Origin of the sequence: Neobacillus sp. GCM10027624 (assembly GCF_042675345.1) — a bacterium.
Taxonomy (GTDB): Bacteria; Bacillota; Bacilli; order Bacillales; family Cytobacillaceae; genus Neobacillus; species Neobacillus cucumis_D.
In genome coordinates, this window is the sequence record NZ_JBHTHD010000003.1 from 807,399 (window position 1) to 862,314 (window position 54,916).

The following is a 54,916-nucleotide window of genomic DNA, read 5'->3' on the forward strand; positions in this document are numbered from 1 at the left end:
TGAGTAAACGGGCACTTGAGGAATTATTTAAATTCAAAGAGACAAATCTCTTTTTGCGCGGCTTGGTTCCACTTGTCGGATTCTCATCTGCAAAGGTATATTATGATCGTAAGGAGAGGTTTGCGGGAGAATCGAAATATCCGTTAAAAAAAATGCTTGCCTTTGCATTCGATGGAATCTCTTCCTTTAGCGTAGCCCCAATCCGCTTTGTAACCTTTATTGGTTTCTTGGCCATGGTTATTAGTATTCTTGCCGGAGTGTATGCACTGATTCAAGACCTTTTAGGACATACTGTTTCTGGCTGGACATCACTAGTCATCTCCATTTGGTTTGTTGGAGGACTGCAGCTAATGGGATTAGGTATTATTGGTGAATATATTGGCAAAATATATTTTGAAGTGAAAAAACGTCCAAGATTTGCGATTGAAATAGACAGCTTTTCCACTTGTCAAACCAATCAGCAAATAAAAGAGGCAATTGGTCATTAGGAGCAGGTATGAAATATTCTTTTATTCGTTTTGTCATGGTAGGGATTTTGAATACGATTGTTGGGTTATCGGTTATGTATCTTCTTTTACATGCACTCCATTTATCATACTGGAACTCAACCTTCATCGGTAATTCCATTGGAGCGATTGTAAGCTTCTTTTTAAATAGAAGCTTTACTTTTAAAAGTCAGAATGCTGTTTCAAAAACTGCCATCCGTTTTATTGTGGTCATTTTGTGCTGTTATTTTATTTCTTATGATTTAGGAAAAAATTTAGTTTCAGCCATTCTAATTTCAAATCATTTCTTTAGTGAAAAAATAAGAACCGATTTGGCGGTCCTTGTCGGTACTGGACTTTATACCGTGCTTAATTATTTAGGGCAAAAGTTATTTGTTTTTTCAAAAAAGGATGTTTTAGTTGAAACAAAATCATGAGATAAACGTAGAAAAACCAGGAGGTTCTGACCGGACCTCTTTTTTCTATCATAAAAGGAGTAAGCTCATGAATATAAAGAAATATTTATTTATTGCCTTTATTATTAGCTTGGTGAGTGTAATTGGTTTTGGGACGGTTTCCATACTTATTAGTGATGAAAAGATCGGGCATTTTGACAGCACGGTTATTTCGGCGGTTCAAGGACTCGAAACGCCTGGCCTTACTAAGGTAATGAAATTGTTTACCTTTATTGGTTCGACACGGGTTGTTATCATTCTTTCTCTTGTCCTTTTGTTTTTTCTCTACAAGATATTGCATCATCGCTTGGAATTGATCTTATTTGTAAGTGTCATAGCCGGTGCAGGAATTTTAAATGGTGTTTTAAAGCATTTTTTTCAGCGGACACGTCCTAATTTGCACCGCCTGATTGAGATCAGTGGTTATAGTTTTCCAAGCGGACATGCCATGAGTGCTTTTGCCTTTTACGGTGTGCTTGCCTTCTTACTTTGGCGCCATATTTCAACCAGGATAGGGAGAACCATTTTAATTATTGTTAGTTGTTTTATGATTCTTGCCATTGGTATAAGCCGGATTTATCTAGGGGTACATTATCCAAGTGATATTATTGGGGGATATTTTGCAAGTGGTTTTTGGCTCACTGCTGCTATTTGGGTTTTTCAATTTTATAAAGAAAAACGGTATAATAGGAAGCAGGGATATAATGAGTGAGAGGTTTTTGAAAAATTGGAGTGATACATATTATAAGAAACAGTATTCCTAACCTTTTTACGCTTTTAAATTTATTTTTTGGATTTTTATCTGTCATGTATTCGGCACTTGGGGATTATAAAAATGCAGCAATTCTGATTCTGATTGGAATGATGCTCGATAGTATGGATGGGCGGATTGCCCGGATGCTAAATGTCGAAAGTGAACTTGGAAAGGAATTAGACTCACTTGCCGATATTGTAACCTTTGGTGTTGCACCGGCGATGATGGCCTATTATTCCTATTTTTCTGATTTTGGAAAATTTGGGATGGCGATTTCAGCGCTATTCCCGTTATTTGGTGCTTACCGCTTGGCGCGATTCAATATTAATGCGGTCAAATCATCACTGCACTATTTTACAGGCGTTCCCATTACAGCAGGTGGGGGACTTCTAACGTTATTAACCTTATTTCACGGCAAAATGCCAGCGATTATTCTGCCGATTGCCTTTTTTGTAATTTGTTATTTAATGGTTAGCACCATTAAAATCCCAAGCCTAAAGGATATTCCTTTGCCGAAATACGGAATTATTATCACCTTATTCCTTGGTTATGCTATTTATATTGTCTTTAAGAAAGAGCAGCATCGTTTTCCATACTTCATATACGTAGCCATTCCGCTTTATGTAGCTTTTATAAGTTATCAATTAGTTAGGTTTAAGCGAAACGGTCCAAAAAAATAAAATTCAAAAAAAGAGAAGTACATTTCACTTGAACTGTACTTCTTTTGTATATTTCAATCAAACTGATTCATTAATCACTGAAATATTTCTTGATAAATTTTAATATTAAAATAGGCAGTGCCTTTTTTGCAGAAAGTAGATATTGATACAAGGCTTTCTTTTCCGAAGAAGATACATCCCAATCATCGGGAATCGTATTAATTACGGATAAGATTTGCTCAGAAGGAAGTGCAAGCACTTTTTCTGTAAATTTCATAAGTGATTTGGGGTCGTCTATTTGAGTAACCGCCCATGTGTGAGCGGCCTGGTTTAGTAAATTCATGGGAACTTGTTTCAACTTTTCTTTTGAACTTGCATACCCTGGAAAACATAGTCCGTGATCAATTAAATGAAGATAACATTTGTTATCAGAAAGTCTTTCTAACAGAACGTTTCCCGTATCCCGATCATTGTTATTTACCCAATAGTCGAACACAATAATTCCCGGTAATACATTGAGATTAACAATTTCTTCTTTAATTCGGGGTTCCCAAAGCCCCGTACAATCTTTAAGCAAAAGACTAGCAAATTGATGTCCCGGTGTAAGCCCATAGCGGTAAAGAACTGGAAACTTTTTGAAATCTGATTTGGAGAAATAAGCCATCTCAAAAGGTGCTACGGGCAGTCCTAATAATTGTGCAAGTTTCCCCACCACCCAATCATTCACGAGGACCCTTGTTCCTTGGGGATTGTCCTTAAATTTTACAAGATAAGTGTTTCCATCACTCATTTCAAAAAGTTGAGGCTTTGAATAACCCTCCTTGAAGTTTCCTAAGTAGCGAACCGGATAAATACGATTCAAAATAAAATTTCCTCCCTTTTTCTTCATATTACCAATATATGTACAAACATAACTCACGGAATGGTTGATTATAAAAAGACTGGAAATAATTTTTCTGTTCTATATGAGAATAATGGAGAAAACGAATGATAAGGCTACAGAAGAGGAGTATTGCTTAATGAAGGGGGAGGGAAGTTGGTTAATCATCTTGTCAAAGCCGTGCCTAATTTGTTTACAATCGGAAATCTATTATGCGGTGTTTTTTCAATCACCTTTAATATGAGTGGATTTATAGGAGGCGCCTCAATTTTTATTTTCCTATCAGCTGTTTTTGATCTCTTCGATGGACGGGTTGCCAGAAAGTTAAAGGTGAACAGTGAACTTGGTGTAGTCTTGGATTCACTGGCGGATATTGTTAGCTTTGGGGTTGCTCCGGCGCTTATATTTCATTCGATCGCAGCACCATCCATTTTAACTTCTTTGGCTTTTATTCTTTTTCCAACCATGGGTGCATTAAGGTTGGCAAGGTTTAGTGTAAATCCGACCATTGGGTATTTTAAGGGCCTGCCGATTCCAGCTGCAGGCCTGCCACTAGCCGGAATGGGATTGTTTACCTATAGTAATGCATGGATCACCATTCTTTTGGCTGTTTTAATGGTAAGTCCGATTAAAGTAAAGAAATTATAAAAAAACCTAGTCTGTAGACTAGGTTTTTTATAATTTTACATTCCACCAAATGACATAACCCAAATGGATCCGGCAACGGTTACGACAGCAATAAAAACACCATAAATCACGTTAATCGTTTGCGCTGCACTGTCTTCACCATCTCTTAAGTGCATGAACATAAACAGCTGCAGACCGGCTTGAATGATAGCGAGCGTGCCGATAATCCACATAATGGCATTGAAAGATAAACCTGTTTTTAAAGCTACAAAGAGAGCAGCAAAAGTTAAAACTAATGAAAAAACAAATCCTAATACTTGTGTTAGTGGTGTACCATGTGAATGTTTCTCCATCTTAAGCCACCATCCCTTTTAAATACACAAATGTGAAGATGAAAATCCAAACAACATCAAGGAAGTGCCAGTATAGACCGATAATAAAAGCCTTACGGGCTGTTACTGGAGTCAAGCCTTTTTTCGCAATTTGAATCATTACCATGACAGCCCAGCCAATTCCCATGCTTACGTGCAATCCATGTGTACCTAATAGGACAAAGAATCCTGATAGGAATGCACTAGTTTGCATTGTAGCACCTTCATGAACGTAGGCGATAAATTCTTCAATTTCCATCCCAACAAAGCCGGCACCCAGTAATAAAGTAATAATCATCCAGGTTAATAGACCTTTTTTATTACCACGGTGCATTTCATAAATGGCTAAGCCGCACGTAAAACTACTGGTTAGGAGCAGGATGGTTTCGATCATAACCCCTTTAATTTCAAAAAGTTCGTGTGGGGTAGGACCACCGGCATAACGGTGGTCAAGTACTGCATAGGTTGCAAAGAGTGTTGCAAATAGAATGATTTCCGCACCTAAGAAAATCCAGAAGCCAAAAATATTCATTCGGCTTTGTTCTGTTTGATATTCAAGCGGTAGAGCAGTGTTTACATTAGCTGACATGATTTTTCTTCACTCCTTTTTGGAGGTCTCTCCATGCTTTTTCCGTCTTTTTAATTTCATCTACCGGTACATGGAAGCCATCCTTGTAATCGAATGAACGGAAAATCAAGCAGGCGAAAATGCCTAATAATGCAACAAGTGCGGCAATTTTCCATTCAAAGATAAGGAAGAATCCTGCGATTCCCATGACTACTGCCATCACAATTGGAAGACCTGAATTGTTTGGCATATGAATTTCTTCCAAGTCATCTTCTTTTAACTCTAGACCTTCATTGTGTTTCTTCATGTACCAGAAGGCATCAATTGATTTCACTTCAGGTAGTTTTGCAAAATTATAGAATTGAACAGGGGAAGATGTAGCCCATTCGAGTGTACGTGCATCCCATGGATCGCTTGAAATATTGCGGTCTGCATAGCGAGCGCTCCAATAAATGTTATAACATAAGAAACCAAAGCCGATTGCAAGAATTCCTGCACCAATCGCAGAAACGAGCATCAATGGTCCAAAGCCTGTTTCCGCAGAGTACGTGTAAGCACGTCTGACGGCACCGTCTAATCCAAGGAAGAACATTGGCATAAAGGTCATATTAAAACCAATTACAAAGAACCAGAAATGAAGTTTTCCAAGCTTTTCGTTCAGCATATGACCGAACATTTTTGGCCACCAGTAGTAAAGTCCGGCGAATACTGCAAATACTACACCTGGAATTAATACATAGTGGAAATGCGCTACTAGGAACAGTGTATTATGGTATTGATAATCTGCTGCACCCATTGCAAGCATAACCCCGGTTACGCCTCCGATCAGAAAGCAAGGGACGAAAGCTAATGCCCAAAGCATCGCTGTTGTAAATTGAATGCGTCCTTTACGCATTGTAAACAGCCAGTTAAACATTTTAACTCCGGTAGGGATAGCAATCATCATCGTTGTAATCGAGAAAATCGAGTTAACTGCAGGCCCTGCTCCCATTGTAAAGAAATGATGGACCCAAACGAGCATACTTAAAAGGGCGATACCAACAATCGAGAAAACCATCGATTTATAACCATACAGCATTTTACGAGAGAAGGTTGAAATAACCTCTGAAAACATTCCAAACGCTGGAAGAACAACAATATATACTTCTGGGTGACCCCATAACCAGAACAGGTTCGCCCACATCATTGGGTTTCCGTCACCAGAAACGGTAAAGAAGTGCGTTCCGAAAATCCGGTCAAATGTCATTAATGCAAGAGCAACAGTGAAAATAGGGAAGGAAGCCCAAATAATTACGGATGCGATGAAAGATGTCCAAGTAAACATTGGCATTTTCATTAACGTCATACCAGGAGCTCTCATTTTTAAAACTGTGACGATAAAGTTGATCCCCGTCATTAATGTACCAATCCCGGCAATCTGGATGGCAACGGCATAAAAGTTATTCCCAATACCAGGAGTAAATTCTTTTCCTGCAAGAGGGAAGTAAGCAGTCCAACCTGCATCCGGAGAACCACCAATAACAAACGAAATATTAAACAGCATTGCTCCGGCAAAAGTTAACCAAAAACTTAATGCATTCAATTGCGGAAAGGCAACGTCTCGTGCACCAATTTGCAAAGGAACAACCACGTTCATTAATCCGATTAAGAACGGCATAGCCATGAAGAGAATCATTATGACGCCGTGTGTTGTGAAAATTTCATTATAGTGCTGTGCATCAAGAATTTTTCCATCTGGGGTAGCGGTTTGGGCTTTCATTAATAACCCGTCAATTCCACCGCGGAAAAACATGAGTACTCCGACAAGAATATACATAATCCCAATCCGTTTATGATCAACAGTTGTGAACCATTCCTGCCACAGCCATTTCCATTTTTTAAAATAGGTTACACCTACAACAATACCAATCATGGTTAAAGCAATGGCAACTTGCGAGCCTAAGATTAGAGGGTCTCCGGTAATAAAAAACTTATCCCACTTAATGTCCACTATGGTCACCTCCATTGGAATTTCCACTCATGTCCATGTCCTTCATATCCATATCATTCATATCCATTGACTTTCCTTCTGCCTGACCCTCCATGTGCATTTCATGGTTATCAGGTTCTTTAAAAATTTTCCCTGGGTAGTCGTGATTTCTGTACAATTCAGGGAATGTGTAGGTTTTCGAATGCATATCACCGTGATCAACATAGGCTAGGTGCGTGTTTGAAAAGGTTTGACGGCCTAAGTTTGATGGTTTTAATAGTTCAACATATTTCTTTTCCGATAATTTTGGTGCAGTGTTCTTTACATCCTTCACCCATTTGTTAAACTTCTGCGGTGATTGGGCTTCCACAGTAAATTCCATTCCCGCATAGCCTTTTCCATTAAAGTTTGTGTTTTTACCGATATATTCACCAGGTTGATCAGCTACAAGGTAAAGTTGAGTTTCCATTTTTGCCATAGTATATTTTTGACCGCCTAAAGCAGGAATCCAAAAAGAGTTCATCGTACCCGCAGAGGTAAGCTTAAATTTAATTGGGGTACCAACTGGAACGTTCAAATAGTTCACCGTTTCAATTCCTTGATCCGGATAACTAAAGATCCATTTCCAATCTGCGGAAGTAACATTGATGGTGATTGGCTTTTTATTTTCATAGCCTTTCGGAACTTTTTCAAGATTATAAATTGATTTAACCGTCGGAATGGTTAGCGCAATAACAATCAGAATCGGGATGACAGTCCAGGTGATTTCAAGTTTTGTACTGCCATGTTCCTCTGGTGGCTCGTAATCTTTATTTTTATCTGTTGCGCGGTACTTCCACACAATAAACACAAACAAGCCAATTACAACAATTACAACAAGTGCCATGAAAATCAGTGACCAGTTAATCAGGCCTAAAATTTCTCTTGCTGCAGGCCCCTTAGGTTGAAAAACAACCATATTTGGCTCACAGCCGCTTAAAAATAATACCGGTAAAAAAGCTAATAGGGGAATCAAATAACCCTTTTTAAACATTTTTTACGCTCCTTTCAATAAAGTTGTTCATATTTTCACAAATAAATGTGTGAATTCATTCACAATATTGCACAAGATCCAACCCTACTAATCTTCAAATATTGTGATTTGACTTACCATTTCATGGTCCCTTTACTCGGGTTGTTAATTTTTGTTAATTTAGAGTAATTCTTCTTAAAGTCATCTTAGCAAGTTGTCTGTGATGTTTGTATAGGTTTTTGAAAATATTTGTGACAAATTTGTTAAAGTTTTTGACACTTGGGTAGAAAGTGGCGGATTTTGAGGGGAAATATGGATAAAAGGTGTCTATTTTTATTTAAAAATGGGATAATAAAATTAAATTATTTTGGAATAGGAGAATAAAAGTGAAAGTCAAAATTAATCGAAATGCAGCAAAAGCGTTGAAAAAAATGTTGGAACAAGAAGAGGCACAAGGGAAGTTGTTTCGTGTATTTGTTACCCATATGCATGGGGATCATGCTCATTATGATTTAATGCTGGATACACCAACTGAAAAGGATGAGGTAGTAAAAACAGATAAGGATATTGATTTTATTCTTGAAAAAGGCGATGAATATTTGGACGGTATCTGGATTCAATTTTTCCAGGTGCCAAAAGAAGAATGGTTAATTACCAATCCATCAAAAGGCGATCATCACCATCACCATTAATAATAGTTAAATAAACAACAATGATAAAAACACCCCGCGATTTGATCACGGGGTGTTTATTATTTTTAGTTATCATCACCTTCATGATTGCCATCATGGTCACCATTATCATTATCGTTATCATCATGGTCGCCATTTTGACCATGATGACTATCGTTATCTTTTAATTCATCGTTCTTGCCAGTTCCTTGATTTCCACTGACTTCAGTGAAATCCTTCACTAGTTCAAAAGAAGTTCCATTTAATAGTTTTACGCTGCCTTCAAGATGATCGCCAACTTTTAATCCTAATCTTGATTGAATAGTTTTAAGCGTTTCCTCTTGCGTTAGATTTTTAGAATGTTCCAATTGTTTTATAAGCGAAACAACCTGGCCTTTAGGTAGAGATTTTTTATCAATATTGACAGTAAATTTTTTACCCTTTAATTCATAGTCAAATTGAATAGATTTCTTTGAAGTTACAATTTTCAATTCCAAATCCTCAATTTTATTGGCAAATTTCACTCCGCTTTTATCTTTTTCTGCACCATCTTTTACTTTATCATTATCCGAATCAGCGTCAGCAGGGTTTGTACCTAAATTAATTTCTGCTTGGTTGCTTAATTGATCTTTATCCGAATCTTCTAAGCTATCAGGAATCTTATCTTTATCTGTATCCTTTGAAGTTGGATTTAATTTTAACTTGTATTCTATTAAATTAGATAAACCATCTTTATCTTTATCCTGTTTGGCAAGATTTTTACCCGAGAGTTTATATTTTTTTTCCCATTTGTCATCCATGCCATTTTTATTCTTGTCCACTTTTTGCGAGCTCTTTTTGTGGGTAGTTCCTTTCGCAGCCACTGCTGAAACACCTTGTGATAACACAAGTGACAGCGCAAGACCGCTAACTAATAATTTGTTCGTGTTCTTCATACATTTTCTCCTTCACCTAATAATTTTTCGGCAACTGGCTGGCGTAGTTCTCCCACCTTAGCCCCTCTAGTTTTGCGTACCTATGTTTCCATAGGCTTGCCTTTATCGTTGCAAATTTGAAGAAAATATGTACAACGAATAAGATAAATATAATGACTTTTTTTTAAAAAGTAAATCTGCTCTTCAGTAAATTTGCAAATATTTATTGAGAAAGGCAGCATCGGATTTTGTAAGCTAAAAATAATTATATATGTAAAACTGAGGAGCTCATTTTTTGATAATGACATGAAGAAGATGTTACTCTAAACGGTAAAGAGAGAAGGGAGTATATAAATGGATAATCTCATAAATAAACCTAATATCAAACTTATTGCCCTTGATATGGATGGAACCCTTTTAAATGACAAGGGAGAAGTTTCAGTGGGAAACCGTGAGGCTATAAAAGATGCGCAGGAAAAGGGAATCTATGTTGTCCTAAGTACGGGACGTTCCTTAAGAACATGCAGGGAGCATGCAGATTCACTTGAACTCACATCCTTTCTTGTAACTGTAAATGGGAGTGAGATCTGGGACGATAAGCGCGAATTAGTCGAAAGAAATCTAATGAAGGCTGACCTAATCCAATGGATGTGGGAATTGTCAAAGCATCATAATACGAAGTTTTGGGCAATCAGCACGGAACGAAACTGGTTTAATGATATGCCGGAGGACCTACATAGCTTTGAGTGGTTAAAATTTGGATTTGATATTGATGATGATGAAATTCGAGAAATCATTAAAAAAGAGCTTCAATCCAAAGGTGAATTTGAGCTGAGCAACTCAACGCTTAAGAATATTGAAGTCAATCCGCTTGGTATAAATAAGGCCAAGGGATTAAAAATTGTTTGTGAACGTCTTGGAATTGATATGGAGAATGTCATGGCTTGCGGGGACAGTTTAAATGATATAGCGATGATTAAAGAAGCGGGTTTTGGCGTGGCGATGGGGAATGCGCAGGAAATCGTGAAAAAAACTGCTGAATGGGTTACCTCAGTCAACAATGAAGATGGAGTGGCAAAAGCCATTCGAAAATGGGCACTGGGAAAATAAAATTTATTCAAAATTGATAATTAGGGTTTAAAAATAATTTTTTTGGGAAAAGCTATTTTAGCAAGTATATTTTTGCAAAACATGTATTGGCTAAATGCTAGGAGGCTACAAAAGAAATGGAACATGGTAAAGTAAAATGGTTTAACAGTGAAAAAGGGTTTGGATTTATTGAGCGTGATGGTGGGGATGATGTATTTGTTCACTTTTCTGCTATTCAAGGCGAAGGGTACAAAACATTAGACGAGGGTCAAGAAGTTACCTTTGATATCGAAAATGGACAACGCGGTCCACAAGCTGTAAATGTGCATAAGGCATAAAAATGATAAAACAAACTCCATTTAGTGGAGTTTGTTTTTTGTACTTTAAGAAATTATAAAATTGCTGCGAAGAAGAAACTCGACGTAGAAGCAATTTTTAGGGAAAAAGTATAAGTGCAACTACGCCTCTGTCTTCGCCCTTAGGGGCTCGCTAATCGGCGAGTTTTCTTTATGTTTTAGTGATTTTTTAAAAATTCCTTCACGAAACTGATCGAATGTTCCCGGTGGTAGGTTTGATATACATTACTGGCCATTTTAACAGGATCCCCGAAAAAATAGCGTTCGTATAGGGATTGTCTTGTTCCAAAAGAGCTCATGCTAATATCCCAAGCTAGGCGAAAAAGTGTAACACGATCAAATGCATTGGCATTTGCAGCCTGCAAATACTGGTCAAGATCCCCCTTTATTTCTGACGAAAAATCCGCTTCACCTGGAATCGAAACGAGTCCGCTAGCTCCGATTTGCTGTAAAATTTCACAAAGCCTAGGATAAAGACGCGAATAGCTAATAATTGCTGTACCTAATGGGGAGAAATCAGGAGCCATCGTTCCCCATTGATCAAGTTTCGCATTCATTTCGGAGGCCAACAGCAAGGCTTTTATCGTCTCTAGTCCAACAATGATCTCACTAATTTTTTCCTGGATATGCTGGTATTCCCCGACATTAATCGTATCCACGAGCATCTGTGCGACACCCAAAATAAATTCGGTTTTTACCACCCTCCGTGCAGTTACTTGATGACCTACTAATGAATAAAAACTGCTTTCGGAAAAAATTCTATAGGAAGACTCCGGATTCTGGTAGCAAAAGACACGTTCCCAAGGAACGAAAACATCATCAAAAACAACGATCGTATCGATCTCATCAAACCGAGAGCCGAGAGGATGGTCAAATTGACTATCCTTGTACCGGAAGGACTCACGGCAAAGGAACCTAAGTCCAGAAGTGTTGCTTGGAATTGAAAATGCATAGGCAAAATCCTTGTTAATTGAAGCCATATGCGTCGGAAACACGAGAATTTCGTCAGTAATTCCGCCTTGTGTTGCTAAAAGTCGTGCACCTTTTATAAAAATACCATCTTCATTTTGCCTTACGGTTTTGGCCGAGATGATATTTTGTGAGTCCTCTGTATAGGCTTGAGAACGATTGACTTGTGGATTTATAAACGTATGAGTAAAGGTCAAATCTCTTTCTCGTGCATCTTCATATAACTTCCGCAGGTTTTGATCAAATAGTTTTGAGGAATCCGAAAAAATAGCTGCAGCAGCAGCAAAAGCCATCACTGCTGTATTCATATAATCCGGTGATCGTCCCAACATCCCGGCGCTCGTTCTCGCCCAATTTTGCACCATTTCTCTTCTAATGGCCAAATCTTCCTTTGTTTTTGGTTCAAGGAAGGAAACACCAACCTGATTACCGCTGGTAGGAGATGTGTAGGTCATGTTGTTCATAGTAAGCTGCCGGTCAAATAATTTTGCCTGGCTTTTCATGACACCAGCAAATGCAGGGTGTTCAGAAATATTGCCACTTACTTGTTTACCCTCAATCCAAATCTCCGCAGGATTATGATTGATTCTATCAATATATTCTTTTCCCGATATTGCAGGCATTATCTACACCTTCTTGTCAGTCTTATTTACAGTAAATGTTGAAAGCTTGATTTGGTTTGTACATCCGTCTAAATTTGCACATTTAAATGGGGGACAGGGGAATTCCAGCTACACTCCGCCATTTGAATGGTTATGGGAGCCATACCTTTAAATGGGTGAATGCTGCAGGTGAAGGGGGATTCTCCGGGTAATATGGTACTAGGTGTAGAAGCTTCACCGGATAAAATGCTGCAAGGCAGGATATTTGCATATTCTGATGCCCGCCGTTATCGAGTAGGTCCAAACCATAATTTATTACCTATCAATCGCCCAAGGGTAGAAGCAAATAATTATCAACGTGACGGCGCTATGCGTTTCGATGGGAACGGCGGCGGATCTGTTTACTATGAACCAAATAGTTTTGGAGGTCCGAAAGAAGTCCCGGAAGCTAAGCAAACTCCTTTCCCTGTATCTGGAAACGCGGCAAGCGTTGCCTATGACCATGATGATCATTATACACAGGCAGGAGATTTGTATCGTTTAATGGAGAAAGATGAACGGACCCGCCTTGTTGAAAATATTGTTGGAGCCATGAAACCGGTTGAACGTGATGATATTAAGCTAAAAGTAATCCAGAATTTCTATAAAGCAGGCCCTGAATATGGCCAGCGCATTGCCAAAGGGTTAAATTTAGCCATTCCACAGGGAGTCAAGTCATCTAGTATAACTAGAAAGAAGGTTGTTCACAGTGAACAACCTTCTTTCTATGACCCAAATTTAACATGTACTTTTGTAGAGTTCCCGTTCATATCTGACCTTAACCAAGAAAATAGGAAACATCCAGCAATAACAATGACACTGCCGCCAAATTCTGACCAAGACATTCTTTCGCCTAAAAAGAAAAAGGCAAGGATGGATGTAAAAATAGGGTTAAAGTTTAAAAAGATCCCTGAACTGGTTGCACCGATTTTTTGAACCCCAATATTCCACAGTACCATACAAACAACAGTAGAAATTACCCCAGTATATAGAATGGCCCAAAGGAAGCTTGAATTAAGATTGGAAATTTGGAAGCTCGATATATTGAATGGGATCAAGATTACCACACCAAATACCCCAGAATAGAAAGTTGCCAGCATGGGTGACATTGTTTTCATCACCCATTTACTACAAATGGAATAAAGCCCCCAAATGATCACGGCTGCAACCATCCACAAATCCCCAATATTAAAATGAAGGGATAATAAATGTGAGAATTCTCCCTTCGCCAATACCATTAATACTCCTAAAAAGGAAACTCCCATTGAAAATATCTGTAATAATTTTAGTTTCTCATTTAGCAAAAAGGAAGAAAAGATTGCAATCGAAATCGGGTTTAAGGTGGAAATCAATCCAACATTTGTTGCAGAGGTTTTTTCAAGTGCCAAAAATTGAAATAGGTTGAAAAAAACAACCCCTGTTAATCCCATAAATAGTAATGGGATAATGGATGATTTTGGCGGAATTAGCTTTTTTTCCTGCTTTAAAACAATCGGCAATAGGACAAGGATGGCAATCAGCCACCTTAATGTTGTGATGGTCATTGGTGAGGCATGGCCAACAAGAAATTTACCAAAAACAAAATTTCCTCCCCATAGAAGACTGGTAAGAAGCAATAGAAAAACATAAAAGATTGGCATTAGGATTTGCCCCTTTTCAATTATATTATATTAATAATAGTAACAGAAATATCAATTTTATTATGATTTATTTTGTAAATACGAATAAATTATGAATAATTAAAGGTAAATATAGTATAAAACGAATTATTATTAATTTGTTGTGTGATAAAATGATGATAATCAATCAAATATTCGGTACAAGAAATGAGGGATAAGATGTTTGATGCAACAGAAGGGAATAAATCATTGGATGTACTTGACCGAAAGATCTTAGATTTACTGCAAAAGGGGGCACAACTTAGTAATGCAGAATTGGCAAGAAGGGTGAATCTTTCGCCCCCTGCGACTCATGCTCGAGTTAAGCGCTTGGAGAATGAAGGCTATATTGACCGTCAGGTAGTAGTTTTGAATTCTAGGAAGCTTGGATTCGATTTACTTTGTTTTATCTTTGTAAGTACAAATATACACCAAAAGGAACAACTCGAATATTTAGAGAAGGCGCTGAATTTGATGCCGGAAATTCTGGAATGTCACTGCTTGACAGGGGAATATGATTATCTTCTAAAAGTTGCCAATCGAAATCGCGAGGAACTGGAGAAATTCATTCGTAAGTTGAACTTACTCCCTGGTGTAAATCGGATTCAAACAAGTTTATCCCTACGTGAGATAAAATTTAGTACAGCATTGCCGATTAACCCAGATTAAAGATACCTAATATTTTAAAATAATTTTTAAAAAAGCATCCATTTTAATTTGGATGCTTTTTTTGTTTGATTTTAGGCAGGAATTTCGGTACTAAATTAAGAATTATAAAAATAGGATGTTTGTAAAAGGGGGAGTTATTTTGCAAGTAAAAGTGGTAGAAAAAGAGGAATTAAAGGTTGTTGGGATTGCATGGAATGGAACATATTCACAAACTAAGAAGATTCCAAGTCTATTTAATGTGATGGAAGAGCGACTCCGTGAAGTACAAAATAAAACAAATGAACCTGTTTTGATTGCTCCATTCCATAGCAGAGAAACTGAGTTTACCTATTTTGTTACCGCACCAGTGGAAGAAATTACTGAAGTTCCTGAAGGCATGGTTGGATTCACGATTCCACGTAAAAATTACGTATTTACTACCCATAAGGGGAAAGCGGAAGAGGTTGAAAATACATACCGGAAGATTTTTTCATGGATGAAAGACTATGGCTATGAGCAGGATCATCAGGCATTAAGCATAGAAATTTATAAAGAGGAGTATAAGTCAGATTATGCTGTAGGGAATTTGATTTTTGATATATATCTGCCGGTAAGAAAATATTAACAAAATTATCGTAAAAAAAGGAAAGTCGAAAATTTCCTATAAATTATGAACAAATCATTTCCCTTTCTTGATAGAATTCGATATACTTAAAATAATTTAAAATTAAATAGTTCCTTCGGGGTCCCGAAACGGACATAACTCAACCGATATGTATTATTTAAAAAAGCCTGTTATAAAGGCTCATTTTAAAATTGTATCTTTAATTTCAATTACAGGTCTTTCACCATGACCTCCGGAATGAGATTTAATGCATTCAATTTTTATGCATTCAAAAATACTAGACACTATACGTTTTCGATTCTCAAGGGAAATATCTTGCCATTTTGTTTTTATATTTTCAATAATGTTATTGATAACCTCAGAAGTCGGGGTCTCCTGACTTATTTCAAGAGAGCGTCTTAGTACGTTCTCTTTTTCAGTTTCATCATCGATTTTTTCCTTGTATTCTTTTTTGGTTAAATCGCCATCCACGTATAATTCCTTCCAGCGTGCTTTTCGTTCCTCGATGCGTTTTAATTCTTTCTTGATTTCTTTCGTATCGACTTCCTCTTGATCGGGAACCTCAGCTTCAACTTGGACGTATTCAAGTGACTTAATAAATTCCTGTTCAATCGTGTCTTCAGCGATAACCGGCATATCACAAATTTTATATTCAAACCTGCCGGCGCATTTATAAAATCGGTGCTCAGTACCGTCAGCTCGTTTCCTTCTGCCTCCATGCATGCTATGGCCACAACGGGCGCAACGTAAGACAGGAGAGAAGGGGTACATGGTCCGGGATTTCCAGCCACCATTTTTTCGGTCTTTTCGTTTGGATTTAATCTCATCGAATAATTCCTTCGAAATGATAGGCGGGTGATTTCCTTCTGAAATTATTTCTTCATACGTTCGGTTTCCTTTTTTGGTACGATAATTCCACCGTAGAGCCCCGTAGTAAACTGGATTGCTGACAACATAGTCCACAGCACTATTATTCCAAAAAGCACCTGTACGGGTTCGGACTCCATTTTTATTTAATTCTTCTGTGATCATTTTTTTGCCTTTAGTGTGGAAAGACTCAAACATCCAGCGAACCCATTTGGCTTCTTCCTCATCAATCGCTAACTTCCCCTCTTTGTCCAGATAATAACCAAAAGGGGCGCGTCCGCCGTTACGGGATCCTTCTGTATGTTTTCTTTCCATTCCGAAATACGTTCGTTCAGCCAGCTGCTCTCGCTCAAACTGAGCTAATGAAGCGAAGATATTGATTAGCAGCTTACCTTGTGATGTGGTTGTGTCGTACTGCTCTGTTACACTTTTAAACGCAACATGATTTTTCTCAAACGTATCAAGTAGATAGTTAATGTCTCCGACGTTTCTGGAAAGCCTATCTAACTTATAAACAAGCACAACATCGAAATGGTTTAATTCAGAAAGAAGCGCCTGCAGCTGGGGCCTATCCATATCCTTGGCCGAACGACCTTCCTCTGTATACTCTTTATAGATAGTCCAACCCTGAGAAAAGCAGAATGCTCTCATTTTTTCTAATTGCGCTGCTAAGGAATACCCTTCCTTGCTTTGTTCTTCGGTTGAAACTCGTGGGTATAATGCAGCTTTCATAATAATCACCTCCGAAATTAATTATAGGACTAATATTGAATACCGTTATTAGTTAATTGCTGGAAATAGCTGCAATTTACTGCTTACGATGTCCAATTGAAGCAGATGCTCCAGTTCTTTCACGTCGATTACAAATCTCCGAACATTGTACGGATCCACGTCATATAGCTTTAATTTTTCCTTCAACGATTTCATATTGATTACAAAATCATTCGGGTAAGAGGGAAGCAGCTTTAATTCTGGGACCGGTGCATCGCTTTTTTTATGTTCAAATTCTATAATCGATACAAATTCCAAATTAGCATCAATAGGGAAGCGTTTGAATTGTTTGCTCCAATTAATCTGTCCGCGGCTAAATTCGATGCAATACCAAAGTGGAGTGCGGCTGCCGTTAGAATCATCAAAATAAACCACCGTCTTTACCTTTTTGATAGGTTTAAAAAATTGCTTGATTTCAGTTGGAGAAAATAAATCTTCTAATTGCGGATAGGTTTCCATTGTTTCATAAACTTCCTTTCTTTCAGCAACGTTAAAAATGCACTTATCCATTTTTGATTGGATGATTCTACGCTTTATTTGCTCTAATCGCTTTTTGGCTAAGTCACCTGTTACCTTAAACACATTTTGTATAAGTTGAACCATTTGATATTCATATGGCGGGAGCTCCAGGTCTTTTAACATGAAAAAAGGGATGGCTGCATACAGCTGGAATTGATTCGCCTGGTTCTCTTGCAGTTCACGAAATGACTTAAAACTCATTTTGGTTTGATCCCCACAATGCAGAAGAGGGTGTGCGAGTTCGTGAAAAAAGACTTCACGTTGCTTTTCTTCTGCCTGATCACGATTTAAAAAAATAACGGTAAACTCTTCGTCCCAGATTGCTCTTTGTGGACCTTCTGAAAAACTTAATTCCATATTGAAAAGACTTGCGACATTTCGAATATCTAAATCGGAAGGAGTTAGAATACTTCTTTCCCTGTACATTTTCTCTATTTTTCTCTCTGTATCTGTGAGAATATATCCACTTAACAATCAAAACCCCTCCGAACATTCGTTTCTATATACCTATTATACGAATATATGTTCTGTTTTACAATAAAAAGAAAATGCCCAGTTTGTGGGCATTTTTGCTTTAAATTATAATTGTGCTCTTTGAAGTGTTAATTGAATGACTAAACCAGTTAATTTAACAGTATAAAGTGTTGAGTATATAAATAAAAAAGTATTCAAAATAAAGATGTATTCTATAAAATTATATAGATTGAGATCGATAGTTGTAAAAATGATAATAACTAAGTTAAATGTTAGGTTAAGTCCCCACATTGCAACTACTTTCCAAAAAGGAAATAAATATTTATGCAATAGCTTAGCTTTAAGCAGTGCTGGGAGTAATGTTGGATGAAATAAGCTTATCGTAACCGCAAGAGCAGCCAAAACTATGCTAAATATGGTCGCCGATGCCCCTAATTCTATTGGGGAAATGGCTTTTGCTAAATCATATATTGTTCCTTTTCCTTTGAAATGGACAATAAGAAATAATGCGGCAGTTAATAAAATTGAATAGAGCATTGACCAAGTTATAAACTCTTTAAATCCACCAATTTTTAATAAACCAAAAAAAGTAGTTTCTTCATAGGTGACCTTATCTTTTCTAGAGCCATTTATGCTCATAATTCACTCACCCTCATTTTTTTATAAGAAAGTATTCATAAAATCAGCAATCTTGTGAATAAGATCATTTTTATTTGTTTCATTTGTTTTTAATACTTCAACTGAATTTTTTGATAAAAATCTTCTTTTTTTCTTTATTTTACGGTCCTTACGCTTACCAATAACTGTTTGTTCATTATATCCACTTAAATCTACTTCTCCATATCCCTTTTCAACAAGCTTAATTCCGTCTTCAATAACTCCATTGAAATCCTCAGTTGTTTCATCATTCTCATAAATATTTATTCCGTCTTGATTTTGTAATGTGATATCGAGTTCCTTTAGTTTGGTATCATGTATTATTTGATTGAAAATATTGAATTCCTTTTTTCCAGGGTTAGGATGGATTAGGTGAAAAGAAATACGAGTAACCTTATCGTAAGATTTTAATTCTTGTTTTATTTTATATGGTACAGGTATTGGTTTTATGATTACCTTTCCTATGTAAGGATCCCTACTTAGCAATATAGTAAAAAAATTTCTAAACTCAACAGCAGAAATGGATGCGTTCGATTCATGAACAAGTAATTCACTGGACGGGTCGTAAACAAAGAAGGCTGTTTCAGCAATTTCATTTTCAGGAATTTCTTCAATCGTTTTTGAACCAACTCTGTATTTTTGCTTTTTTAACTTAGATTTGGTTACATTACCAGTGATAACTTTCTTATTATCGATAAATTTTTCCTCAACGTCTGTAAAAGACCAGTTCCAAGTATTAAATTTTGAATCTTTTGGGTTAAGAAGGACTCTAGGAATATGATTAGATATTAACTCCTCAAGATTTTGGCTAAAAATATTACCGTGAATATTAATTTTTGCAATGTAAAATTTTCGATTTCTCATAAATTGTCACCTTTATTATATAAAATTCAAACAAAAAATGGAACGTTTGTTTGTGTTTGATTGATTTTATTTGTAATGGATTTTAATAATCTCAAAACAGCACCTAAAACAACTATGTTCTAGGTGCTGTTTTTACTCCATCATAATTAGATTTATTTTTTGAATTAAATCCCGAGTAGCTGTTTCTTTTTAGCGTTAAATTCTTCTTCTGTGAGGATTCCAATAGCCATTAGATCTGCAAGTTTCTTTATTTGGTCCGCAATATCAGTTTGAGGAGCCTGCTGGATAGGCTGACTCAGCAGATCAATCTTTTCTTCAACTGCTACTTTGAATTTTTCAAAATCACCAGCCTGCTTCTTATTAAACATTACTGTGTTTTCGTCCTGGGTAGCATCCACAAGGCCACCTTTTGTTTCTTTCCCACCTGAAAAAGCGAATTGAATATATCCGTTTGTAAATGTACCGGCATTTTTAAACTGAATCGATGATATCTGCTTAATTAAGATTTCCTTATCACCTTTAAGCCCCTGAGACATTTTCGCCAGCATGCCTTTTCTTTTGATAACGATCTTGTTCTCCTTCAGTTCTAATTGCCCGTTAACTCCGGTAACCTCCATGATAACTCCTCCTATAAAATTATGTAATTATGGGTAAATAACCCAGTAATATATAAAATAAATATATGCAGAAATGTGCATATATTTATTTTATTATTCATCTTATTTATTAGTTATTGGAGAAAACTAAAAAACTCATCAATATTGTCCACTTTTGAAACAAGATTTGGAATATCTCTAAATGAGAGATTACTTAAGCAGCTCTTCAAGTAATAAGTTTTTTCATTGGTATTCTTGTTAGTTCTATATCCCAAACGCGCATTAATAAAACCCTGTTCTCCGACAATTGGGTTTTTTAATAAGAAATTGGAAATTTCGTTAGATTTAACTGTATATAACGTAGTGTCTTGTTGTTGATTGTAGTATTGTCCTATTAAATATCCGACGATGGTATTCGCTTGGACCAGAACAGATGATACGAAGAAATCACTTAATGGATTACCTTTTTCAACAGAGTATTCTTCTGCTGAAAGCTTTAATAACCTTTTATAGGACTCTGTGTTAGGTAGAACCACTTTAACATTATTAAATTCTTCAAAGGTACCTAATGATTCCAGTTCTTTATGGGAATAATAGATCTTTTTATCTTCATGTGGCTTTTCATCAATTTCAACAGAAAGTGCAATTTCTTGCATTGATTGATTATGTACTTGAGTATCAAATTTTTCACTGACGATTTCAGCTATAGATTCTTGAATACATTTATGAACTAATGGACGCGCAGTATTAATAAACTGTTGAGTTACTTTAAATTTAAATCTTTCTTTAATAACGAATTTAATAAAATTATCATTTGGATTTTCAAAAATTTCTTTAATAACGGTTTTAAAAGATTGAGAGTAAATAAGAGACTCTGCTAAGAATTTAATACTTTCATAGTCATAAAGATTTTTTGAAAATTTAACCAAATGATTAAAATCTTCTTCAGAATATTCCGTAATATTAAAAGTGAAAAATGGAGTTGAATCCATAATATTTGCATTATTTAAATCAGTAAAAAAGTGATACTCAATACCATTTGTCAAAATCCCTAATCGAACACTGGGAAATGTACTGAAATATCTACTTAGTTGAGGAGCGCTTTTATTAATTTTAGTGTTAATGGACTTAGCCTCAAGGAAAATTTTGGGTTCGCGATTTATTGAGATGGCATAATCCACTTTTTCATTTTTTTTATGGAAATCAGCTGTGAATTCCGGTGTTACTTCTTGTGGACTATATGTATCATATCCAAGACCTCTAAGTAAGGGTAAAATTAAAAATTGCTTAGTTGATTCTTCATTCTTTATTAGATCCTTATTGTCATGTACCACTTTATTTAACATTTCTAATGTTTCTTTTAGATTCATTTTGAAATACCTCCATAATAATTCCGATTACTCATTAATTTATTACCTATAGGTCAAAAATACTAAATGAGAATTAAAATAAATACACGCAATGATGCGTGTTAATTTATTATTATGAATTTAATTTCGATTTTACAATCTGTTTTTGTTTTTTAAGTCGCGGAAAATCTCTAGCTGGCGCTCCAGGTATTCTTTTTCTTCTTCAGTTATATCATCGAAATCACTGAATGCAGTATTGATAGTTTTATCAGTATGTCCACTTGGATTATCTGTTCTACCATGAAGAAAGTCAGTAGTCACTTCGTAGTAATCTGCAAATTTTGCAATTAACTCTGGATCAGGGTTTCTATCTCCAGATTCATACCTAGACAGCTGTACGTTCGAAATCCCGATTGCATCAGCAACGCGTTTCTGAGAATAGGTATATTTTTCACGTAGAAATTTAAGGCGTTTCCCCAAAATACTCATATAGTACACCTTTTTCTATATATTAATTTAATTTTATTTTAACACTTACCAATATGGTAAGAAATAATTTTGCCAAAACGGTAAAATTATTATTGACTTTGCCGAAATGGTAAATTATTATTGGGATATAAGTTACCAATATGGCAAATTTGAAAGGCGGTGATTATTTGAAAACCATTAGAGTAGACATCGAAAAAATAAAATTATTGCGGAAAACTGCAAATATTTCTCTTGAAAAGATGTCGGAATTACTAGGGTATGACAGCCTTAACGGCTATTACTATCTTGAAACAGGTCGTATTAAATTTCCTGCAGAAAAGTTGGCAGTTGTTGCAAGAGTCCTAAATGTTCCAATTGAAGAACTTTTTTTTGATGAACAAATTGCCAAAATGGCAAATAAATAAATTCGATTTATTTTATCCAGCACCAGGTTCTTTCATGAGGGGAGGGTAGTAATGCAAATTCAATTAAATGAACAGCAATCAAAAATTCTAATTGATATTGCTTTAAAAGATTTGTTGCCAAAGGAATTGGAAAAACGGAAGAAAGAGTTTCAATCAAAATAATAAATATCCTATTCGTACTAGGGAGAGAAGAAAATGAACGAACTAAAGGTCATTGAACAGAACGGAGCAAGGGTTTTAACTACTCAGCAATTAGCGGAAGCATATGGAACCGACACAAAAATAATTAACCGGAATTTTCAACGTAATTCTGATCGCTATGTTCAAGGAAAACATTTTTATGCTTTGTCCGGGGAAGAGTTAAAAGCTTTTAAAGGGTCGCGACAATTTGACGGCAACCTTAAATTTACTTCTGTACTTTATCTCTGGACTGAAAAAGGAGCATGGCTCCACGCAAAATCATTAAACACCGATGAATCTTGGGAAGCGTATGAAACGTTGGTTGATGATTATTACACAGTTAAGAAACAAATCAGAGCTTTGACCGAAAGAGAACAACTAGTCGCTGCAATGAAACTATCCATCGAATCATCTGAGGAAATTGCAGCTGTAAAAGAGGAAGTAAAAGAGGTTCGCGGCATGATTGAGAACCAAATCACTTTGGATCACGGGGAACAAAGGAGGGTACAAATCGGAATTGCTTCCAGGGTTTATGAATTAGAAAGCGATAAGGAACTACGGCCACCATTATTCGCTGAACTTTATCGAGAAATTCGCAATCGGTTTGGTGTTACTAGCTACAAGGATATTAAGCGAAAGGATTTACAAGCAGCATTGAAATACATTGAAGCGTTTGTGCCAAAGAAGGTGTTGTCCTAATGCTAACCGATTTCCTAGTAGCAATAATTGTTGCGTTTTTCGCTGGAATGACTTTTCAAAGATTTCAATCTAATGGGGGTGAAGAAAATGAGTAAGGTTCGAATATCCAAGGCGCAAGCGGAAGCTTTAGAACATGCGCTGGAATACGGAAAAAAGGAATCAATCGTGGAATGGCGCATCAAGGATATCTTTTCAGGCAACACAGAACAGTTAAACAAATTACCGTTAGATGTCCTTTGTAAAGCGCTTTATGTCGGTTATGAAGTCGATAAAGGACCAGAAGAAAAAGCAACGGAAATCTTCTTCTGCTCCAGTGTCCCGGAAAGAAAACAGATTCTGTTAATACTGAAGGCACTTGAAATAAATCTGAAAGGGGTGAATTGCTAATGGAACATTCTGATATTCGATTAAGGCTTGAGGATTTACGAAATGCAGCTACGCAGCCGGAGCATTGGGGTTGTAGTTTCAATGGTACAGAAGTACTTGAAGGGGATGAAATTTCTATCGATCATGACAACTTCGACGAAATCATCTTAAAAGAACACTTGAAGCAGTATTGTATTGAAAAATTGAATTTCATCTTTAAAGGCGGCTGGGTCGTCGATAAAAATGGTTTTGATGTTATCGAAGAAAATCGTTTAGAAGAGTATCTGCATGAACAATACAACTTTGAATTTAAAATCGCTAATTAAAAAACCCCTGGTGCGAACAGGGATTTTAAAAGGGGACATATAAAATCAACGATTTCTATGTCAGAAATCAACGTCCAAAACAATAACCTACTTAGATTTTATATGAACCTCATTCAGGTAGCAAGTCCAAATATGAGGAGGAAATGAAATGAGTGTTGAACAAAAATTAGCGTTTGTCCTTAAAGCTTTGGAATTAGGCGGCGTGATCGATATTAGTTTCCATCGTTTCGATGATAAAGGATCTGCGGAAAAGGTTGCTGTTGAACTTAGTGAAATGGTCAATATTCCGTATAAAGAAATTTCTCGTGAAAGTTCCCACTGGTTCAAAATCAAAAATTACGATGATGGTCTTAACGTAGCAATTTTCTTTGAAGAAAAAGAAGAGGAGGCAAAAGTATGAACCAATTAACATTAACTCGTCTATCATTAAAAAACTTCAAAGGTGTAGCTTCATTCACCATTGAAATAAACGGCCAAAACGCGGCTGTTTACGGAGATAACGCAACAGGTAAAACTACTTTGTTCGATGCGTTTATCTGGTTGTTTTTCGATAAAGATAGCCAAAACAAAAAGGATTTTGCACTTAAAACATTATCCGACGGAAAGGAGCTTCACGGCCTTGAACATGAGGTCGAAGCTACATTCGATTATTGCGATAAAACTCTAACGCTTCGCAAAGTATTTTCAGAGAAATGGACCAAAAAACGCGGTTCGGCCAAGCAAGAATTTACGGGCCATACCACTGATTACTATATTGATGGAGTTCCAGTGAAGAAGAAAGAGTATACCGATAAAGTAGATTCCATCATCAAAGAAGATATTTTTAAACTGCTTACAAGCCCATCTTATTTCAATGAACAGGTTAAATGGCAGGATCGCCGGAAAACCCTTTTAGAAATTTGTGGAGACATAACAACAGAGGAGGTCATTTCCTCTAATCAACAATTGTCCAAGCTTCAAGCAATACTTAATGGCCGAGGCATCGAGGATCACAGAAAAGTCATTGCAGCTCGTCGCTCTGAAATTAATAAAGAGCTCGACAAAATTCCAGTCCGTATCGATGAAATTAAACGCTCATTACCTCAGTTGGATGGTGTTGAAAAGCAATCATTAGAAAAAGGAATTGACCGTTTAAATTGTGATATTGATGAAAAAATGACTCTGATCAACAACATTCGCAACGGAAGTGCCATTTCAGAAAAACAAAAGGCTATTCAAGAAATCGAAATTGCTTTGCTTCAGATAAAACAAGAGCACCAGGCTAATTCGAATGAAAAAGTTTATTCGTTAAAGACTCGCATCCAAGAAGAAAATTCAAATGTTACCATCCTTCAATCTAAGGTTGATACTTTTAAACAACGTAAGCAAATGAACCAGGTCGCTGCAAAAGATTTGAATAACAACATGGAGCAATTACGAAAAGATTGGCATGAAATTAACAGTCAAGTTTTCACCCATGAGTCAGATTGCAGTTGCCCTACATGTGGTCAGTCGCTTCCAGAAGAGCAAATCCAAGTGGTTAGAGATAAGGCGCTAGCTTCCTTTAATCAAAATAAATCCGAACGTTTAGAAGTGATCAATAAAAAGGGGAAGCAGTCGAAAGAAAAGTTCGAGGAATTAAGGAAAGCGAATGAAGAATTCGATAAAGAAATTTTAAAAATTGAAGGTCAACTCCAAGAGAAAAAAGAGCTTGTTGGAAAAATGATAGATCAATTAACGGATATTGAAATTACTATCGTGGACATTCTGGAGGTTCCTGAGTATGCAGCTAAACTGACAGAGAAAAACGCCATTGTCGCTGAAATTCGCGAGTTAAGGGAAGCTGGAGAGCAATCCATTCAATCCATATACGGTGAGGTCGCAGAATTAAAGGTTATGCGTGATCAACTTCAAGGTGAATTAGGAAAGTTTTCTTTAGCGGATCAATCGCAAATCAGGATTAACGAATTGATGTCACAGGAGAGAACACTTGCTGCCGAGTTTGAAAAGCTAGAAGAGGAACTTTACCTTACAGAAGAATTTATCCGGACCAAGGTAAATCTTCTTGAAGAAAAGATTAACAGCAAGTTTAAATACGCAAAATTCAAGCTGTTTTCCGAACAAATAAATGGCGGTCTTACAGAAGTATGTGAAACTACATATCTTGGAGTGCCATACAGTTCAGGCTTGAATAACGCAGCCAAAATCAATGTTGGTTTGGATATTATTAATACCCTTTCCGAGCATTACGGATTCTCTGCTCCAATTTTTATCGATAATGCGGAAGCAGTAACCAAATTTATTGATACAAATGCTCAAACTATTAGCTTGGTCGTTTCCGAACAGGATAAATCTTTAAGAGTTGAACCTGTTGATGATTCATTAATCACTGTCGATTGTGAGGTTGTCGCATGAGTGCGGTAGTCATTGTCAAAGTAAGAAGCTGGGAAGATAGAGATTTTGCTACTCACGACACCTTAGAGGTAAATGGCAAAAAGATTTTTGGTGTCCATCCACTATGGGAATGTCCGGAGGATGCAATCATCGGGAGAGATTTAATCTCTTCCGGTGATATAGCAAGTTTTCTTGAAAGTTTCTTAATCGAAAACAATGGAAAGAAAGTCAAATTTGTTTATGAAGAGGGAGAGGAAGAAGAATGAGTAATCAATTAGCTTTAATTAAAAAAGATACAGTGGATGTTGTTGCGGCAAAGGTAAAGGAATTCCAAGAAAAGAATGAGCTTCACTTCCCGGCTAACTACAGTCCGGAAAATGCAATGAAATCAGCATGGTTGATTCTACAAACTACAAAGGACAGAAATCAAAAAGCGGCATTAGAGGTTTGTACAAAAGATAGTGTGGCGAATGCACTTTTGGACATGGTGGTTCAAGGTTTAAATCCAACCAAAAAACAAGGCTACTTCATTGTTTACGGTAATCAATTGACTTTCCAGCGTTCTTATTTTGGAACTATGGCCGTTACCAAACGCGTTACCGGAGCTAAAAGCATTGATGCTGCTGTCATTTATGAAGGTGATGACGTGGATTACGAAATGATAAACGGCCGTATTACGAATCTTACCCATAAACAGAAATTCGGAAACATCAACAAAGATAAAATCCTTGGTGCTTATGCAACTATCGTAATGGCGGACGGTACAGTATATCACGAGTTAATGACAATTGATGAACTTCGAAAGGCTTGGAGCAAAGCGCAATTTTGGGCCAAGGGGCAAGCGGTTGAAAAAGAAGGATCTACGCACGATGAATTTAAGCAAGAAATGGCGAAAAAGACGGTCATTAATCGTGCTTGTAAAAAATTCATGAATGCGTCTGATGATAGCAGCTTGGTAATGCAGCATATTAACCGGGCGGACGATTCTGCAGAAGAGGCACAATTAGCAGAGGAAATTCAAAACAATGCAAATGGTGAAATCATCGATGTGGAATTTGAAGAACGAACCGAACAAAAGGAATTGCCCGAAGAAACAATCGTCCAGGAGCCTGAATTAGTTGAAACAGGCGGACCAGCGTTTTGATTGAGATAAAAGCCTTAGCATCCAGCAGTAAGGGGAATTGTTATCGAGTGACAGACGGTACTACCCCCCTCCTCTTGGATTGTGGAATCGGTTTTAAAGATATTCGAAAAGGACTTGATTTTCAAACGTCATCGATTGCCGGATGCCTGGTCACACACGAACATAATGACCATGTTAAATCGATTAAGGATGTTTTAAAGGCTGGAATCGACGTATACGCTTCAAAAGGCACTATCCAGACTCTTAATATTACCCATCATCGAATTAAGCCGGTAAAAGCCCGGGAACAATTCAAAATCGGCACGTGGACCATACTTCCTTTTGAAGTGGAGCACGATGTTTCTGAACCGATTGGATTTTTACTAGCTAATCAGGATGAAGAGAAATTGTTATTTGCGACTGATACCTATTTTATCCGGTACAAATTCAGCGGCCTTACACACATCATGGTAGAAACAAATTACTCCATGGATATTTTAAATCAAAATGTCATTCATGGATTTATCGATAATGGCAGAAAAAAACGGCTTATGAGATCACATTTCAGCTTAGAAAATGCGAAAGAGTTTTTTAAAGCGAATGACTTATCAAAGGTCCAAGAAATATGGTTGCTGCATCTTTCAGATACAAATTCGGATGCGGATTTGTTTAAAAGTGAAATTCAAAAACTTACTGGAAAGATGGTGTTTGTCCCATGAACCTTTCCTATTGGAAATCAAGTATCCCTAACATTTCGACCGATGGATTAAGGATATTAGCAGAAGATACCTTTCAGAGAATTGGTTCACACGTTTCCGGAGGTAATCCAGTTACTGAGTATATAGAACGGCAACAAGCATTATTGGAACTAATTCAGGAAGAATTGATATCAAGATCAAACACAGGAGGATAAAGCCTCCATCTTTTTTCACCCAAATGGCGAAATTTGATGATGAAAAGAACGAATAAATCTTAATTAAGCACATAGGCGGTGAAAGCTTTGCAAGGGTGGGTAAGCATCCACAGGAAAATCATGAACAATCCAGTATGGCAGGATCCTAAACTTTTAAAATTGTGGATGCTCTGCCTTCTGGAAGCTTCGCATAAAGAGCATGAACAATTGGTCGGTAAACAAATTATTAAACTTAAGCCAGGGCAATTTGTAACCGGTAGACATTCACTTTTTGCTGAATTTAATCGCGGAGCAAAAAAATCGGATATAGTGCCTGAAAGCACTCTTTGGCGATGGATGAAGTTCTTAGAATCTAATTCCTTCGTGAACATCAAATCATATACAAAATTCAGCGTCGTATCAATACTTAACTGGCATAGCTACCAACAAAATGAACAACAAATGAACAGCACATTTGAAGGGTTTCATCAGATAGAACAAAAAAACGAACAGAAAAATGAACAACAAAATATGCAAGGGTACCCTTATGTATCAAGGGGTTCAGAGTTTACTAACCAAGAAAATGAACAACAAATGAACAACAAATGGACAGCAAATGAACAACAAGTGAACACAAACAATAATGGTAATAATGAAAATAAAAAAGATACTACTACAACAGAAAATCCAATCGTTTACTTTGAAAAAGTGCTTTGCCGGTTATCGACCGTCCAAATGAATAAGCTTTATGCCTGGTTAGATGATTTTAATGGACAAGCAGAAATCATTAATGAAGCGATTGATATTGCTGACAGCAGAAATAAGCGGACTTACGGATTTGTTGAATTTCTTTTAAAAGAATGGGCTAATAGCAAACTAGATTCATTAGATAGAGTCAGAGCTTACGAGCAGGAGAAATTTAATAAGCAAAAACCAGTTCGAGCGGGAAAATATACAAAACCAATTCGCCAAGAACAGGTTCCAGAATATATGGACCGAGAATATGTCCCGGGACCAGTTGATCAAAGCGAATTAGATGCAAAAAAACGCGCGGTAGAGGAAAAACTTAAAAGTTTTAGAGGTGGCTAAACAAATGAACTTGCAGGAAATCAAAGCTAATTATAATCGAGGTCGCATGGATCTTTCCGAAATTGAATGGCTTATTCAAACATTAGAAAAGCGTAATTTAGAGCTTGCTGGGGCACTCGAACGGGAAGCAAGCTACATCGATGATATCGAACAAATAGACGTGATGGTCGATCAGCTCCAGCAAGAAGTAAAGCTATATAAAACGCAAGAAACTTTACTATTTGCGAAAAACAAAATACAAGCCGAAGAAATCGTTCAGCTAAAAGGATTAAACAAATATAAGCTGTTCAAGGAAAATTTGAAGCTCGAGCAGGAATTAGCTGAATTAAAGGCGGTTAAATCATGAGCGCACAATGTCCGAATTGCAATGCTGCCGGTTATGTCGTAAATAAGCGGAAAAGTGAAGTGAAAATGGAATGCCTGGATTGTCATCACCGCTGGATAACGGAGTCCAAAATTTGCCCGTGGTGTCAGAGGCAAAACGGATATGCAGTTGAGGGGATCTGCGCTCAATGCTATTCAGAAAAATTAGCTTTAAACCATAGATGATCAAAAAGACGAATTAGGGAAGGTGAGAATCAATGAGTTTAAAAGACACAAAAATATTTATTCCTGAAATACCAAAGGAATGGGAACAACGAACACGATCTGGTCACACAAATTTTTGGAATGACAGTTTTTACAGAGGTGAATTACCTGAAATCAAATTAGATCCACCTATGCAAGGTTTATACGCTGAGAAATTTGAAGATGGTTGGTATTGGGTTTGTGGGTGTAGCAAGTGCCTTAAGAATAACGAAAAATATTCTTATATTGTTTGCGAGAATCATGATCGTTGTATTACTTGTGGAACTCATAGAAAAAAGCTTACTGAAATACCTTGGGGACATCCTGATGGATTTCAGTGTAAACCTTGTCGCGCAAGAGAACATGAAGAGCAAAAACAAGAAGCACTACGGCAAGCGGAGGAAAATGGACATTCCGAATGGGATTGTTTCCGTGAAGATAAAATTATATGTCCTGTTTGTGCTTCAGAATGTTCAAGTGACGATATGTATGAGCCTGGAGAACATGAAATGGCCTGTTACGTTTGCGATACAGAATTTTTTGTTGAAATCGAGTACGAGCTTAAATACACATCAAGCTTGAAAAAAAGTTAGTAATCAATCCTAGGAAAAAACAAAGGAGGGGAACAATGCTTCAGCGTGTTTATATCGGTCAAGTGTACAAACACAAATTTAACCGGCAACTCTATTTGGTGGAGGGGATCGGTTTGAATAGTGACAACCCTTTATTTTTAAAAGCGATGGTCTATTTCAAGGCATTGTATAATGCAGAAAATAAACATTGGATGAAATCGCTGGATAAATTTAAGAAAAGTTTCGAGGAATACCAAGAATAGAAAAATGAGGTGAAGAAATGAACATAGCTCAAAAGATACTTCACCAAGAAATGAAACACAAATTTGTTTTAGAAAGGCTTTTAAAAATGGGTGTCAGGGAATCACAAACAGGCAAGCTGATCCATGACTGCACCTATGAGGAATTAAAGTATGAGTTGGTTCTTGCTTCATTTAGGGAAATCGATGCAGAGCATTCAAGTAATGGGTGGTTTTGATGAAAGGCATAAACAACTTAAAAGAACGGATCATCATCCTAGATGGTGCAAAGATGGATTACACACCGCGGGAAATTGAACGATTCATCGAACAGTGGAATGAAGGGTACCACATTGGCGATTTAGCCGAAAAGAATTGGATCAGTCAGTATGAGGTTGCTTTGCTGATGATGCACTGTGAAATAGAGGGGTGGATTCAACCAAGGCCAGGCGGTTTGCGAGGGACTATCCCAAGGAGAAAACAACGGTCGAAAATGGAACGTGAGAAAAAAGGGATTAGTGAAATTGTTTACCGTTCGATGTGAGTTGAAAAATATAGTTAGAAAGGCTGGGAGAATATGAGCTTTGAAGAGTTAATGACAGAAGTGAATTTGGAAGTTTTTAAAGAACGTGTTCTACAAAATCAGAAATGGGGAAATCAAAGGCATCCATTAGGAGTTTGGCTGGCTATTCTAGGCGAAGAGTTTGGTGAAGTATGTCAGGCTACCCAAAGCTATTTGAACCTTGTCAGCGCCAAGGAAACGGATGCTGATGACTTATATAAAGAGTTAATTCAGGTGGCGGCGGTTGCCAGTGCTATAGCGGAACAAATCAAAGAGGAGATGGAGAGCTAATGATCTGCCCGGTCTGCAATCGTCCGTTAAAGAGTAAAAAAAGTATCGCTAAAGGAATCGGTCCTGTTTGCGAAAAGAAGCTTGAAAAATTAAAGAATGAACCACCAGATGGGCAAATGTCTTTCGTGGAGGAAACGGTATTGGTGATTAAGTGATGATAAATAAAATGTTTTTATCAATTATACCGGTAAGTTATGTTCGGACCACTCAAAAACAGAAATATGTGGACAAGACCTATCACAAGTATTACGCATACAAGGAACATATTCAGACTTTGGTAAAGGGGAAATTGAAAAAGTTAGAGGGGCCTATCAGTCTTGTGGTGACGTTTTATATGCCAATCCCTAAGAACGGTAAAAGTTGTGGAGTAAAAGTGAAGGAAGGACAATTTCATATCTCTACCAAGGATTTAGATAACTTGGTCAAAGGCTTACTCGATGCATTGAACGGAATTGCGTTTATTGATGATAAACAAGTTTGTCAGATTAATAGTGAAAAAGTTTACTCGCATAATCCTGGCATTGGATTTGAACTTTGGGAGCTGGAAGAGGAACAGAACTAATTGAAAGTGAGGGAATTTCTTGCAAAAGGTCATTATTGCAGATGATCGCCCCGAATGGATGGCTAGGGAAGACAACATGATGATTTGCTTCACAAGATGTTCCCTCTATAAGAAATGCTCCAGTCGGTTCGGAATGGATTGTAAGCGATTAGGTGGCACGGAAATACCGAAGGAGAGGCGAAGGTATGGTAAACAAAGCAAAGCAGAAAAGAAGACTAAAAAAGGCCATAAAAAAGCGTAAAAAAGAATTAAATGTCATGTATTGGCGTCGGTATTGGGTAAAGGTCGGAATTTTAAAGGGATGATAATAATAAAAAGCCCTCGGGTTTCTCAACGTGGAGTTGGGCCCGGGGGAAGAAAGTGATTGTCTGGGCTTGCACTGGCCCAAATACAGACTAGCAATAGTTAATTCTAAAGTAAATAGATGTCACAAAGAATACAAGATTAGGTGGGGATATATTATGCGAGATTACCTAAATGCAAATGAGAAAAATCAATTTATGGTGCTTCAATCGATTGTGCAGATGATGGATGGATTAAGAAATGCTGGAGTAGATGGACCAAAAATCAGTAGTATGTTGGAAGAATGGTCAAAAAGAGACAATATGACAAAAGAGGAGCACAAGAACCTTAAAACATCGGAGACGTATTTGCGGAAATTTTTATCCTCTGTTTACGAACGATTGAGCCAAAAAGAGCAGGATGTAATAAAGAAAAAGATAATGAAGTTTGATTTTAAGCTTGTTGATGATTATACGCTTAAACAAGTACATCGGGATATAGCTGACCGGTTAGTGAATGCTGTCGTTCCCAGACAACAGTTTTATAAATGGTGTGAAGAGATCATGACAGTAAAATGCAATGGCTGCACAAAGAACTGGAATGAATGTGAGCTGCACCAGGTATTTGAAGATAACTTTGTCCCGGAAAGTGGCTTTAATTGCGGGAATTGCAAGTATGCATACAAGTTGTATTAAGGAAAAACTTGATAGAAAGTACGAAGTACCAAATAAAAAAGGAATCATATATTAATCGATTCCCTAGAATATCTATTCTTTATTAACTATCTTATTTGTGTCTTTCCTAATCCTCCATATCAGGTATTCTGTCTGGAGTTGAGACCAAATAAAACCACCAATCATTAGTGCAATATAAAGTTTTTTATCTTGTTTGTTTTCTTTCCACCTATTCCAGTTTATAGATAAGACGGTAGTTATTATATGCAAAAAAATTGTAATAATTGCTAATGGTTTCATATTTTAACTCCTCACTAATATTGTATTTATTCTTTGCACTTTGCTTTAAATAATACTACTTAGTTTGGAGTAATTGTTAAGTATAAAAAAAGGTTGGAAGATTATTTGATTTTAAAACGCACCATCAAGATCTAAAAATCATTAAAGGGGTATTAATTTTAAATAAGCAAAGCCTATCCCAACATAGCCAAATAGGAATAATGATCCAATAAGAAATAGATACAGTAGTAATTGAATCCAATCAAATTTCATATAAGACTCTCCAAAGAACATTTTAAGATAATCATTTTAGTGATGGTTCAATATCCTTTTCCGATACTAATTTTCGATATAAGTTAAGTAAACTATCTAGCTCTTGGCTACATTCCAATGTTTTTAAACTATTGATACCTGTGCTTTTAGCTATATTCAAAAGTATATTTCTTTTCTCATTTATTCTATTTAAGAGTTCTGATTCAAAAACAAACTGCTTCATAGTAGGTAAATTCTCCTGGTAAAAAATATTTATGAAAAAGCACAAAAGTAATTATATGAAAAATTATTGGATATAAAAATACTTTCGACAAAAGTTGTCAAAAAACGACACGACCTTACTCGTTAGATGAAAAGGATGAACTGTAGATGACAGAAGATGAAAAAGAGTTTTCTCGATTAAAACGTAAAACCACAAAGTTGGTCAATAAAATTGAAAACAAAGGAATAGAGTTAACGGACATTGAAATTTCAGCAGTTTCAAGAGTTGGTCACGCTGAAAGTATGAATGATATTAGTTGGCTAGTTATATCGGAAATGGAACGTATTTTTGATAAGTACAAAATTCGTTAACGTCGCACTACGAACATTTTGTTAAGGATTGTTTTGTTAATAAATTGCGGATAACGGAGTGATGAATTTGAATATTTCCTTAATCGAACAAATTGAGGAACTTCTGAGGGATTACCGGTGGATGCGGAAACAAGTGGACCATTTACAGCGGCAATTGTATGGTTCATCTTCAACGATGAGAAGCTGGGGTGTCGCTCAGTATGGTTTAGAAGCAGCCATGCCAAAGGGGAGTACTGGAAAAAGTCTTGCTGAATTAGAAAATATGGATATTCGGGAAGAACGGCTATATAAGCGATTAATAAAGTATGAGGAACAAGTTTATGCCATCGAAATGGCAGGAGACCTATTAGATGATGAAAAGGACAGGGTTATTTATGATTGTTTACTAGACGGCATGAGTTATAGAGCGATTGCAGATCAACTTGGGATAACACGAAATCAAGCCAAAGAAGCCAAAAAAGCCATTTTGTCCACTTTGAGCCAAAAAAGCCAATTCGTCTCACTTTTGAAATTAGAAAAGTCACTCGTGTAAAATGGGAGGCAGGACGGAGCGGCGGTTTTCTACCGGTTCTCCACCCTTACGGGCTGCGGAAACAGTCCCAACTAGTCTAGGTTCAAACAGTTTATTCTGCTTAGTTTTAATTAGTTTCTGCAAGAACTTTTGTTTTAGGCGGTAATCGTTTAGGGGTAGGCGATCACCGTCTTTTTTTATGTTCTTTGCAAACTAAATCTGATTAATTTTTGAGATAACGCTTGTCGGTAATCAAAAAGCCTTGGAGTGTTCAGGTTTAGTTTGGAGTGAATAAACGGTAAAGGGTGATGCCTATGTCAGAAAAGAAGCAGCAGGAGAAATCACCTAAGAAGCAAGTAAAAGAGCAGTTATCACGGAAGGATCTCGAAGAACTGATGGGAATGAATAAACAGACGTACACAAGGAAACATGGTGCGATTCGAAATAAATAATGTCACAAAACATTAATAATATATGACAGGTTTTGACATGTGTTAATCGAATTCTTCCCATGAAGGAGGAGATTTGTTATGTCAAAAATGATTACGTTAGAAAGAGCCAAATCAGAAATTAAAAGGTTGCAGCATTTTGTTGATCTGGTGGAAAAGTATGATGCTGACACATTAGAAAAAGCGATCATCAAAGAATACGCAATAACCAACAGTGTTATAAAAGTTACAGAAAACTTGGGTGTGGATAGAGAATTTGCGATATCCATCATTAAGAAATTAGGGAAAGATGAACTTTCTAAATTAGTCAGAAGCATGTATATGGAAAAGACTAAAGCAGTTAGAATTGGTCCCAAATATAGTAAGTTTTGAAAAATAGTAAAAAAGTAGCAGGAAAATATCTCCTTTTGTCGAATTTAATAGACGAAAGGAAGTGGAAAAATGAACCAAGAAATAATTTTGAATAATGTTAAATTGAGTGTTGAAAACCTTGTTGTAGAAAATATTCAGGATGGTATTGAAAACGAGGGGAAAGAACTAAGGTTTTCTTTTGTTGTTACAGGTGAAAATGAATTTAATTTATATAAAAACCTTTTAAACAACGAAAATTTTGAAATCACTATTATTAACACCGAAGAAACATTAAAAGTCAGAAAAACATCCTATTCTTACAATTTTCCTCATGAGATATATGATGACACTGAAATTACAATTCATGTGACTTTAAGAGAGGAAAATGAAGATAAACAAGAACCAAATTTATTTGCAAATATTGCAATTGAATCTATTTCAGCTCGTACTAGAATAAATGCAATAATTCAGCTGTTAATAGAAAAAGAAATGATCACAATGGACGAATATACAAAGAAATTTGATGAAATTCATGAAATTAACAAAGAAAAATACAAAGATGATCTTTTTGGTAAGATTGAAGAGTAAAAGCATCCTTCGGGGTGCTTATTCTTTTGCTCAAAACAAACATAAAATTCGGAGGTGGCAGGTGATGTAAGATGGCAGCGGATCATATTAAAGCTGAGAAGGATTATGTCAAAGGCCTAAAATACAAGGAAATCGCAGAAATGCATGGAGTCTCCATAAATACAGTTAAGTCATGGAAACAGCGATATGGCTGGGTTAGAAACAAGGGCGCACCCTCTGGAAAAAGTGTGCATACAAAAAAACGGGGTGCACCAAAAGGCAATATTAATGCCAAAGGTAACAGTGGGGGAGCGGCACCGAAGGGAAACCAAAATGCTAAAACACATGGTTTATTCTCTAAATTCCTCCCACCTGAAACATTGGAAATCATGGAGAGTTTGAACGATAGGTCTCCAGCCGATTTAATTTGGGATCAAATTCAAATTCAGTATGCTGCTATTATCCGGGCTCAACAAATTATGTTCGTTCGTGATCAGGATGCTATCTCAAAAGAAATTAAGAAAGAAAAGAGTGTACGCTCCGACAATATGGATGTTGATGAAACAGAATGGGAGATTCAATTCGCCTGGGATAAACACGCTACTTTTCTAAATGCTCAATCTCGGGCCATGAGCGAGCTTCGCAGTTTAATTCGTCAGTTTGATGAAATGGCACATATCGATGATGAACGGCGATTGAAGCTTGAAGGTATGAAGTTGGGTATTGAAAAGACGAAAAAAGAAGTAGATAAACTCAATTCAGGTAATGATGATAAACCAATCGAAATTCTAATTAAGCGAAAGAGTGAGCGGTCATGATCGAGAAGGATGTAAACCCTCACTTTGAAGACTTTCTGTTTGATTGGGATCAAAAGTATCAGTTTCTAGTTGGCGGTTACGGATCCTCAAAAAGTTATCATGTGGCTTTAAAAATCATTTTGAAATTGCTTGAGGAGAAAAGAAAAGCGTTGGTTATTCGCGAAGTATTCGACACCCATAAAGAGTCCACCTATTCTCTATTTACAGAAATCATTGAGGATATGGGATTGGAGCATCGGTTCAAATGCGTGGAATCGCCAATGCAGATAAAGTTTCCCAATGGCTCCAGAATCATTTTCAAGGGGATGGACAAGCCAGGTAAACTAAAATCAATAAATAACGTTTCTCTAATCTGGGTCGAAGAATGTTCTGAAGTGAAGTATGCAGGATTTAAAGAATTAATTGGACGTCTTCGTCATCCAAAATTACCACTGCACATGATTTTATCAACTAATCCAGTGGGTGAGGATAACTGGACCTTCCTGCATTTTTTCAAAGACGAACAAAACCAACGCTACGTTCTGGATGATCACGAGCTTTACGAAAAACGGACTGTAGTAGTCGGCGAAACCTATTACCACCATTCTACAGCTGACGATAATCTTTTCCTTCCAGAAAGTTATATCGCCCAACTCGATGAATTAAAAGATTATGATCCAGACCTTCACCGGATTGCCCGGAAAGGTCATTTTGGCGTGAACGGGGTTAAAGTACTCCCTCAATTTACAATCGAAGAACATGAACAAGTCTTGGAAGCTATCTCGAATATCCATAAGCCGATTAGACGAGTCGGGATGGACTTTGGTTTTGAGGAATCCTTTAATGCTTTGCTGAGGCTCGCAGTAGACCACGAGAAACGATACCTGTATATCTACTGGGAATATTATAAAAACAAAATGACTGATGACCGAACAGCTGAAGAAATCATTGAGTTTAAAGAAAGCCAGGAGCGAATAAAAGCGGACAGCGCAGAACCTAAAACCATTCAGTTTTATAGGCAGCTGGGTTTCAACATGGTTGCTGCTAAAAAATTTAAAGGTTCTAGGAAACAATACACCAAAAAGATTAAACGTTTCCGGAAAATTATTTGTTCTGACCAGTGCAAGAACACCATTAGGGAATTGAAAAACCTTACGTTCGTGGCCGATAAAAACGGTAAAGTACTTGAGGATGAATTTAATATCGACCCTCATACCTTATCAGCTATTTGGTACGGTTTGGATGATTATAACGTGACGGATCTGAAAGAGAAGAGCAAAAAACGACCAAGCAGAGAAAGGAGGTAAACGATGACACAACAAAAGATGAAAGTGAAAGTTGTTAAAACGGAAGCACCTTCTACAACAAGTAAACAGATTTACGATGATCCGTTTAAAGGACAGTACAATAGGGAAATCCTTATCCCACCTTACAACCTAAAAGAGCTTAAATTGATTGGCGAGTATTCCACCATCCTGCAACAGTGTATCGAGGCATATAAGACGAATATCTTCGGCTTTGGCTTTCAACCTCAATATCGTTTTGACTATAATGCGGCCAGTGAAGGTCTACAGAAAAAAGCTGATGAGGAATGGACGAGGCTTGAAGAATTTGTTCGCTATTTGAATTACGACGAAGAGACTGAAACTATCCTGGGCTTTGCTATGGAGGACCGTGAGAAAATGGGTAATGGTTATGTCGAAGTATTACGAGATGTCCTTAACCGTCCAGCTGGTATCGAATATGCAGATGGCCAGTTTATTCGTGTCTGTAAACGTTCTGTCCCGGAAGAAGTAGAGTACAAGATTCTCGAGAACGAAAATCCTAAAACCATTAAACGCTGGCGGACCTTCCGGAAATATGTCCAGGAAGTAAACGGACAAAAGATTTGGTTTAAAGAATACGGAGACCCACGGATCATGGACATGCGAACTGGAAAATATGACGAGAGCACTCCTGAAAATCTCCGGGCTACTGAATTAATTCATTTTAAAATTGGCTCAGGTACTTATGGTATTCCCCGGTGGATTGGGCATATTGTCAGCTTGTACGGCTCCAGAAAAGCAGAAGAATTAAATTACCTATATTTCAAACAGGGCCGACATGTGCCGGCAGCTATCATTGTTGAAAACGGCATGCTATCCGATGACTCCGTTAGCCAGCTGCAAGAGTATATGAACGGGATTGAAGGGGTAGACAATGCTCATAAATTTTTATTACTCGAGGCTGAGGGGATCGCACAGGAAACCTATGAAGGCGAAGAAAAGACTACACCAGTTAAGGTACAAATCAAATCACTGGCTGAAATCCTGCAGCAGGATGCTTTATTCTTAGAGTACGACACGAAAACAAGGGACAAGCTTCGGTCCGCGTTCAGGCTACCACCGTTATATACTGGCGAGTCACAGGACTATAACAAAGCTACTGCAGATACAGCCAGAAAGATTACAGAGGAGCAGGTATTTAGGCCAGAGCGCAAACTAATCACTGGAAAGCTCAATACATTGTTTCTAAGTGATTTGGATATATACAACGTCCTGCTGTCGTTGAAAGGTCCTGACTTTGGAGATCCAATCGAAACGGCCAAAGCGCTTATTCCTTTTGTCAATGCGGGCGCTACGGCTCCTAACGATTTACGGGATTTACTTGGACGGTTATTAGGAAAAGACCTGGAGGCATTCCCGGATGAGTATAACCTGCCGATGCCTAAACAGGCTGCACCAGCGCAAACGCAGCTGCAAAAATCTACGGGCAATGATTTGGTTAACCTTTTAAAGGATCTGCGTGACGTATTAGAGGAGATTCAATCATGAGTAAGGTAGAACGTCTCCTGAAATCCATAAACGACATAATAAAAGCCGAGGAAGACGATGAAGATATCACAGATGTCGTGCCTGAGTTCCCCGGTTTAGATAAGGTGCCTAAGTACATCGATGATTATGAGAAAAAGCTGGCTAAGCTTCTGCGCAATCAACGGAAATACTTCCTAAATGGTGCAAAGGAATACGTCCAAAAAGAGATTACGGTAAAAGGTTTATTAGATTATTTTTCTAAGAATCTCTTTGGAAGCGATCCTTTCTTCGAGGACATGGAAAAGCTCACAAAGGATTTTCTGACGTTGACGATTACGGAATTAACAGCGGAAATCATGGCTGCGATCGATAAAGATATTGCTTTTGATGTTTTGTCTCAGAAAACAATTGATTGGATTGATACATGGTCAAAAGACTTAGCGGATCTCATGAAACTGAATGCACATGAAGCGCTCGAGGCAGAACTGAAGGCTGTTATCGAGGCTGGCGGCTCTATCCAAGATGCAGAACTTGCGATTAAGGACCTGCCGGAGTTTGACCGTAAGCGGGCACGGACGACGGCTCTTACGGAAATCTTAACGGCATCCAGTCGCAGCCAGTGGGAAGCCTACAAACAAAGCCCGGCTGTTACTAAAAAGATGTGGAAGCATTCAGGCGGTAGGAAGATTAAACCTCGAAAAGCCCATCAAGACATGGACCGATCAGAGGTAGGAGTCGATGACAAGTTTGACGTGAATGGTCATGAAGCGGATTTTCCCCGTGATCCTTCTTTGCCTGCGAGTGAACGCGTGAATTGTCATTGTGCCATGGGTCCGGTAGTGGATGAGGATATTTTAGGCTTAAGCAAAGAGGAGAAAGAAAAGCTCCGGGAAGAAGCTTTGAAGGAAATGAATGCGTAAATTTTCCAACCTTGGCAAAGAATAGCCTCGAGGTGATTTTATGGAAGAAATGCAAGAAGTAGGGTCAATGATTGATGAGTTTTATTTACATCGATGGCTGAAAGAATCAAAAGCTGAGTTTAAGGAATACCAAGAACGCTACAGGGTTACAGGAAACCGACAAGATAAATTTGATATGCTGATAAAATCAATGGAAATTGCGGTACTTCAAGCCAAAAAGAATACCATGAGACAGGACACCAAATAAGGTGTCTTTTTATTTTGTGGGAGATGAGGTCAAATGTACGACAAATATTGGTACACAGAAAATGAGGTTAAAATCCCAATGGTCGTGGACCTAGTAAACCAAACTGTATCTAATTGTGCATCATGCGGCTGGAACCATGAGGGAGTAGAGATTATTAACGATTACTCCGGGGATTATTTTATTTGTATGATGACGGAAGCAGAGGTGAAAGTAGACTAAATGGCAAAGAAAGGAGAGTTTACGTGGAGAGGAAAGATAATTTTGTCCTAGAACTTGATAATGAGCCTGCCCTTGTATTCGTTCAAGAGAACTTAAAAGGCGGCTTTAAGGTCTTTCAGGACGGTAAAGAAGTGAAGGGCATTCGAAATATAAAAATTTATGCGTCATATGATGGGGCTACCACTCATGAAATTGAATTTTTAACTGGAGCAACTAAATAACTGAGAGGAGGTGAACAAATTGGCGAGAGAACTGAAAAATGCAAACATTAGCCACGTATCATATGTGGATAAAGGTGCAAACCAAAAGAAATTTTTCCTGACAAAATCGGCGGCAGCTCCTACCTTCCAAAAAGAAGTCCGGATCGTAACGAAAGCCGAGGATGAACATCAGCTGGTATATGGAGTGGTCTATGAGCCGGATGTAGAAGATGCACATGGGGATTCCATGGCGGCTGAGGAAATCGAAAAGGCAGCGCACAAGTTTTTAAAGGATTTCCGCAACATTGACACCCAGCATGATTTTGAAGCGGGTGCCGGTGAATTAGTGGAGTCTTACATTGCACCGGTTGAAATGGATATCGATGGTGAAATCATCACGAAAGGGTCCTGGGTGATCGTCACCAAAGCGACCGAAGAGATTTGGGAGCAAATCAAAAAAGGTGAATTCACTGGGTACTCCATGGCCGGTACAGCCGAAGCAATTGAAAAGCAAGAAAGTAAGCCTGTCACGAAATCCGATGAGGAAGTGAAGGGCTTTTTTAATGCCATGAAAGCTTTCTTCTCAGGTGAAAAAATCCAAAAAGGCGCTGTACGCGATAAATTCGAACAGTCAAAGAAAAGCAATGATTTCTGGTCTGCCCAGGCGAGTTTCGAAACATCTATTCGTTCTTACAATTGGCAGACAGACCGATATGAATTTGAAAAGGATGAAACAACGATTCGTGAAGCTATTCAAGATTACGTTGAAATCCTTAACGAAATTCTTTTATCGGATAATATCGCGAAAGCCTTGGGCAAACCACCTGAAACCATTGAGAAAGCCGGCAAAAAGATTTCGTCCGCTAGGATGGATAAAATCAATGCTGCCTTTGATGCATTACAGGAATTAAAAAATGAAGTGGACGAGGAGGAAGTCGACGTGAAAAAAGAAGAATTGATGGAGCTGGTAAAGGAAGCTATGGCTCCAGTTACCGAAAAGCTTGATACTCTTGAAAAAGAACTAAAAGGTACAGAAGAAAAGGTCGTAAAGTCTGAAGAGAATGCAGAGGCGGTTTCCGAGGATCTTAAAAAGGAACTAGCTGACGTCATTAAAGCTGCATTATCTCCAGTGGAACAACGTTTAGAAGCTGTGGAAAAAGCGCGCGGTATCTCTAAAGTACTAGAGCCAATTACAAAAGAAAATGAAGGAAACGGTTCCGTTTGGGACGGTTTACTTTAATTAGGGAGGGTATAAAATTATGGTGATGACAAATCAAAACATTATTGAAAAAGCGGCTATGAAACTATCTGATTTAGCAGCAGGCGGGCAGATGAGCCCAGAACAATTCAACACATTTTATCGTAAGATTATTGACCAGCCAACCATCCTTAAAGATGCTCGTAACGTCCCAATGAAATCAGACTCAATGAAGGTTGAAAAAATCGGATTTGGTTCTCGTATTCTACGAAAAGGTACGGAAGGAACGGCCTTAGCGGATGTTGATCGTGCAGTACCTACCACAAGTACAATTCAGTTAAACGCTAAAGAGGTAATTGCTGAAGTGAACATTACTTATGATACCTTGGAGAACAATATCGAAGGAGATAACCTTAAGAACACGTTAATGGACATGATTGCAGCTCGTGCAGCACTTGATATTGAAGAACTTGTTATCAATGGAGATACAGCTTCAGCCGATGCGTATTTATCCATCCTTAACGGGCTCCGTAAAAAGGCTGTTTCACATGTAATTGATGGTACAAACGCGGGTGTAGCTTTTAGCAAATCCGTTTTCCTTAAATCAATGAATGCGGTGCCTGCTAAGTATCGCCGTAATCCAGCGGACTGGAGGTTCTATACTTCTTTTGCGAATGAATTGGCTTGGAAGGATTCACTTGCATCCCGTCAAACGAACTTAGGAGATACAGCTATTCAAGGTGGATTAGGTACTGCTTATGGGACACCTGTTCAAGGTATTGCGATGCTACAGGACTATGACCTAGACGGAGCAGGAGCAGGAACTGCAATGGGTTCCGATTTAATCTTTACAAATCCTAAAAATATCGTAGTCGGTTTTTCTCGAAACGTCCGAATTGAGGTTGATAAAGATATTCGCGAACGTAAGTTTATCATTGTCCTTACCGCTAAACTCGATACGCAATTTGAAGAGGAAGATGCGGTTGCTAAATACCAAAAGATCTTAACACCAACATTCAACTAATCTAACAAGAGAGCTCAAATATTAGGGCTCTCTTTTCTTAATATTTTTAAGGAGGTTTCAATATGAAACTAGCTAAATTGGTAATTGGAGAAGATTATTCTATCGGAGAAAAGACCTTTAAAAAAGATCGGCCCCAAGAAGTCGATAACAAGCTCTATGAGTATCTAAAGGATAACCCACAATTTGAAGTTTATGAGGAAGACAAGAAAAAGAAGGATGAAAAATAATGCCTAAGATTACACCCGAAGATGTTATGGACTATACCGTCTTTGATAAGGTGAAAAATCGTGACCGTTTCCTTTTAGAAAAGGATATCATCGAGGCAGAACAAGAGATTAAATCCATTGTTGGTCATACTTTTGATGGGTTGGATACGGACGGAAATCCTTTGTACCCAATCTTACCACCAGAAGTGGAAATTGCTTACCTGAAAATGACGCAGTTTTTCGCCTTAATCAATAGTGATGAGTCAATTACAAAAGGTATTTTCAGCGAGCGAATTGGAGATTATTCCTACACGCTTGCAAACGGTCAAAGCGTTCGTAAACCGGATGTATACGACCTCTTATCAAGTTATGTCAAAGTAGCTGATATGAAGACTGGCAATACAAGAATGAGAATGAGGTCGATCTAATGAGCTATGAAAATTTATTAACGGATCGATGCAGTGTATACCATTTAATTAAAGAGCAGGAAACCAGTTCATACGGGGTACCCGGTGAAACAAAATACGAATATCCTGCAAACCCTGATTTATTAGACATCCCATGCCTCTTTGGAAAATCGTCTCAAAAAATTTATAACAGTGAGCCGGGAGTGGTATTTATTGAAACATTTCTGGTTCACTTTTTCATTGGAACGGATGTACGTTTTAATGACAAAGTGATTTTTAACGGAACGACGTACCGGTTAGATGTTCCCCGTAACATTCGCAGCCATCACATTGAGGTAACGGCAGTAAGAGATGATTCGATATGAGATCCAGAGTGAACCTGCGCGGAATGAATGAAGTCTTGAGTCGTTTAAATACTTTATCCGGTCCGAATTTAAAAGAGCAATTCACTTTATGGCTGGAAGCTTCCGGTATGGAGTTTTTGGATATCGTCCAGGACGAAATCATTCGAATGGAAGCCGTCGATTTCAGAAGGCTGTTAAACTCTTTTTCCAAAGGGGACGGGGAAAACGTTTGGGAAATTACAAATGGCGGCTTAAAAATCGGCATAGGAACGAATGTGAAGTATGCAAAGTTTGTGAATGATGGCCACTGGCAAAATCCTCAAGGAGTAGCAACCCGTTGGGTACCAGGTAAATGGAACGGCGACCGTTTTGAATATGATCCTGGATCTGATACAGGAATGCTGTTAAAACAGAAGTGGATAGATGGTCAGCCATATTGGGACCAAGCGGTAGCAATCTTTGAAAGAGTTTTTGCAGCATCTTTTGAGCGGAAATTTAGACAATGGATTCAAAGTGAATTAGGGGGTGGGTAATTGTGGAACAAATGCTAGGTTCAATTCGCGGATATTTTTATTCGTTATGGTCAGTTAAAGTTTACTCTAAAACCATACCGGAAAAAATTGAGACCCCAAGCATGTATTTCCCTCCTCCCTAGGACACTTGATAACCTATATTCCAAACAAGGTTATGAGGTTACCAATCTTCTTTCCGTAAAAATCTTTGAAAAAACGTCTTCTGATGCCCTTCTCCGGGCAGAACAAATGGCGAATACCATAAGGCAGAATAAACGGGCCATCCCTCTCTTAAATGAAGACGGATCTCCAGCAGGAGATAGTATCATACTTGAAAAACTTGATTGTGACGTTATCGATGACAAGGTAGCGGTAATCAATCTGCAATGGAACAGTTATTATCCTTATAACTAGGATGTGAAATAGATGTATAAATTTAGAGCTCTCATTCAGTTTTCGTATGAAAATGTGATGTACAATCCACGACGAGAAACTTACAAGTTGGACAATGAGATTGTTCGCGATTGGGAAAAGCACGGATATGTGAAAATTGTTGAGGAAAAACCGAAAAAGGCAAAGAAAGAGTAGGAGGTTGATATAGATGCGTGGTATTGATGTAATTATCCAAGTTGAAGGGGATACACCAGGAACCTTTATTACAATTGCAGGCCAGCAAGGTGCTAAATTTACTGAAGAGATTGATACGTTTGAAACCACTTCAAAAAGCTCTGATGGATGGAAAGAATATGATTATGCATTTTCTGGGTGGAAAATCAGTTGTGACGGTGCTTATGTTCTCGGTGATGCGGCTTATGCCAAATTAAAGAATGCGATGCGAACTAAAACAAAAGTAAAAGCGAAATGGTCCGAAACAGGATCAAAAGGAGACGTAGAAACTGGCGATGCTCTCGTTACAAGCCGTGAATTAGATGGCCCTTATGATGATGCTGTAACGTACTCTTTTGAACTGTTAGGTACTGGAGCACCTACAACCGTACAAAATCCATAATTTAGAGCCCGTCTTTTATTAGGCGGGCTTTTATTTTGAATATGAAAGGACTGTGGAAATGGACAATTTAACGACCTATAAAAAAGTAGAGATTAACGGTAAAGAATACTTACTCAAATATGATTTTAACGCTTCTTGTGACATTGAAGAGGTTTATGGCAAAGGCGTTTATTCCGTTTTAAATGAGGAGCAAGTCGGGTTCAAACTGGCGCGTACCTTTTACTGGGCAGGGCTTAAGTGGAAGTATCCTGGATTAACCCTGCAAGTGGTTGGAAACATGCTAGGGAAAGAAATCCAAGAGAACGGTAAAAACATTGCCGAATTAATGACCCCTGTCATGGACGCTTTGAAAAAATCCAAACTATTAGGTAGCAATAAAACCGAAAAAGAAGTCAGCATTGATGATTTTGAGGCTAAAGAGGAAGAGGAAGACGACAACCCAAACGCGTAAAAGGTTTAGATTGGGAGCTTATTAAAGAAATCGCTTATGGGGCTCTTAATCTAAGCCCAGAACAGTTAGGGAAATTAACATACGGTGAATTTTCCAATTTAGTGAAGGGGCACAAATGGCGTGAACGTCGTGAATTAGAAAAAATGGCTCTATCTGCTTCATGGATTACTGCTCCACACCTGAAAAAACCTCTTGATCCTAAGGATTTACTAAAGCCTGAAAGCAAGAAAAGACGGGTAACTCGAGAGGAAAAAGAAAGAGTAACCAGAGAAATCGAAGAGAAACTGGGGGTGAGATGATGGCAACCCTTGCGGAAATGATGATTGAAATCGGCGTTGATACAACGGATATGGATCGTTCTACCCAGCAAGCACAAAATGACATGCGCGGTATCGGCGCTTCTGTTGCTGAGCTAGCAGATAATATGGATACCAGCATGGCGGATATTAGGCGGCAATGGCGAGGTATGAGCGAAGAAATGAGGCAGGCTCATAGGCAAAATGCGGCTGCATTGGCTCCTTTCCGGGCACAACAACAGGAAATACAATACGAGTTTTTCCAGATGGCCCAGGGCATGGAAGATTATCAAGGAACCACCCAAGAGTTTATGGACCAGCTGACAGAGTTAGGAAACCGAAACAGGCAAGTTAACGATAATATGATCCGAAACAATAACATGATGCGTATGGGTTTTATCCAGGGTATTGCAACCATGCTGGCGAGAAGTACGGCATCGAGTAAAATCGCGGCAAAATTTGACCGAATGAGAAATCCTCTTTACCGGGTTAACAATGGCTTATTAGCTGTCAGCGGCGGCATTGAACGGATAGCGGCAAGAGGACAACCTGCGGCACTAGCTTTAAGAATGCTGGGACCTAATGCAAATATGAAGGCCTTAAATGATATGACCAGGATGATAACAGCCGGAATTATGCGGATGAATGCTGTGGCATTGGTTGCGGCAGCCGGAAGTGCAATTCTGTACACCGGCTTAGCGAAAGCGGCCTATGATTCTGTACCATCTTTTAAAAATGCAGCGGATGAAATGATGTCATCAGTAAGAAAAGCATTCCAGCCAATGGTTGAGGCATTTGCAGCAGTCGTGACTCCGATCATGAAGGTTATTACGGCGATTGCAAACTTAGCCATTAAATTTAATGAAGCGCACCCGTTCCTGGCAAAATTGATCCAGGGATTTTTAATGATTATTCCTTTACTAATGCTTATCTTATCTCCTTTGGCTATCGGTATCGGATTATTTGCAGGACTTCAGGCTGCATTTGCATCAGTTTGGATGTTAATTGGTCCTCTGGTAACAGGATTAGCTGCAATGAGTGGGACGGTTTTAGTTGTAGCAGGAATTATTGTTGCCCTGGTTGCTGTAGGGATTCTTCTCTACAAAAACTGGGATACGATTAAAGCTAAAGCAATTGAAATCTGGGGAGCAATCCAAACATTTTTTGTTAATCTTTGGTCTGGAATCGTAACAGTAGCGGTAAGCATCTGGTCGTCCATTACGAGTTTCTTCTCAAGTTTATGGAATGGTATTAAATCGGTATTTTTCACAGTTATTAATTTTATCGCTAATTTTATCCAATCTAAGTTCGGTTATATTCTTAGCGCGATCAGGATTGTAATTGTCAATGTTAAAAATATCATAAAAAATTACTGGAATATCATTAAAAACATTTTTCTGGGCGTTATTTTAATCATTACAGATATTATCACCGGAGATTTCGGCAGTATTAAAGGTCACGTCAAACAGATCATGAGTAATATTAAGGGTTCAATTCAGTCGATATGGAATAGTATTAAATCCATATTTACAGTTGTCGTGAGAACGGTTGTTAATTTTGTAAAAACATCTTTTTCTGATATGAAAAACGCTGCCGTTCGGGTCTTTAACGGACTAAAAACTGGAACTGTTAACGCAGCTACGTCACTAAAAAATTCAGTAGTTAATGGATTTAAGGCTATGAAAACTTCTGTCAGTAATACGATGACAAATGTGAAAACGTCTGTAGTTAATGGCTGGAACAAAGCTAAATCCTTCTTAACCAATATTAACTTAAAACAGATTGGGGTAAATATCATCCAAGGTCTGGTTAACGGCATTAAATCGATGGTAGGAGCTGTTGGAAAAGCTATTTCGGACGTGGCCGGCAACATTAAAAGCAAAATTAAAGGCGCACTAGGAATTAAATCTCCTTCTCGTTGGATGCGAGATATGATAGGTAAAAATATCCCATTAGGTATGGCTGTAGGAATTGAAGCAGAAAGCGGAAGTGTTATAGACTCCTTGAATGCCTTGTCAGATGATGTAAAATACGCAACCCCTGATGTTCGACCTTTGGCTGATGATGTGTTTGCGCTGCCAGGGGTTAAACCTATTGGACCCTTATCCTCCCATCAACAAAAAACGGAAAAAGAAAATGGTGCGGAATATATTTTCCATCTATCTATACCTATTGATGGCCGTGAGGTGGCGAAGGCTACCGTTGTATATAACCAAGAGGAGCTCGATAAACGGCAGGTTAGGAAAAATCGCTTCGGAGGGTTGTTAGATGGCATTTGATTTTACGCAAATAGTTCCAAGGTTTTTTAAAACATTAAATCTGAAAGAAACTACAATTCTACAATCATTCGCAATTGACGAGGTAAACGGACATATTTATGCGGCGCAAGTTACGGCGGGGTCTACCACAACCCCGCAAGACTTTACCATTTCCCGGTTAAGTTTATTGGACGGGTCTTTTATTGATTACATGAAAGTATCCCAAGGCGGGCACCCGACTAATATAGCCGTCGAAACAAGCGATTTAGGCATTTATATTTGGTATGGAGATAATGACGGACCTTTAAGAACGTTAACAAGTATAAAATATATACCGAATACAACGCAAAGCAGTACTTCGATATATGCGAAAAAATACACTCAATTCCTACCTGGTGACAATCTTTGTCCGACAATTGACAACAAAAACAGAAAGTTGGCTATACGGCGGGACAATGGGACAACGGACACGGTGTATATTTATGATTTGGACAGTGTGAAAGCCAATGGCAACACCGTTTTAAATACCGTAACGATTCCTTATGAATTGAATTATTTGCAAGGATTTTCACTAGATGGGGACGTTTTATATTGGTATGCGGGTGATACAAACGAGGAAAATTATCCGCTTTTAATTACTTCTTATGATGTAATAACGGGCGCGCAGCTATACCAGGAACGCGCAACGGTTGGTTTTGGTCTTGATAATGACTTTACAGAACCGGAGGGAGTGTTTTTATACACCCATCCAACAACCGGGGACAGAACTCTATTTTTAGGAATATCAACCGGCGATGTCGGGGCCAGGGTTAGCAAGTTTTATTCATTCCCGGAAAACGACGATAGTTATGTTATTTCATTCGGGGGGTTTGCTATTTCCGATTATATGAAAATAGTAAACGTTAAACGCGATATTTTGCCACCAAGAGAAATTAATTTATTGGATGTACCAGGCCGAAACGGCGCATATTTTTCCAATGCACGTTATGGAGTAAGGCAAATAGATGTTGATGTGATTATTACCGCCCGGACACCGTCGGAGTATATGGCAACAATGCGCTTTTTGGCGTTTGCAATGGATATAAACGAACCAACGGAAATGGTATTCAGCGATGAACCGGGTAAATATTATTACGGGATTTTGGCGGATAAATCGAGTGTGGATCAAGTTTTAAACATCGGTAAAGGTACATTGACGTTTTTATGTCCGGACCCGTTTGCATATTCTATTTTCCCGAAAACATTAACGCCGGCAAATAATCTTTTTACCTTTGTTAATAAGGGGACGACGACAACCTACCCGAAATTTACGGTAGATTTTACGCAAGATGCAACGTTTGCGAGTTTTATTTCGCCGGATGGGGTTGTTTTGATTGGTAATCCAAACGAGCCGGACCAAATTGTATTACCAAAAACACAATATAAATTAAACGATGGAATGGCAAGTTTAAGCGGGTGGGCTAGTTCTACACTAGTAGACGCAGGGCGGACCGTTGCCGGAACCGTTGCGGTTAGCGGGGATGGAATTATCGCGAATAGTTACGGTAGCGGTGCCGGTTGGCATGGACCTGCAATCAGAAAAGATCTTCCCGAAACCGTAAAGGATTTTACCGTAAAAGTAAGAATGGATTTTGAGAGCCAGGACGGAACGAGCAAATTAGACGGAGACCAATTAGGACGCCTGGAAATTTATTTATATGATGCGTCCGGGTTTAAAATCGGAAAAATGATTATGCGTGATTCCTATAATCATTACGAGTTTAATATTCCGGAGATTTTTATTCAAAATACAACCTTTTTAGAGGACGAGCCAAGAGCGCCAGGACCAACCGTTATTCCGTGGTATGAAAAAGATGAAAAAGGAAAATGGCATTGGACAACCAAGGAAATATGGCCGTCACACGTTGGATCATGGAACGATTTTTACGGCGAGTTTACATTGCAACGCGTTGGGTCTACATGGTATGCAGAGGTTTCCACCATGCAAGGTGGGGCCAAAGATCCACAAAAGAAAATAAAACCGATTATTAAAAAAACATTTACTGATAATGACGGGAAATTCACAAATGCAGAACTGTCATATATTGTTATAAACTATTTGCAATATGGCACAAACCCGGCAGTTAAAACAATGAGAGTTGATGACGTTAAAGTATTAAAGTGGAATACTGATACGACTATTGATGTTCCGGCCATTTTTTCAGCGGGGGATCAACTGGTGGTTGATTTTAATGATAATAGCGTCAGAGTGAATGGAAATTTAGATTTGTCTGATGTCGATGTCGCAAGTAGATTTTTTTCTATTCCGGATGGGATGACACAAGTAAAATTTAATTCCGATGATCCAAACGCGACAGTAACCGCCGAATTTATCGAGCGATATTTATAAGGTGGGGGTAATATGCTTTTTGTTTTAAACAGGCATGAAGTGGTAGAAGCAATTTTGGACAATAACGACGCACCTGGGGCGTGTCCATATTACGAAGATTTAATGATTGAGGATTTAAGCACCGGGGCTTCCTCTTATGAATTTAAAGTACCTTCCTATCATCCATCGACCGAATTTTTAATTGGCGGCAATTTTATCGTTAGGAAAAACTTAGACAATAAATTAGTTATGTTTCAAATTATGCAAGTCGAGGATGCGCATGGCGGGGAAAATAGTATTTACGTTTACGCGGAAACCGCCGGACTAGAATTATTAAACGATATTGTCCGGCCTGGGACATGGGACACTAAAAGCGTAGATCAAATTTTGGACATTGTCTTGCAGGATACACGATGGCAGCGCGGGGAAACGGAATACTTTGGGGTAGACAATTTTACCTTTGATGCGTATTACAACGTTTTGGACAGACTGAATTTTGTTGCGGATAAGTTTAACGCTGAGATATCATTTCGTGTAAAAATGAAAAACGGCGAAATTGTAGGGCGGTATGTTGATATTGTGCAGCAACGCGGAGAGGATACGAAAAAGCGTTTTGAATATGGCAAAGACATTCAAAACATACGGCGCACCGTCGATTTATCAAGTGTTGTAACGGCGTTAATCGGGGTTGGTAAAGGACAAAATAATAGTTCAACAACATTCAAGAGTATCAGCCGTTCCATTTCCAATGGGGACAAGTTTAGTAAACCATTTAACCAGGATTGGGTGGGAGATCCGGACGCGTTGCAACAATTCGGGATTAAAGGAAAGCATATTTTTGGAGTTTACGAGTATGAAACAACAAACGCAGATACATTATTGGATAAAACATGGGCGCAACTGCAAAAACAAAAAAATCCGCTAGTAACCTATGAAGTGGATGTTTCATTGCTTGAAAGGTTAGTAGGTATTCAACATGAAGCCGTAAGGATTGGTGATTCTGTTTATGTTATAGATACCACCTTCAGCCCGCCGCTTTATTTAGATTCAAGGGTATCACGATTAGAAACAAGTTTTACGGACCCGAAAAAAGATAAATGTGTTCTTGCGAATTTTAAAGTTGCTAAATCCAACATTACAAAGCAAATGAGGGACATTCAAAGCAAGTTATTGCAAAAGGAGTCAACTTGGGATAGTTCTCTATTTACTTGGATTATGTATGCGGATGACGAAATAGGAACCGGTATAACAAACGATCCGACAGGAAAACAATATATCGGATTATCTTACAACAATGTCATACAAGATCCTTCAATGGATCCGTCCGTTTATTCTTGGGCGAGGATTACCGGGGAGGGCATCCAGGGGCCAGCGGGGACAACTTATTATACTTGGGTAAAATATGCCGATGATGCAGCTGGGACCAATTTAAGCGATTCGCCAACCGGTAAAAAATATTTAGGGCTGGCTTACAACAAAATAAGCGCGACAGAAAGCACAAACGCGGCAGATTATACATGGAGTTTAATTTTAGGGCCACAAGGACCGCAAGGGGTACAAGGGAGTCAGGGGATTCAAGGGCCTGCCGGACCACAAGGTCAGGCAACTTATGTATGGATCAAATATGCCGATGATACAAACGGAACCGGAATGAGCGATTCACCGACCGGTAAAAAATACATGGGGATTGCGTACAACAAAACAACGGCCACAAAATCAACCGTTGCGACAGATTACCAATGGAGTTTATACGTGGGATCTGATGGTGTGCAAGGACCGCCAGGAGCGAACGGACAGCCTACTTATACGTGGATAAAGTACGCGGATAGTATAACTGGAACAGGTATGAGCGACGACCCGACAAATAAGAAATATTTAGGGATTGCTTATAATAAAACGACGGCAACAGAAAGTACAACGGCAACAGATTACTCTTGGAGTTTGATCCAAGGACCCCAAGGTGACACCGGGCCACAAGGACCGCAAGGCAACCAAGGAATACCAGGACCAACCGGGCCGCAAGGTCAATCTTTATACACTTGGGTAAAATATGCGGATAGTTCAACAGGAACCGGATTAAGCGACGACCCAACTGGGAAAAAATATATAGGTTTTGCTTATAACAAAACAACGGCAACAGAAAGCAGCATTGCAAGCGATTATACATGGTCATTAATTGAGGGTCCGCAAGGAGTACAAGGGCCGAACGGGGTAACTTATTATACATGGCTAAAATACGCTGATGACGCTAACGGAACCAACATGACAGATACACCAACAGGCAAGAAGTACATGGGCATAGCCTATAATAAATCCACTTCAGTCGAAAGTACAGTAGCAACAGATTACTCTTGGAGCTTAATTCAGGGACCACAAGGTGTAACGGGCCCCCAAGGTCCAATTGGAGCAACCGGTCCCCAAGGACCACAGGGTATTTCTGGCACAGATGCAAAATATGTAGTACTAAGTGGCCCCCTAGTATTTAAGTACGCGGCAGGAGCTGGAGCACCAACCAATACCACTGTGGCTTTAACGGCAACAGCTTATAATATTACGTCACCAACCTATCAGTGGCAATATTGGAATGGAACAGCTTGGACAAACTTAACAAAAGCTGGTAATACCTCTGCGAGTTATACGGTAGCTTATAATGACACAGAATGGTCAACCAATACTTCAATGCGATACCGATGTCTTGTGAGCGGAAGTTACTCAGATGAAGTAACTCTGGTGAAGGTTTACGATGGAACTGCAGGCGGTACTGGCCCTCAGGGTAATCCTGGAGCAAATGCTTTAACTTTGATATTAACAAACTCTGCTCATACTGTGCCAACCGACTCTGCCGGAGCAAATGGAGTTTATACTGGATCTGGGACCGATCTTTATCTATATGAAGGAACAACAGCATTAACATATGACGGAGTAGGAACTTCCAATGGAACTTGGAAAGCCACTGCAGCCGGAACTAATATTACTCCGGGAGCTATTACAACCGGTACTTCTCCTAACCGTGGGGTAGCTGCTGTAGCTTCTGCTATGACTGCCGATACCGCTTCGATTATCTTTACAATTACCGGTAAGCGGGCTGATGGAACTGCAATTTCCCTAACTCAGACTCAGACCTTCAGTAAGTCAAAAACTGGATCTCAAGGTGCTACTGGGTCTACTGGACCACAGGGACCAACTGGACCGCAAGGAATAGCGGGGCCAAAAGGTGCGGACGGTGTAACTTATTACACTTGGATTAAATACGCAGATTCGCCCACAAGCGGCATGACCGACACGCCCACAGGAAAGACTTATATGGGTATTGCTTATAATAAGACAACGGCGACAGAATCAACAACATACAGCGATTATTCCTGGAGTTTAATTCAAGGCCCGCAAGGTATTCAAGGGCCAACAGGGCCGAACGGACAAACAACTTACACATGGGTAAAATACGCGGACGATGCAAGCGGGGCGGGAATGAATGACAGTCCAACCGGCAAACGGTGGTTAGGTTTGGCGTTCAATAAAACAACCGC

The 54,916-nt window shown here is 38.3% G+C and carries 75 protein-coding genes, 1 pseudogene and 1 riboswitch (2 of these 77 only partly in view); of the genes and pseudogenes, 59 read left to right on the plus strand and 17 right to left on the minus strand.

The window, feature by feature from the left end; genetic code table 11:
- The 4 genes from ACFQZ9_RS08920 to pssA (ACFQZ9_RS08935) all read left to right on the plus strand — a co-directional run.
- Positions 1-488 carry the final stretch of a glycosyltransferase family 2 protein gene (locus ACFQZ9_RS08920; protein WP_498943372.1) on the plus strand. 505 nt of this gene lie to the left of the window's left edge, so 488 of the gene's 993 nt are visible here — the last part of the coding sequence; its start codon lies beyond the left edge, outside the window; it ends in the stop codon at positions 486-488.
- 8 nt (positions 489-496) lie between these two features.
- Positions 497-922, plus strand: a complete 426-nt coding sequence (locus ACFQZ9_RS08925) for a GtrA family protein (RefSeq protein ID WP_198309848.1) — start codon at positions 497-499, stop codon at positions 920-922.
- Positions 923-989: 67 nt separating this feature from the next.
- Entirely contained in the window at positions 990-1,652 is a 663-nt protein-coding gene (locus ACFQZ9_RS08930; protein ID WP_498943374.1) for a phosphatase PAP2 family protein, read from the plus strand.
- A 20-nt stretch (positions 1,653-1,672) separates the two neighbouring features.
- Complete coding sequence (gene pssA, locus ACFQZ9_RS08935) at positions 1,673-2,374, plus strand: CDP-alcohol phosphatidyltransferase family protein (protein WP_498943376.1); 702 nt, start codon at positions 1,673-1,675, stop codon at positions 2,372-2,374.
- Between the two features lie 70 nt (positions 2,375-2,444).
- Here pssA (ACFQZ9_RS08935) and ACFQZ9_RS08940 read toward each other — a convergent pair whose 3' ends face one another.
- The gene (locus tag ACFQZ9_RS08940; protein WP_498943377.1) at positions 2,445-3,215 is read right to left on the minus strand and encodes a protein kinase family protein; all 771 of its coding nucleotides are present in this window, start codon (positions 3,213-3,215) and stop codon (positions 2,445-2,447) included.
- Between the two features lie 174 nt (positions 3,216-3,389).
- Here ACFQZ9_RS08940 and pssA (ACFQZ9_RS08945) point away from each other — a divergent pair, with 174 nt between their 5' ends.
- A complete protein-coding gene (pssA, locus tag ACFQZ9_RS08945; RefSeq protein ID WP_498943379.1) occupies positions 3,390-3,881 on the plus strand; it encodes a CDP-alcohol phosphatidyltransferase family protein in 492 nt (163 codons plus the stop codon).
- A gap of 35 nt (positions 3,882-3,916) precedes the next feature.
- Here the strand turns inward: pssA (ACFQZ9_RS08945) and qoxD are convergent, their stop codons facing one another.
- From qoxD to qoxA, 4 genes are read right to left on the minus strand one after another with little or no spacing between them, the layout of a single operon-like run.
- Entirely contained in the window at positions 3,917-4,213 is a 297-nt protein-coding gene (gene qoxD / locus ACFQZ9_RS08950; protein ID WP_198309853.1) for a cytochrome aa3 quinol oxidase subunit IV, read from the minus strand.
- Between the two features lies 1 nt (position 4,214).
- Positions 4,215-4,820 (minus strand): cytochrome aa3 quinol oxidase subunit III, encoded by a 606-nt coding sequence (qoxC, locus tag ACFQZ9_RS08955; RefSeq protein WP_133333534.1) that lies wholly within the window; start codon positions 4,818-4,820, stop codon positions 4,215-4,217.
- A complete protein-coding gene (gene qoxB, locus ACFQZ9_RS08960; protein WP_498943382.1) occupies positions 4,810-6,789 on the minus strand; it encodes a heme-copper oxidase family protein in 1,980 nt (659 codons plus the stop codon). Before qoxB ends, qoxC begins: the two co-directional genes overlap by 11 nt.
- Positions 6,779-7,801 (minus strand): cytochrome c oxidase subunit II, encoded by a 1,023-nt coding sequence (gene qoxA, locus ACFQZ9_RS08965; protein ID WP_498943384.1) that lies wholly within the window; start codon positions 7,799-7,801, stop codon positions 6,779-6,781. Before qoxA ends, qoxB begins: the two co-directional genes overlap by 11 nt.
- A gap of 365 nt (positions 7,802-8,166) precedes the next feature.
- On the opposite strand from qoxA, the gene ACFQZ9_RS08970 reads away from it, so the two are divergent.
- Positions 8,167-8,472: an iron-sulfur cluster assembly accessory protein gene (locus ACFQZ9_RS08970; protein ID WP_198309856.1), complete on the plus strand. Its 306-nt coding sequence runs from the start codon at positions 8,167-8,169 to the stop codon at positions 8,470-8,472.
- Positions 8,473-8,537: 65 nt separating this feature from the next.
- Here ACFQZ9_RS08970 and ACFQZ9_RS08975 read toward each other — a convergent pair whose 3' ends face one another.
- Positions 8,538-9,386, minus strand: a complete 849-nt coding sequence (locus ACFQZ9_RS08975; RefSeq protein ID WP_498943385.1) for a hypothetical protein — start codon at positions 9,384-9,386, stop codon at positions 8,538-8,540.
- 26 nt (positions 9,387-9,412) lie between these two features.
- Positions 9,413-9,497: riboswitch (cyclic di-GMP riboswitch) on the minus strand.
- Between the two features lie 222 nt (positions 9,498-9,719).
- Between ACFQZ9_RS08975 and ACFQZ9_RS08980 the strand changes: the two genes are divergently transcribed.
- Together ACFQZ9_RS08980 and ACFQZ9_RS08985 are read left to right on the plus strand one after the other, a co-directional pair.
- Positions 9,720-10,475 (plus strand): Cof-type HAD-IIB family hydrolase, encoded by a 756-nt coding sequence (locus ACFQZ9_RS08980; RefSeq protein WP_498943387.1) that lies wholly within the window; start codon positions 9,720-9,722, stop codon positions 10,473-10,475.
- Between the two features lie 116 nt (positions 10,476-10,591).
- A complete protein-coding gene (locus ACFQZ9_RS08985; RefSeq protein ID WP_026575266.1) occupies positions 10,592-10,792 on the plus strand; it encodes a cold-shock protein in 201 nt (66 codons plus the stop codon).
- Positions 10,793-10,968: 176 nt separating this feature from the next.
- Here ACFQZ9_RS08985 and hpaB read toward each other — a convergent pair whose 3' ends face one another.
- A complete protein-coding gene (gene hpaB, locus ACFQZ9_RS08990; RefSeq protein ID WP_498943389.1) occupies positions 10,969-12,402 on the minus strand; it encodes a 4-hydroxyphenylacetate 3-hydroxylase family protein in 1,434 nt (477 codons plus the stop codon).
- Positions 12,403-12,488: 86 nt separating this feature from the next.
- On the opposite strand from hpaB, the pseudogene ACFQZ9_RS08995 reads away from it, so the two are divergent.
- Positions 12,489-13,080: pseudogene (locus tag ACFQZ9_RS08995) on the plus strand (catalase); the annotation flags it as partial.
- 65 nt (positions 13,081-13,145) lie between these two features.
- On the opposite strand, the gene ACFQZ9_RS09000 reads toward ACFQZ9_RS08995, so the two are convergent.
- Entirely contained in the window at positions 13,146-14,060 is a 915-nt protein-coding gene (locus tag ACFQZ9_RS09000; protein WP_498943391.1) for a DMT family transporter, read from the minus strand.
- A 198-nt stretch (positions 14,061-14,258) separates the two neighbouring features.
- Between ACFQZ9_RS09000 and ACFQZ9_RS09005 the strand changes: the two genes are divergently transcribed.
- Together ACFQZ9_RS09005 and ACFQZ9_RS09010 are read left to right on the plus strand one after the other, a co-directional pair.
- On the plus strand, positions 14,259-14,747 hold the full coding sequence (locus tag ACFQZ9_RS09005) for an Lrp/AsnC family transcriptional regulator (protein ID WP_498943393.1): 489 nt from the start codon (positions 14,259-14,261) through the stop codon (positions 14,745-14,747).
- Between the two features lie 139 nt (positions 14,748-14,886).
- Entirely contained in the window at positions 14,887-15,351 is a 465-nt protein-coding gene (locus ACFQZ9_RS09010; RefSeq protein WP_498943395.1) for a GyrI-like domain-containing protein, read from the plus strand.
- 180 nt (positions 15,352-15,531) lie between these two features.
- Here ACFQZ9_RS09010 and ACFQZ9_RS09015 read toward each other — a convergent pair whose 3' ends face one another.
- From ACFQZ9_RS09015 to ACFQZ9_RS09045, 7 genes are all read right to left on the minus strand, one after another.
- Positions 15,532-16,950 carry a recombinase family protein gene (locus tag ACFQZ9_RS09015; protein ID WP_498943397.1) on the minus strand — a complete coding sequence of 473 codons (1,419 nt, stop codon included), beginning with the start codon at positions 16,948-16,950 and terminating at the stop codon, positions 15,532-15,534.
- Positions 16,951-16,998: 48 nt separating this feature from the next.
- Complete coding sequence (locus ACFQZ9_RS09020) at positions 16,999-17,982, minus strand: ImmA/IrrE family metallo-endopeptidase (RefSeq protein ID WP_498943399.1); 984 nt, start codon at positions 17,980-17,982, stop codon at positions 16,999-17,001.
- Positions 17,983-18,087: 105 nt separating this feature from the next.
- Positions 18,088-18,621 (minus strand): hypothetical protein, encoded by a 534-nt coding sequence (locus ACFQZ9_RS09025; RefSeq protein ID WP_498943400.1) that lies wholly within the window; start codon positions 18,619-18,621, stop codon positions 18,088-18,090.
- A 21-nt stretch (positions 18,622-18,642) separates the two neighbouring features.
- Positions 18,643-19,503, minus strand: a complete 861-nt coding sequence (locus tag ACFQZ9_RS09030) for a DUF4747 family protein (protein ID WP_498943402.1) — start codon at positions 19,501-19,503, stop codon at positions 18,643-18,645.
- 164 nt (positions 19,504-19,667) lie between these two features.
- Positions 19,668-20,120, minus strand: coding sequence for a DUF4429 domain-containing protein (locus ACFQZ9_RS09035; protein ID WP_498943403.1), 453 nt, complete (start codon positions 20,118-20,120; stop codon positions 19,668-19,670).
- 113 nt (positions 20,121-20,233) lie between these two features.
- On the minus strand, positions 20,234-21,469 hold the full coding sequence (locus ACFQZ9_RS09040; RefSeq protein WP_498943405.1) for a type I restriction endonuclease: 1,236 nt from the start codon (positions 21,467-21,469) through the stop codon (positions 20,234-20,236).
- A 132-nt stretch (positions 21,470-21,601) separates the two neighbouring features.
- The gene (locus ACFQZ9_RS09045) at positions 21,602-21,937 is read right to left on the minus strand and encodes a helix-turn-helix domain-containing protein (RefSeq protein WP_498943407.1); all 336 of its coding nucleotides are present in this window, start codon (positions 21,935-21,937) and stop codon (positions 21,602-21,604) included.
- A 167-nt stretch (positions 21,938-22,104) separates the two neighbouring features.
- Between ACFQZ9_RS09045 and ACFQZ9_RS09050 the strand changes: the two genes are divergently transcribed.
- The 22 genes from ACFQZ9_RS09050 to ACFQZ9_RS09155 all read left to right on the plus strand — a co-directional run bounded on the left by ACFQZ9_RS09050 (position 22,105) and on the right by ACFQZ9_RS09155 (position 33,159).
- Positions 22,105-22,341 (plus strand): helix-turn-helix domain-containing protein, encoded by a 237-nt coding sequence (locus ACFQZ9_RS09050; protein ID WP_498943408.1) that lies wholly within the window; start codon positions 22,105-22,107, stop codon positions 22,339-22,341.
- A gap of 195 nt (positions 22,342-22,536) precedes the next feature.
- Positions 22,537-23,220: an ORF6N domain-containing protein gene (locus ACFQZ9_RS09055; RefSeq protein ID WP_498943409.1), complete on the plus strand. Its 684-nt coding sequence runs from the start codon at positions 22,537-22,539 to the stop codon at positions 23,218-23,220.
- 87 nt (positions 23,221-23,307) lie between these two features.
- Positions 23,308-23,607: a hypothetical protein gene (locus tag ACFQZ9_RS09060; RefSeq protein WP_498943411.1), complete on the plus strand. Its 300-nt coding sequence runs from the start codon at positions 23,308-23,310 to the stop codon at positions 23,605-23,607.
- Positions 23,607-23,912 carry a YqaI family protein gene (locus ACFQZ9_RS09065; protein WP_498943412.1) on the plus strand — a complete coding sequence of 102 codons (306 nt, stop codon included), beginning with the start codon at positions 23,607-23,609 and terminating at the stop codon, positions 23,910-23,912. Before ACFQZ9_RS09060 ends, ACFQZ9_RS09065 begins: the two co-directional genes overlap by 1 nt.
- A gap of 148 nt (positions 23,913-24,060) precedes the next feature.
- Complete coding sequence (locus tag ACFQZ9_RS09070) at positions 24,061-24,312, plus strand: hypothetical protein (RefSeq protein ID WP_498943414.1); 252 nt, start codon at positions 24,061-24,063, stop codon at positions 24,310-24,312.
- Positions 24,309-26,306, plus strand: a complete 1,998-nt coding sequence (locus ACFQZ9_RS09075) for a coiled-coil domain-containing protein (RefSeq protein ID WP_498943415.1) — start codon at positions 24,309-24,311, stop codon at positions 26,304-26,306. Before ACFQZ9_RS09070 ends, ACFQZ9_RS09075 begins: the two co-directional genes overlap by 4 nt.
- The gene (locus ACFQZ9_RS09080; RefSeq protein ID WP_498943417.1) at positions 26,303-26,551 is read left to right on the plus strand and encodes a hypothetical protein; all 249 of its coding nucleotides are present in this window, start codon (positions 26,303-26,305) and stop codon (positions 26,549-26,551) included. Before ACFQZ9_RS09075 ends, ACFQZ9_RS09080 begins: the two co-directional genes overlap by 4 nt.
- On the plus strand, positions 26,548-27,429 hold the full coding sequence (locus tag ACFQZ9_RS09085) for a recombinase RecT (RefSeq protein ID WP_498943418.1): 882 nt from the start codon (positions 26,548-26,550) through the stop codon (positions 27,427-27,429). Before ACFQZ9_RS09080 ends, ACFQZ9_RS09085 begins: the two co-directional genes overlap by 4 nt.
- Positions 27,426-28,127 (plus strand): MBL fold metallo-hydrolase, encoded by a 702-nt coding sequence (locus ACFQZ9_RS09090; RefSeq protein WP_498943420.1) that lies wholly within the window; start codon positions 27,426-27,428, stop codon positions 28,125-28,127. The genes ACFQZ9_RS09085 and ACFQZ9_RS09090 overlap by 4 nt, the downstream gene beginning before the upstream one ends.
- On the plus strand, positions 28,124-28,321 hold the full coding sequence (locus ACFQZ9_RS09095) for a hypothetical protein (protein ID WP_498943422.1): 198 nt from the start codon (positions 28,124-28,126) through the stop codon (positions 28,319-28,321). The genes ACFQZ9_RS09090 and ACFQZ9_RS09095 overlap by 4 nt, the downstream gene beginning before the upstream one ends.
- 120 nt (positions 28,322-28,441) lie before the next feature.
- Positions 28,442-29,389, plus strand: a complete 948-nt coding sequence (locus ACFQZ9_RS09100) for a DnaD domain protein (RefSeq protein WP_498943423.1) — start codon at positions 28,442-28,444, stop codon at positions 29,387-29,389.
- A 4-nt stretch (positions 29,390-29,393) separates the two neighbouring features.
- A complete protein-coding gene (locus ACFQZ9_RS09105; RefSeq protein WP_498943425.1) occupies positions 29,394-29,735 on the plus strand; it encodes a hypothetical protein in 342 nt (113 codons plus the stop codon).
- Positions 29,732-29,938: a hypothetical protein gene (locus ACFQZ9_RS09110; protein WP_498943427.1), complete on the plus strand. Its 207-nt coding sequence runs from the start codon at positions 29,732-29,734 to the stop codon at positions 29,936-29,938. Before ACFQZ9_RS09105 ends, ACFQZ9_RS09110 begins: the two co-directional genes overlap by 4 nt.
- A 32-nt stretch (positions 29,939-29,970) precedes the next feature.
- Positions 29,971-30,549, plus strand: coding sequence for a hypothetical protein (locus tag ACFQZ9_RS09115; protein ID WP_498943429.1), 579 nt, complete (start codon positions 29,971-29,973; stop codon positions 30,547-30,549).
- 35 nt (positions 30,550-30,584) lie between these two features.
- Complete coding sequence (locus tag ACFQZ9_RS09120; RefSeq protein WP_498943430.1) at positions 30,585-30,791, plus strand: hypothetical protein; 207 nt, start codon at positions 30,585-30,587, stop codon at positions 30,789-30,791.
- 17 nt (positions 30,792-30,808) lie between these two features.
- Complete coding sequence (locus tag ACFQZ9_RS09125) at positions 30,809-31,006, plus strand: hypothetical protein (protein ID WP_498943432.1); 198 nt, start codon at positions 30,809-30,811, stop codon at positions 31,004-31,006.
- The gene (locus ACFQZ9_RS09130) at positions 31,006-31,311 is read left to right on the plus strand and encodes a hypothetical protein (RefSeq protein ID WP_498943433.1); all 306 of its coding nucleotides are present in this window, start codon (positions 31,006-31,008) and stop codon (positions 31,309-31,311) included. Before ACFQZ9_RS09125 ends, ACFQZ9_RS09130 begins: the two co-directional genes overlap by 1 nt.
- Positions 31,312-31,344: 33 nt before the next feature.
- A complete protein-coding gene (locus tag ACFQZ9_RS09135; RefSeq protein WP_498943435.1) occupies positions 31,345-31,620 on the plus strand; it encodes a MazG-like family protein in 276 nt (91 codons plus the stop codon).
- Complete coding sequence (locus ACFQZ9_RS09140; protein WP_498943436.1) at positions 31,620-31,775, plus strand: DUF6011 domain-containing protein; 156 nt, start codon at positions 31,620-31,622, stop codon at positions 31,773-31,775. Before ACFQZ9_RS09135 ends, ACFQZ9_RS09140 begins: the two co-directional genes overlap by 1 nt.
- Positions 31,775-32,182 (plus strand): RusA family crossover junction endodeoxyribonuclease, encoded by a 408-nt coding sequence (locus ACFQZ9_RS09145; protein ID WP_498943438.1) that lies wholly within the window; start codon positions 31,775-31,777, stop codon positions 32,180-32,182. The genes ACFQZ9_RS09140 and ACFQZ9_RS09145 overlap by 1 nt, the downstream gene beginning before the upstream one ends.
- A gap of 19 nt (positions 32,183-32,201) precedes the next feature.
- Positions 32,202-32,423 carry a hypothetical protein gene (locus ACFQZ9_RS09150; RefSeq protein ID WP_498943440.1) on the plus strand — a complete coding sequence of 74 codons (222 nt, stop codon included), beginning with the start codon at positions 32,202-32,204 and terminating at the stop codon, positions 32,421-32,423.
- A gap of 220 nt (positions 32,424-32,643) precedes the next feature.
- Entirely contained in the window at positions 32,644-33,159 is a 516-nt protein-coding gene (locus ACFQZ9_RS09155; protein ID WP_498943442.1) for a DUF5651 domain-containing protein, read from the plus strand.
- 72 nt (positions 33,160-33,231) lie between these two features.
- On the opposite strand, the gene ACFQZ9_RS09160 is transcribed toward ACFQZ9_RS09155, so the two are convergent.
- Both ACFQZ9_RS09160 and ACFQZ9_RS09165 read right to left on the minus strand, forming a co-directional pair.
- Positions 33,232-33,438, minus strand: a complete 207-nt coding sequence (locus tag ACFQZ9_RS09160) for a hypothetical protein (RefSeq protein WP_498943444.1) — start codon at positions 33,436-33,438, stop codon at positions 33,232-33,234.
- Positions 33,439-33,721: 283 nt separating this feature from the next.
- Positions 33,722-33,913, minus strand: a complete 192-nt coding sequence (locus tag ACFQZ9_RS09165) for an aspartyl-phosphate phosphatase Spo0E family protein (protein WP_498943446.1) — start codon at positions 33,911-33,913, stop codon at positions 33,722-33,724.
- Positions 33,914-34,059: 146 nt separating this feature from the next.
- Between ACFQZ9_RS09165 and ACFQZ9_RS09170 the strand changes: the two genes are divergently transcribed.
- From ACFQZ9_RS09170 to ACFQZ9_RS09295, 26 genes are all read left to right on the plus strand, one after another.
- A complete protein-coding gene (locus ACFQZ9_RS09170) occupies positions 34,060-34,263 on the plus strand; it encodes a hypothetical protein (RefSeq protein WP_498943448.1) in 204 nt (67 codons plus the stop codon).
- Between the two features lie 121 nt (positions 34,264-34,384).
- Positions 34,385-34,795, plus strand: a complete 411-nt coding sequence (locus ACFQZ9_RS09175; RefSeq protein WP_498943615.1) for a sigma-70 family RNA polymerase sigma factor — start codon at positions 34,385-34,387, stop codon at positions 34,793-34,795.
- Between the two features lie 293 nt (positions 34,796-35,088).
- On the plus strand, positions 35,089-35,226 hold the full coding sequence (locus ACFQZ9_RS09180) for a hypothetical protein (RefSeq protein ID WP_498943450.1): 138 nt from the start codon (positions 35,089-35,091) through the stop codon (positions 35,224-35,226).
- Positions 35,227-35,304: 78 nt separating this feature from the next.
- Positions 35,305-35,595 carry a hypothetical protein gene (locus ACFQZ9_RS09185; protein WP_498943452.1) on the plus strand — a complete coding sequence of 97 codons (291 nt, stop codon included), beginning with the start codon at positions 35,305-35,307 and terminating at the stop codon, positions 35,593-35,595.
- 69 nt (positions 35,596-35,664) lie between these two features.
- Positions 35,665-36,162 (plus strand): hypothetical protein, encoded by a 498-nt coding sequence (locus ACFQZ9_RS09190; RefSeq protein WP_498943453.1) that lies wholly within the window; start codon positions 35,665-35,667, stop codon positions 36,160-36,162.
- A gap of 71 nt (positions 36,163-36,233) precedes the next feature.
- Positions 36,234-36,959, plus strand: coding sequence for a phage terminase small subunit (terS, locus tag ACFQZ9_RS09195; RefSeq protein WP_498943455.1), 726 nt, complete (start codon positions 36,234-36,236; stop codon positions 36,957-36,959).
- Positions 36,959-38,245 carry a PBSX family phage terminase large subunit gene (locus tag ACFQZ9_RS09200; protein ID WP_498943616.1) on the plus strand — a complete coding sequence of 429 codons (1,287 nt, stop codon included), beginning with the start codon at positions 36,959-36,961 and terminating at the stop codon, positions 38,243-38,245. Before terS ends, ACFQZ9_RS09200 begins: the two co-directional genes overlap by 1 nt.
- Positions 38,246-38,248: 3 nt before the next feature.
- Positions 38,249-39,751, plus strand: coding sequence for a phage portal protein (locus tag ACFQZ9_RS09205; protein WP_498943457.1), 1,503 nt, complete (start codon positions 38,249-38,251; stop codon positions 39,749-39,751).
- Positions 39,748-40,650 carry a phage minor head protein gene (locus ACFQZ9_RS09210; RefSeq protein WP_498943459.1) on the plus strand — a complete coding sequence of 301 codons (903 nt, stop codon included), beginning with the start codon at positions 39,748-39,750 and terminating at the stop codon, positions 40,648-40,650. Before ACFQZ9_RS09205 ends, ACFQZ9_RS09210 begins: the two co-directional genes overlap by 4 nt.
- 40 nt (positions 40,651-40,690) lie before the next feature.
- Positions 40,691-40,897, plus strand: coding sequence for a hypothetical protein (locus ACFQZ9_RS09215; RefSeq protein ID WP_498943461.1), 207 nt, complete (start codon positions 40,691-40,693; stop codon positions 40,895-40,897).
- Between the two features lie 33 nt (positions 40,898-40,930).
- Entirely contained in the window at positions 40,931-41,116 is a 186-nt protein-coding gene (locus ACFQZ9_RS09220) for a hypothetical protein (RefSeq protein ID WP_498943463.1), read from the plus strand.
- Positions 41,117-41,139: 23 nt separating this feature from the next.
- Positions 41,140-41,337 carry a hypothetical protein gene (locus ACFQZ9_RS09225; RefSeq protein WP_498943464.1) on the plus strand — a complete coding sequence of 66 codons (198 nt, stop codon included), beginning with the start codon at positions 41,140-41,142 and terminating at the stop codon, positions 41,335-41,337.
- A gap of 10 nt (positions 41,338-41,347) precedes the next feature.
- Positions 41,348-42,556 (plus strand): XkdF-like putative serine protease domain-containing protein, encoded by a 1,209-nt coding sequence (locus tag ACFQZ9_RS09230; RefSeq protein ID WP_498943466.1) that lies wholly within the window; start codon positions 41,348-41,350, stop codon positions 42,554-42,556.
- A 25-nt stretch (positions 42,557-42,581) separates the two neighbouring features.
- Positions 42,582-43,538, plus strand: coding sequence for a phage major capsid family protein (locus ACFQZ9_RS09235; RefSeq protein WP_498943617.1), 957 nt, complete (start codon positions 42,582-42,584; stop codon positions 43,536-43,538).
- A gap of 62 nt (positions 43,539-43,600) precedes the next feature.
- Positions 43,601-43,765, plus strand: coding sequence for a YqbF domain-containing protein (locus ACFQZ9_RS09240; protein WP_498943468.1), 165 nt, complete (start codon positions 43,601-43,603; stop codon positions 43,763-43,765).
- A complete protein-coding gene (gene yqbG / locus ACFQZ9_RS09245) occupies positions 43,765-44,172 on the plus strand; it encodes a protein YqbG (protein ID WP_498943470.1) in 408 nt (135 codons plus the stop codon). Before ACFQZ9_RS09240 ends, yqbG begins: the two co-directional genes overlap by 1 nt.
- Positions 44,172-44,516: a DUF3599 family protein gene (locus tag ACFQZ9_RS09250; protein WP_498943472.1), complete on the plus strand. Its 345-nt coding sequence runs from the start codon at positions 44,172-44,174 to the stop codon at positions 44,514-44,516. Before yqbG ends, ACFQZ9_RS09250 begins: the two co-directional genes overlap by 1 nt.
- An 8-nt stretch (positions 44,517-44,524) precedes the next feature.
- On the plus strand, positions 44,525-45,028 hold the full coding sequence (locus tag ACFQZ9_RS09255; RefSeq protein ID WP_498943618.1) for an HK97 gp10 family phage protein: 504 nt from the start codon (positions 44,525-44,527) through the stop codon (positions 45,026-45,028).
- A gap of 228 nt (positions 45,029-45,256) precedes the next feature.
- A complete protein-coding gene (locus ACFQZ9_RS09260) occupies positions 45,257-45,421 on the plus strand; it encodes a hypothetical protein (RefSeq protein WP_498943473.1) in 165 nt (54 codons plus the stop codon).
- Between the two features lie 12 nt (positions 45,422-45,433).
- The gene (locus ACFQZ9_RS09265) at positions 45,434-45,595 is read left to right on the plus strand and encodes a hypothetical protein (RefSeq protein WP_498943474.1); all 162 of its coding nucleotides are present in this window, start codon (positions 45,434-45,436) and stop codon (positions 45,593-45,595) included.
- Positions 45,596-45,608: 13 nt separating this feature from the next.
- Positions 45,609-46,016, plus strand: a complete 408-nt coding sequence (locus ACFQZ9_RS09270; RefSeq protein ID WP_498943476.1) for a phage tail tube protein — start codon at positions 45,609-45,611, stop codon at positions 46,014-46,016.
- Positions 46,017-46,074: 58 nt separating this feature from the next.
- On the plus strand, positions 46,075-46,467 hold the full coding sequence (locus ACFQZ9_RS09275; protein ID WP_498943477.1) for a hypothetical protein: 393 nt from the start codon (positions 46,075-46,077) through the stop codon (positions 46,465-46,467).
- Positions 46,468-46,568: 101 nt separating this feature from the next.
- Positions 46,569-46,766 (plus strand): hypothetical protein, encoded by a 198-nt coding sequence (locus ACFQZ9_RS09280; RefSeq protein WP_498943479.1) that lies wholly within the window; start codon positions 46,569-46,571, stop codon positions 46,764-46,766.
- On the plus strand, positions 46,766-49,042 hold the full coding sequence (locus ACFQZ9_RS09285; protein ID WP_498943481.1) for a phage tail protein: 2,277 nt from the start codon (positions 46,766-46,768) through the stop codon (positions 49,040-49,042). Before ACFQZ9_RS09280 ends, ACFQZ9_RS09285 begins: the two co-directional genes overlap by 1 nt.
- Positions 49,032-51,410 (plus strand): distal tail protein Dit, encoded by a 2,379-nt coding sequence (locus ACFQZ9_RS09290; RefSeq protein ID WP_498943483.1) that lies wholly within the window; start codon positions 49,032-49,034, stop codon positions 51,408-51,410. Before ACFQZ9_RS09285 ends, ACFQZ9_RS09290 begins: the two co-directional genes overlap by 11 nt.
- Positions 51,411-51,422: 12 nt before the next feature.
- Positions 51,423-54,916 carry the 5' portion of a phage tail spike protein gene (locus ACFQZ9_RS09295; RefSeq protein ID WP_498943485.1) on the plus strand. The gene runs 1,813 nt beyond the window's last position, so 3,494 of the gene's 5,307 nt are visible here — the first part of the coding sequence; it begins with the start codon at positions 51,423-51,425; the stop codon falls past the right edge of the window.

Bases quoted from the DNA above. Each gene is read 5' to 3' on its own strand.
- ACFQZ9_RS08925 (WP_198309848.1), top strand. From the start codon at position 497: ATGAAATATTCTTTTATTCGTTTTGTCATGGTAGGGATTTTGAATACG.
- ACFQZ9_RS08930 (WP_498943374.1), top strand. From the start codon at position 990: ATGAATATAAAGAAATATTTATTTATTGCCTTTATTATTAGCTTGGTG.
- qoxD (WP_198309853.1), bottom strand. From the start codon at position 4,213: ATGGAGAAACATTCACATGGTACACCACTAACACAAGTATTAGGATTT.
- qoxC (WP_133333534.1), bottom strand. From the start codon at position 4,820: ATGTCAGCTAATGTAAACACTGCTCTACCGCTTGAATATCAAACAGAA.
- qoxA (WP_498943384.1), bottom strand. From the start codon at position 7,801: ATGTTTAAAAAGGGTTATTTGATTCCCCTATTAGCTTTTTTACCGGTA.
- ACFQZ9_RS08975 (WP_498943385.1), bottom strand. From the start codon at position 9,386: ATGAAGAACACGAACAAATTATTAGTTAGCGGTCTTGCGCTGTCACTT.
- ACFQZ9_RS08980 (WP_498943387.1), top strand. From the start codon at position 9,720: ATGGATAATCTCATAAATAAACCTAATATCAAACTTATTGCCCTTGAT.
- ACFQZ9_RS08985 (WP_026575266.1), top strand. From the start codon at position 10,592: ATGGAACATGGTAAAGTAAAATGGTTTAACAGTGAAAAAGGGTTTGGA.
- hpaB (WP_498943389.1), bottom strand. From the start codon at position 12,402: ATGCCTGCAATATCGGGAAAAGAATATATTGATAGAATCAATCATAAT.
- ACFQZ9_RS09000 (WP_498943391.1), bottom strand. From the start codon at position 14,060: ATGCCAATCTTTTATGTTTTTCTATTGCTTCTTACCAGTCTTCTATGG.
- ACFQZ9_RS09005 (WP_498943393.1), top strand. From the start codon at position 14,259: ATGTTTGATGCAACAGAAGGGAATAAATCATTGGATGTACTTGACCGA.
- ACFQZ9_RS09015 (WP_498943397.1), bottom strand. From the start codon at position 16,950: ATGAAAGCTGCATTATACCCACGAGTTTCAACCGAAGAACAAAGCAAG.
- ACFQZ9_RS09025 (WP_498943400.1), bottom strand. From the start codon at position 18,621: ATGAGCATAAATGGCTCTAGAAAAGATAAGGTCACCTATGAAGAAACT.
- ACFQZ9_RS09030 (WP_498943402.1), bottom strand. From the start codon at position 19,503: ATGAGAAATCGAAAATTTTACATTGCAAAAATTAATATTCACGGTAAT.
- ACFQZ9_RS09035 (WP_498943403.1), bottom strand. From the start codon at position 20,120: ATGGAGGTTACCGGAGTTAACGGGCAATTAGAACTGAAGGAGAACAAG.
- ACFQZ9_RS09040 (WP_498943405.1), bottom strand. From the start codon at position 21,469: ATGAATCTAAAAGAAACATTAGAAATGTTAAATAAAGTGGTACATGAC.
- ACFQZ9_RS09045 (WP_498943407.1), bottom strand. From the start codon at position 21,937: ATGAGTATTTTGGGGAAACGCCTTAAATTTCTACGTGAAAAATATACC.
- ACFQZ9_RS09055 (WP_498943409.1), top strand. From the start codon at position 22,537: ATGAACGAACTAAAGGTCATTGAACAGAACGGAGCAAGGGTTTTAACT.
- ACFQZ9_RS09060 (WP_498943411.1), top strand. From the start codon at position 23,308: ATGAGTAAGGTTCGAATATCCAAGGCGCAAGCGGAAGCTTTAGAACAT.
- ACFQZ9_RS09065 (WP_498943412.1), top strand. From the start codon at position 23,607: ATGGAACATTCTGATATTCGATTAAGGCTTGAGGATTTACGAAATGCA.
- ACFQZ9_RS09070 (WP_498943414.1), top strand. From the start codon at position 24,061: ATGAGTGTTGAACAAAAATTAGCGTTTGTCCTTAAAGCTTTGGAATTA.
- ACFQZ9_RS09075 (WP_498943415.1), top strand. From the start codon at position 24,309: ATGAACCAATTAACATTAACTCGTCTATCATTAAAAAACTTCAAAGGT.
- ACFQZ9_RS09080 (WP_498943417.1), top strand. From the start codon at position 26,303: ATGAGTGCGGTAGTCATTGTCAAAGTAAGAAGCTGGGAAGATAGAGAT.
- ACFQZ9_RS09085 (WP_498943418.1), top strand. From the start codon at position 26,548: ATGAGTAATCAATTAGCTTTAATTAAAAAAGATACAGTGGATGTTGTT.
- ACFQZ9_RS09095 (WP_498943422.1), top strand. From the start codon at position 28,124: ATGAACCTTTCCTATTGGAAATCAAGTATCCCTAACATTTCGACCGAT.
- ACFQZ9_RS09100 (WP_498943423.1), top strand. From the start codon at position 28,442: ATGAACAATCCAGTATGGCAGGATCCTAAACTTTTAAAATTGTGGATG.
- ACFQZ9_RS09105 (WP_498943425.1), top strand. From the start codon at position 29,394: ATGAACTTGCAGGAAATCAAAGCTAATTATAATCGAGGTCGCATGGAT.
- ACFQZ9_RS09110 (WP_498943427.1), top strand. From the start codon at position 29,732: ATGAGCGCACAATGTCCGAATTGCAATGCTGCCGGTTATGTCGTAAAT.
- ACFQZ9_RS09115 (WP_498943429.1), top strand. From the start codon at position 29,971: ATGAGTTTAAAAGACACAAAAATATTTATTCCTGAAATACCAAAGGAA.
- ACFQZ9_RS09120 (WP_498943430.1), top strand. From the start codon at position 30,585: ATGCTTCAGCGTGTTTATATCGGTCAAGTGTACAAACACAAATTTAAC.
- ACFQZ9_RS09125 (WP_498943432.1), top strand. From the start codon at position 30,809: ATGAACATAGCTCAAAAGATACTTCACCAAGAAATGAAACACAAATTT.
- ACFQZ9_RS09130 (WP_498943433.1), top strand. From the start codon at position 31,006: ATGAAAGGCATAAACAACTTAAAAGAACGGATCATCATCCTAGATGGT.
- ACFQZ9_RS09135 (WP_498943435.1), top strand. From the start codon at position 31,345: ATGAGCTTTGAAGAGTTAATGACAGAAGTGAATTTGGAAGTTTTTAAA.
- ACFQZ9_RS09140 (WP_498943436.1), top strand. From the start codon at position 31,620: ATGATCTGCCCGGTCTGCAATCGTCCGTTAAAGAGTAAAAAAAGTATC.
- ACFQZ9_RS09145 (WP_498943438.1), top strand. From the start codon at position 31,775: ATGATAAATAAAATGTTTTTATCAATTATACCGGTAAGTTATGTTCGG.
- ACFQZ9_RS09155 (WP_498943442.1), top strand. From the start codon at position 32,644: ATGCGAGATTACCTAAATGCAAATGAGAAAAATCAATTTATGGTGCTT.
- ACFQZ9_RS09160 (WP_498943444.1), bottom strand. From the start codon at position 33,438: ATGAAACCATTAGCAATTATTACAATTTTTTTGCATATAATAACTACC.
- ACFQZ9_RS09165 (WP_498943446.1), bottom strand. From the start codon at position 33,913: ATGAAGCAGTTTGTTTTTGAATCAGAACTCTTAAATAGAATAAATGAG.
- ACFQZ9_RS09170 (WP_498943448.1), top strand. From the start codon at position 34,060: ATGACAGAAGATGAAAAAGAGTTTTCTCGATTAAAACGTAAAACCACA.
- ACFQZ9_RS09175 (WP_498943615.1), top strand. From the start codon at position 34,385: ATGCGGAAACAAGTGGACCATTTACAGCGGCAATTGTATGGTTCATCT.
- ACFQZ9_RS09180 (WP_498943450.1), top strand. From the start codon at position 35,089: ATGTCAGAAAAGAAGCAGCAGGAGAAATCACCTAAGAAGCAAGTAAAA.
- ACFQZ9_RS09185 (WP_498943452.1), top strand. From the start codon at position 35,305: ATGTCAAAAATGATTACGTTAGAAAGAGCCAAATCAGAAATTAAAAGG.
- ACFQZ9_RS09190 (WP_498943453.1), top strand. From the start codon at position 35,665: ATGAACCAAGAAATAATTTTGAATAATGTTAAATTGAGTGTTGAAAAC.
- terS (WP_498943455.1), top strand. From the start codon at position 36,234: ATGGCAGCGGATCATATTAAAGCTGAGAAGGATTATGTCAAAGGCCTA.
- ACFQZ9_RS09205 (WP_498943457.1), top strand. From the start codon at position 38,249: ATGACACAACAAAAGATGAAAGTGAAAGTTGTTAAAACGGAAGCACCT.
- ACFQZ9_RS09210 (WP_498943459.1), top strand. From the start codon at position 39,748: ATGAGTAAGGTAGAACGTCTCCTGAAATCCATAAACGACATAATAAAA.
- ACFQZ9_RS09215 (WP_498943461.1), top strand. From the start codon at position 40,691: ATGGAAGAAATGCAAGAAGTAGGGTCAATGATTGATGAGTTTTATTTA.
- ACFQZ9_RS09220 (WP_498943463.1), top strand. From the start codon at position 40,931: ATGTACGACAAATATTGGTACACAGAAAATGAGGTTAAAATCCCAATG.
- ACFQZ9_RS09235 (WP_498943617.1), top strand. From the start codon at position 42,582: ATGACAAATCAAAACATTATTGAAAAAGCGGCTATGAAACTATCTGAT.
- ACFQZ9_RS09240 (WP_498943468.1), top strand. From the start codon at position 43,601: ATGAAACTAGCTAAATTGGTAATTGGAGAAGATTATTCTATCGGAGAA.
- yqbG (WP_498943470.1), top strand. From the start codon at position 43,765: ATGCCTAAGATTACACCCGAAGATGTTATGGACTATACCGTCTTTGAT.
- ACFQZ9_RS09250 (WP_498943472.1), top strand. From the start codon at position 44,172: ATGAGCTATGAAAATTTATTAACGGATCGATGCAGTGTATACCATTTA.
- ACFQZ9_RS09260 (WP_498943473.1), top strand. From the start codon at position 45,257: ATGGCGAATACCATAAGGCAGAATAAACGGGCCATCCCTCTCTTAAAT.
- ACFQZ9_RS09265 (WP_498943474.1), top strand. From the start codon at position 45,434: ATGTATAAATTTAGAGCTCTCATTCAGTTTTCGTATGAAAATGTGATG.
- ACFQZ9_RS09270 (WP_498943476.1), top strand. From the start codon at position 45,609: ATGCGTGGTATTGATGTAATTATCCAAGTTGAAGGGGATACACCAGGA.
- ACFQZ9_RS09275 (WP_498943477.1), top strand. From the start codon at position 46,075: ATGGACAATTTAACGACCTATAAAAAAGTAGAGATTAACGGTAAAGAA.
- ACFQZ9_RS09285 (WP_498943481.1), top strand. From the start codon at position 46,766: ATGGCAACCCTTGCGGAAATGATGATTGAAATCGGCGTTGATACAACG.
- ACFQZ9_RS09290 (WP_498943483.1), top strand. From the start codon at position 49,032: ATGGCATTTGATTTTACGCAAATAGTTCCAAGGTTTTTTAAAACATTA.